The 56,181-nt window shown below is 67.4% G+C and carries 54 protein-coding genes (2 of these 54 running past the window's edge); 14 read left to right on the top strand and 40 right to left on the bottom strand.

The features are described from left to right. On the bottom strand, window positions 1-277 hold the 5' end (the start) of the coding sequence (locus H4W26_RS09345) for an SDR family oxidoreductase (RefSeq protein ID WP_192591778.1). Its footprint begins 506 nt before the window's first position; only the first 277 of its 783 coding nucleotides appear in the window; its start codon is at window positions 275-277; its stop codon lies off the left edge, out of view. Window positions 278-389: 112 nt separating this feature from the next. Between H4W26_RS09345 and H4W26_RS09340 the strand changes: the two genes are divergently transcribed. Next, window positions 390-1,820, top strand: a complete 1,431-nt coding sequence (locus tag H4W26_RS09340) for an aldehyde dehydrogenase family protein (protein WP_192591777.1) — start codon at window positions 390-392, stop codon at window positions 1,818-1,820. A gap of 43 nt (window positions 1,821-1,863) precedes the next feature. Here H4W26_RS09340 and H4W26_RS09335 read toward each other — a convergent pair whose 3' ends face one another. The 3 genes from H4W26_RS09335 to H4W26_RS09325 all read right to left on the bottom strand — a co-directional run bounded on the left by H4W26_RS09335 (window position 1,864) and on the right by H4W26_RS09325 (window position 3,669). Further along, window positions 1,864-2,283, bottom strand: coding sequence for a YccF domain-containing protein (locus H4W26_RS09335; protein ID WP_225939662.1), 420 nt, complete (start codon window positions 2,281-2,283; stop codon window positions 1,864-1,866). 78 nt (window positions 2,284-2,361) lie between these two features. Continuing rightward, complete coding sequence (locus tag H4W26_RS09330) at window positions 2,362-3,069, bottom strand: copper resistance CopC family protein (RefSeq protein WP_192591776.1); 708 nt, start codon at window positions 3,067-3,069, stop codon at window positions 2,362-2,364. A 69-nt stretch (window positions 3,070-3,138) separates the two neighbouring features. Next, window positions 3,139-3,669, bottom strand: coding sequence for a hypothetical protein (locus H4W26_RS09325; RefSeq protein WP_192591775.1), 531 nt, complete (start codon window positions 3,667-3,669; stop codon window positions 3,139-3,141). Window positions 3,670-3,998: 329 nt separating this feature from the next. Between H4W26_RS09325 and H4W26_RS09320 the strand changes: the two genes are divergently transcribed. Beyond that, a complete protein-coding gene (locus H4W26_RS09320; protein ID WP_192591774.1) occupies window positions 3,999-4,430 on the top strand; it encodes a hypothetical protein in 432 nt (143 codons plus the stop codon). Further along, window positions 4,423-4,878, top strand: a complete 456-nt coding sequence (locus H4W26_RS09315; RefSeq protein WP_192591773.1) for a hypothetical protein — start codon at window positions 4,423-4,425, stop codon at window positions 4,876-4,878. The genes H4W26_RS09320 and H4W26_RS09315 overlap by 8 nt, the downstream gene beginning before the upstream one ends. Window positions 4,879-4,897: 19 nt before the next feature. Here the strand turns inward: H4W26_RS09315 and H4W26_RS09310 are convergent, their stop codons facing one another. Then, on the bottom strand, window positions 4,898-6,496 hold the full coding sequence (locus H4W26_RS09310) for an MDR family MFS transporter (protein ID WP_192591772.1): 1,599 nt from the start codon (window positions 6,494-6,496) through the stop codon (window positions 4,898-4,900). Then, on the bottom strand, window positions 6,493-7,104 hold the full coding sequence (locus tag H4W26_RS13760; RefSeq protein ID WP_318779823.1) for a TetR family transcriptional regulator: 612 nt from the start codon (window positions 7,102-7,104) through the stop codon (window positions 6,493-6,495). The genes H4W26_RS09310 and H4W26_RS13760 overlap by 4 nt, the downstream gene beginning before the upstream one ends. 116 nt (window positions 7,105-7,220) lie before the next feature. Between H4W26_RS13760 and H4W26_RS09300 the strand changes: the two genes are divergently transcribed. Further along, the gene (locus H4W26_RS09300) at window positions 7,221-7,757 is read left to right on the top strand and encodes a small multi-drug export protein (protein ID WP_225939661.1); all 537 of its coding nucleotides are present in this window, start codon (window positions 7,221-7,223) and stop codon (window positions 7,755-7,757) included. 38 nt (window positions 7,758-7,795) lie between these two features. Here the strand turns inward: H4W26_RS09300 and H4W26_RS09295 are convergent, their stop codons facing one another. The 3 genes from H4W26_RS09295 to H4W26_RS09285 all read right to left on the bottom strand — a co-directional run bounded on the left by H4W26_RS09295 (window position 7,796) and on the right by H4W26_RS09285 (window position 11,086). Continuing rightward, window positions 7,796-8,938 carry a hypothetical protein gene (locus H4W26_RS09295; protein WP_192591771.1) on the bottom strand — a complete coding sequence of 381 codons (1,143 nt, stop codon included), beginning with the start codon at window positions 8,936-8,938 and terminating at the stop codon, window positions 7,796-7,798. Between the two features lie 73 nt (window positions 8,939-9,011). Further along, window positions 9,012-10,106: an LLM class flavin-dependent oxidoreductase gene (locus H4W26_RS09290; protein WP_225939660.1), complete on the bottom strand. Its 1,095-nt coding sequence runs from the start codon at window positions 10,104-10,106 to the stop codon at window positions 9,012-9,014. 86 nt (window positions 10,107-10,192) lie between these two features. After that, window positions 10,193-11,086: an ArgP/LysG family DNA-binding transcriptional regulator gene (locus tag H4W26_RS09285; protein WP_192591770.1), complete on the bottom strand. Its 894-nt coding sequence runs from the start codon at window positions 11,084-11,086 to the stop codon at window positions 10,193-10,195. Between the two features lie 94 nt (window positions 11,087-11,180). Between H4W26_RS09285 and H4W26_RS09280 the strand changes: the two genes are divergently transcribed. Next, complete coding sequence (locus tag H4W26_RS09280) at window positions 11,181-11,888, top strand: LysE/ArgO family amino acid transporter (protein ID WP_192591769.1); 708 nt, start codon at window positions 11,181-11,183, stop codon at window positions 11,886-11,888. Between the two features lie 16 nt (window positions 11,889-11,904). On the opposite strand, the gene H4W26_RS09275 is transcribed toward H4W26_RS09280, so the two are convergent. Beyond that, on the bottom strand, window positions 11,905-13,500 hold the full coding sequence (locus tag H4W26_RS09275) for a phytoene desaturase family protein (protein WP_192591768.1): 1,596 nt from the start codon (window positions 13,498-13,500) through the stop codon (window positions 11,905-11,907). Next, window positions 13,497-14,768: a hypothetical protein gene (locus tag H4W26_RS09270; RefSeq protein ID WP_192591767.1), complete on the bottom strand. Its 1,272-nt coding sequence runs from the start codon at window positions 14,766-14,768 to the stop codon at window positions 13,497-13,499. The genes H4W26_RS09275 and H4W26_RS09270 overlap by 4 nt, the downstream gene beginning before the upstream one ends. A 101-nt stretch (window positions 14,769-14,869) precedes the next feature. On the opposite strand from H4W26_RS09270, the gene H4W26_RS09265 reads away from it, so the two are divergent. Next, window positions 14,870-15,403, top strand: a complete 534-nt coding sequence (locus H4W26_RS09265) for an SRPBCC family protein (RefSeq protein WP_192591766.1) — start codon at window positions 14,870-14,872, stop codon at window positions 15,401-15,403. Window positions 15,404-15,537: 134 nt separating this feature from the next. Further along, window positions 15,538-16,350, top strand: a complete 813-nt coding sequence (locus tag H4W26_RS09260) for a CGNR zinc finger domain-containing protein (RefSeq protein WP_192591765.1) — start codon at window positions 15,538-15,540, stop codon at window positions 16,348-16,350. Window positions 16,351-16,456: 106 nt separating this feature from the next. Here the strand turns inward: H4W26_RS09260 and H4W26_RS09255 are convergent, their stop codons facing one another. From H4W26_RS09255 to H4W26_RS09235, 5 genes are all read right to left on the bottom strand, one after another. Beyond that, window positions 16,457-16,870, bottom strand: a complete 414-nt coding sequence (locus H4W26_RS09255; RefSeq protein WP_192591764.1) for a hypothetical protein — start codon at window positions 16,868-16,870, stop codon at window positions 16,457-16,459. A 114-nt stretch (window positions 16,871-16,984) separates the two neighbouring features. Next, window positions 16,985-17,554, bottom strand: coding sequence for a DUF308 domain-containing protein (locus tag H4W26_RS09250; RefSeq protein WP_192591763.1), 570 nt, complete (start codon window positions 17,552-17,554; stop codon window positions 16,985-16,987). Window positions 17,555-17,590: 36 nt separating this feature from the next. Further along, complete coding sequence (locus H4W26_RS09245; protein WP_192591762.1) at window positions 17,591-18,931, bottom strand: MATE family efflux transporter; 1,341 nt, start codon at window positions 18,929-18,931, stop codon at window positions 17,591-17,593. 10 nt (window positions 18,932-18,941) lie between these two features. Further along, the gene (locus H4W26_RS09240; RefSeq protein WP_192591761.1) at window positions 18,942-20,054 is read right to left on the bottom strand and encodes a CPBP family intramembrane glutamic endopeptidase; all 1,113 of its coding nucleotides are present in this window, start codon (window positions 20,052-20,054) and stop codon (window positions 18,942-18,944) included. 11 nt (window positions 20,055-20,065) lie between these two features. Further along, window positions 20,066-21,010: an acyl-CoA thioesterase gene (locus tag H4W26_RS09235; RefSeq protein ID WP_192591760.1), complete on the bottom strand. Its 945-nt coding sequence runs from the start codon at window positions 21,008-21,010 to the stop codon at window positions 20,066-20,068. 167 nt (window positions 21,011-21,177) lie between these two features. On the opposite strand from H4W26_RS09235, the gene H4W26_RS09230 reads away from it, so the two are divergent. After that, window positions 21,178-24,399, top strand: a complete 3,222-nt coding sequence (locus tag H4W26_RS09230; protein ID WP_192591759.1) for a beta-phosphoglucomutase family hydrolase — start codon at window positions 21,178-21,180, stop codon at window positions 24,397-24,399. A 126-nt stretch (window positions 24,400-24,525) separates the two neighbouring features. On the opposite strand, the gene madM is transcribed toward H4W26_RS09230, so the two are convergent. From madM to H4W26_RS09215, 3 genes are read right to left on the bottom strand one after another with little or no spacing between them, the layout of a single operon-like run. Next, window positions 24,526-25,287, bottom strand: a complete 762-nt coding sequence (gene madM / locus H4W26_RS09225; RefSeq protein WP_192591758.1) for a malonate transporter subunit MadM — start codon at window positions 25,285-25,287, stop codon at window positions 24,526-24,528. 1 nt (window position 25,288) lies between these two features. Next, window positions 25,289-25,690: a malonate transporter subunit MadL gene (madL, locus tag H4W26_RS09220; RefSeq protein ID WP_192591757.1), complete on the bottom strand. Its 402-nt coding sequence runs from the start codon at window positions 25,688-25,690 to the stop codon at window positions 25,289-25,291. 39 nt (window positions 25,691-25,729) lie between these two features. Further along, window positions 25,730-28,636, bottom strand: a complete 2,907-nt coding sequence (locus H4W26_RS09215) for an AMP-binding protein (RefSeq protein ID WP_192591756.1) — start codon at window positions 28,634-28,636, stop codon at window positions 25,730-25,732. A 112-nt stretch (window positions 28,637-28,748) separates the two neighbouring features. Between H4W26_RS09215 and H4W26_RS09210 the strand changes: the two genes are divergently transcribed. Together H4W26_RS09210 and H4W26_RS09205 are read left to right on the top strand one after the other, a co-directional pair. Further along, window positions 28,749-29,441 carry a GntR family transcriptional regulator gene (locus tag H4W26_RS09210; protein WP_192591755.1) on the top strand — a complete coding sequence of 231 codons (693 nt, stop codon included), beginning with the start codon at window positions 28,749-28,751 and terminating at the stop codon, window positions 29,439-29,441. A 10-nt stretch (window positions 29,442-29,451) separates the two neighbouring features. Beyond that, a complete protein-coding gene (locus H4W26_RS09205; RefSeq protein ID WP_192591754.1) occupies window positions 29,452-30,300 on the top strand; it encodes an IclR family transcriptional regulator domain-containing protein in 849 nt (282 codons plus the stop codon). 2 nt (window positions 30,301-30,302) lie between these two features. On the opposite strand, the gene H4W26_RS09200 is transcribed toward H4W26_RS09205, so the two are convergent. The 4 genes from H4W26_RS09200 to H4W26_RS09185 are packed head-to-tail and all read right to left on the bottom strand — an operon-like array spanning window position 30,303 to window position 33,805. Further along, complete coding sequence (locus H4W26_RS09200) at window positions 30,303-30,668, bottom strand: hypothetical protein (protein ID WP_192591753.1); 366 nt, start codon at window positions 30,666-30,668, stop codon at window positions 30,303-30,305. 13 nt (window positions 30,669-30,681) lie between these two features. Further along, window positions 30,682-31,671 (bottom strand): DODA-type extradiol aromatic ring-opening family dioxygenase, encoded by a 990-nt coding sequence (locus tag H4W26_RS09195; protein ID WP_192591752.1) that lies wholly within the window; start codon window positions 31,669-31,671, stop codon window positions 30,682-30,684. 2 nt (window positions 31,672-31,673) lie between these two features. Next, entirely contained in the window at window positions 31,674-32,555 is an 882-nt protein-coding gene (locus H4W26_RS09190; protein ID WP_192591751.1) for a citryl-CoA lyase, read from the bottom strand. Beyond that, the gene (locus H4W26_RS09185) at window positions 32,552-33,805 is read right to left on the bottom strand and encodes a CaiB/BaiF CoA transferase family protein (RefSeq protein WP_192591750.1); all 1,254 of its coding nucleotides are present in this window, start codon (window positions 33,803-33,805) and stop codon (window positions 32,552-32,554) included. The genes H4W26_RS09190 and H4W26_RS09185 overlap by 4 nt, the downstream gene beginning before the upstream one ends. Before the next feature lie 255 nt (window positions 33,806-34,060). Here H4W26_RS09185 and H4W26_RS09180 point away from each other — a divergent pair, with 255 nt between their 5' ends. Further along, window positions 34,061-35,545, top strand: coding sequence for an amidohydrolase family protein (locus H4W26_RS09180; protein WP_192591749.1), 1,485 nt, complete (start codon window positions 34,061-34,063; stop codon window positions 35,543-35,545). A 79-nt stretch (window positions 35,546-35,624) separates the two neighbouring features. Here the strand turns inward: H4W26_RS09180 and H4W26_RS09175 are convergent, their stop codons facing one another. The 4 genes from H4W26_RS09175 to H4W26_RS09160 are packed head-to-tail and all read right to left on the bottom strand — an operon-like array spanning window position 35,625 to window position 38,868. Further along, on the bottom strand, window positions 35,625-36,149 hold the full coding sequence (locus H4W26_RS09175) for a DoxX family membrane protein (RefSeq protein WP_192591748.1): 525 nt from the start codon (window positions 36,147-36,149) through the stop codon (window positions 35,625-35,627). A gap of 4 nt (window positions 36,150-36,153) precedes the next feature. Next, window positions 36,154-36,801: an alpha/beta hydrolase gene (locus H4W26_RS09170; protein WP_192591747.1), complete on the bottom strand. Its 648-nt coding sequence runs from the start codon at window positions 36,799-36,801 to the stop codon at window positions 36,154-36,156. Window positions 36,802-36,807: 6 nt separating this feature from the next. Then, window positions 36,808-37,767: a VOC family protein gene (locus H4W26_RS09165; protein ID WP_192591746.1), complete on the bottom strand. Its 960-nt coding sequence runs from the start codon at window positions 37,765-37,767 to the stop codon at window positions 36,808-36,810. Window positions 37,768-37,791: 24 nt separating this feature from the next. Next, entirely contained in the window at window positions 37,792-38,868 is a 1,077-nt protein-coding gene (locus H4W26_RS09160) for a maleylacetate reductase (protein ID WP_318779822.1), read from the bottom strand. A gap of 216 nt (window positions 38,869-39,084) precedes the next feature. On the opposite strand from H4W26_RS09160, the gene H4W26_RS09155 reads away from it, so the two are divergent. Further along, window positions 39,085-39,549, top strand: a complete 465-nt coding sequence (locus H4W26_RS09155) for a hypothetical protein (protein ID WP_192591744.1) — start codon at window positions 39,085-39,087, stop codon at window positions 39,547-39,549. A 3-nt stretch (window positions 39,550-39,552) separates the two neighbouring features. Here H4W26_RS09155 and H4W26_RS09150 read toward each other — a convergent pair whose 3' ends face one another. Then, window positions 39,553-40,932, bottom strand: a complete 1,380-nt coding sequence (locus tag H4W26_RS09150; RefSeq protein WP_378626004.1) for a sugar porter family MFS transporter — start codon at window positions 40,930-40,932, stop codon at window positions 39,553-39,555. 79 nt (window positions 40,933-41,011) lie between these two features. Here H4W26_RS09150 and H4W26_RS09145 point away from each other — a divergent pair, with 79 nt between their 5' ends. Continuing rightward, window positions 41,012-41,488 carry a GNAT family N-acetyltransferase gene (locus H4W26_RS09145; RefSeq protein WP_192591742.1) on the top strand — a complete coding sequence of 159 codons (477 nt, stop codon included), beginning with the start codon at window positions 41,012-41,014 and terminating at the stop codon, window positions 41,486-41,488. 4 nt (window positions 41,489-41,492) lie between these two features. On the opposite strand, the gene H4W26_RS09140 is transcribed toward H4W26_RS09145, so the two are convergent. The 4 genes from H4W26_RS09140 to H4W26_RS09125 all read right to left on the bottom strand — a co-directional run bounded on the left by H4W26_RS09140 (window position 41,493) and on the right by H4W26_RS09125 (window position 45,500). Then, window positions 41,493-42,662 (bottom strand): acyl-CoA dehydrogenase family protein, encoded by a 1,170-nt coding sequence (locus H4W26_RS09140; RefSeq protein WP_192591741.1) that lies wholly within the window; start codon window positions 42,660-42,662, stop codon window positions 41,493-41,495. Window positions 42,663-42,695: 33 nt separating this feature from the next. Further along, complete coding sequence (locus tag H4W26_RS09135) at window positions 42,696-43,610, bottom strand: HpcH/HpaI aldolase/citrate lyase family protein (RefSeq protein ID WP_192591740.1); 915 nt, start codon at window positions 43,608-43,610, stop codon at window positions 42,696-42,698. Between the two features lie 112 nt (window positions 43,611-43,722). Next, window positions 43,723-44,688: an electron transfer flavoprotein subunit alpha/FixB family protein gene (locus H4W26_RS09130; protein WP_192591739.1), complete on the bottom strand. Its 966-nt coding sequence runs from the start codon at window positions 44,686-44,688 to the stop codon at window positions 43,723-43,725. Continuing rightward, on the bottom strand, window positions 44,685-45,500 hold the full coding sequence (locus H4W26_RS09125; RefSeq protein WP_225939659.1) for an electron transfer flavoprotein subunit beta/FixA family protein: 816 nt from the start codon (window positions 45,498-45,500) through the stop codon (window positions 44,685-44,687). The genes H4W26_RS09130 and H4W26_RS09125 overlap by 4 nt, the downstream gene beginning before the upstream one ends. Window positions 45,501-45,700: 200 nt before the next feature. Here H4W26_RS09125 and H4W26_RS09120 point away from each other — a divergent pair, with 200 nt between their 5' ends. After that, window positions 45,701-46,639 (top strand): sunset domain-containing protein, encoded by a 939-nt coding sequence (locus tag H4W26_RS09120; RefSeq protein WP_192591738.1) that lies wholly within the window; start codon window positions 45,701-45,703, stop codon window positions 46,637-46,639. A 15-nt stretch (window positions 46,640-46,654) separates the two neighbouring features. Here the strand turns inward: H4W26_RS09120 and H4W26_RS09115 are convergent, their stop codons facing one another. The 8 genes from H4W26_RS09115 to H4W26_RS09080 form a co-directional block, all read right to left on the bottom strand. After that, window positions 46,655-47,890 carry an alpha-hydroxy acid oxidase gene (locus H4W26_RS09115; RefSeq protein WP_192591737.1) on the bottom strand — a complete coding sequence of 412 codons (1,236 nt, stop codon included), beginning with the start codon at window positions 47,888-47,890 and terminating at the stop codon, window positions 46,655-46,657. 70 nt (window positions 47,891-47,960) lie between these two features. Beyond that, window positions 47,961-49,424 (bottom strand): rhamnulokinase, encoded by a 1,464-nt coding sequence (locus H4W26_RS09110; protein ID WP_192591736.1) that lies wholly within the window; start codon window positions 49,422-49,424, stop codon window positions 47,961-47,963. An 11-nt stretch (window positions 49,425-49,435) separates the two neighbouring features. Continuing rightward, window positions 49,436-51,472: a bifunctional aldolase/short-chain dehydrogenase gene (locus tag H4W26_RS09105; protein ID WP_192591735.1), complete on the bottom strand. Its 2,037-nt coding sequence runs from the start codon at window positions 51,470-51,472 to the stop codon at window positions 49,436-49,438. 11 nt (window positions 51,473-51,483) lie between these two features. Further along, entirely contained in the window at window positions 51,484-52,644 is a 1,161-nt protein-coding gene (rhaI, locus tag H4W26_RS09100) for an L-rhamnose isomerase (protein ID WP_192591734.1), read from the bottom strand. 6 nt (window positions 52,645-52,650) lie between these two features. Then, window positions 52,651-53,019 (bottom strand): L-rhamnose mutarotase, encoded by a 369-nt coding sequence (locus tag H4W26_RS09095; protein WP_192591733.1) that lies wholly within the window; start codon window positions 53,017-53,019, stop codon window positions 52,651-52,653. A gap of 86 nt (window positions 53,020-53,105) precedes the next feature. Next, entirely contained in the window at window positions 53,106-54,146 is a 1,041-nt protein-coding gene (rhaS, locus tag H4W26_RS09090) for a rhamnose ABC transporter substrate-binding protein (protein ID WP_192591732.1), read from the bottom strand. A 14-nt stretch (window positions 54,147-54,160) separates the two neighbouring features. Continuing rightward, window positions 54,161-55,375 (bottom strand): ABC transporter permease, encoded by a 1,215-nt coding sequence (locus H4W26_RS09085; RefSeq protein WP_192591731.1) that lies wholly within the window; start codon window positions 55,373-55,375, stop codon window positions 54,161-54,163. Then, window positions 55,372-56,181 carry the 3' portion of an ABC transporter permease gene (locus H4W26_RS09080; protein WP_192591730.1) on the bottom strand. Its footprint extends 225 nt past the window's final position, so only the last 810 of its 1,035 coding nucleotides appear in the window; the start codon falls outside the window, past its right edge; its stop codon occupies window positions 55,372-55,374. The genes H4W26_RS09085 and H4W26_RS09080 overlap by 4 nt, the downstream gene beginning before the upstream one ends.

Raw genomic sequence — 56,181 nt, 5'->3', positions numbered from 1 at the left:
CGTTGTTGAAGAATCCGTCGATGGTGGTGAATTCACTGACGGTGTGGGTGATGAAGCTTTCGACCTGCTCAGCATCGGTGACATCTGCGGTGATCGTCAGCACCTGGGCCTCGGCATTCACCGCCTGGATGGCTCGTCTGGTCTCCGCGAGCCCATCAGCCGAGAGGTCCACAAGGCTGAGCTTCGCTCCCTCAGAAGCGACGCGAACGGCCGCTGCGCGACCGAGCCCCGATCCGGCACCGGTGATCAGTACTGTTTTTCCGTCAAATCGTGTCATCAATCTACCCATCTCGTTGCCCTATGGTTTCAGTTATTTCAACATTGAAATACCGTCCGGATATTCCTGCTCGGTAGGGTGGGAGACCTCCCTGACCTGAGAGGCTTGCTCCATGACTCGTCAGACAGAACCCGACGCCTGCCACCTGCCCGAACACCAGGTGTCCACACCCCTGAGTGCCATCGATGCCCGTGTCGCCGAGGCGCAGCGGACGTTTCAGACCGGCCGGACAAAGCCGCTGGCATGGCGTCGCGACCAGCTCAAGGCGCTGCTGCGTCTGCTCGAGGAGTGCGCTGGGGAGGTCCACACGGCCATGGACGCCGACCTGGGCAAGAACGACGTCGAAAGTCACCTGACCGAGGTGCTCGCGGTGAAGTCCGAGATCAAGGACACCATCAAGCACCTTGAGCGCTGGACGCGGGGTCAGCGGGTCTCTGTGCCGTTTCTCGTGGGCACCGCCCGGGCCGACGTGCAGCGCCAGCCGCTGGGCACAGTGCTGATCATCGGACCCTGGAACTACCCGTTCCACCTGCTGCTGATGCCGCTCATCGGCGCTCTGGCCGCCGGCAACTCCGTGGTGCTCAAGCCCAGCGAGCTGGCCCCGGCGGTCTCCCGCACCGTGGCCCGGCTGATACCGGAATACCTCGACCCCGAGGCGGTGCAGGTCATCGAAGGCGGGGTCGAAGAGACGACCCGGCTGCTGGAGCACCGCTTCGATCACATCTTCTACACCGGCAACGGCACCGTGGGATCGATCGTGATGACCGCCGCCGCGAAGCACCTGACCCCGGTGACGCTGGAACTCGGCGGCAAGTCTCCGGTGTGGGTCGACCCCTCGGCTGATCTCACGCAGGCTGCCGAATCCCTCGTGTGGGGCAAGTTCAGCAACAGCGGTCAGACCTGCGTGGCGCCAGACTACGTGCTGACCACGCCCGATCTGGCTGAACCACTGGCGGCGGAGATCGCTCGGGTCACCACCCGCGCGTTCGGGACGAGCCCGCGCACGGCCACGAACTACGGGCGCATCATCAGTGAGCGCCACACCGAGCGGCTGGCCGGCCTGCTGGGCTCCGGCGTCCCGGTGATGGGCGGCACGGCGGACATCCCGGCGAGGTATGTGGCGCCCACTGTGCTGCTCGACGTCGCCCCCGACTCCGCCATCATGCAGGAGGAGATCTTCGGACCGATTCTGCCGATCCTCACGGTGGCCGATCACCGGGAGGCCATCGCCTTCATCAATGCGCGGCCGAAGCCGCTGGCCCTCTACGCGTTCACCGAGCACCAAGAGGTACGCGATGACTTCCTGGAGCAGACCTCCTCGGGCGGGATCACCTTCAACACCGTCATGACCCAGCTGGCGGTGTCCACGCTTCCGTTCGGCGGCGTCGGGGCCAGCGGCATGGGCAGGTACCACGGGGAGTACAGCGTCGAGACGTTCAGCCACGAGCGCGCGGTGCTGCGCAAGCTGCCCGGCTTCGACCCCACCCGACTGGCGAAAGCGCCCATCTCCAGGGGCATGCGCCGGTTCCTGCTCAAGGGATGAGGTCTGACGCCGGGGTGAGCTCTACGACAGCCTGAGCTCAGCCTCAGGCGTGGCGGTAAGTCGGCAGCACTGCCCGTGAGGGCACGATGACCTTGCCAAGCGGCATCAGCGAGACCGGGATCAGCTTCAGGTTCGCGATGCCCAGCGGGATCCCGATGATGCTCACGAACATCGGGATCGCGGTGAGCACATGCCCGATGGCGATCCAGATGCCCGCCACCAGGACCCAGATGACGTTGCCAACCGTGGTGATGGGTCCGGCGCCGCGCGGGCTGCGGTCCACGATAGTCCGGCCGAAGGGCCAGAGCGCGTAGACGCCGATCCGGAAGGAGGCGATGCCGAAGGGGATCGTGATGATCAGCAGGCAGCAGATGATCCCGGCGAGGAAGTAGCCCAGTGCGAGCCAGAGCCCCCCGAAGACCAGCCAGATGACGTTGAGGATCGAAGAGACCATGGAGTTCATCTCTCCATTGAATCGCATCAGCCGGCTGGCAAGAAGGGTCTGGCTCGCAAATCGCCTCAGAGGACTACGCGTACAGGCCTAGTTGCGGCGCCTGCTGCGGCCGCGGAGCACCGTGACGACGACGGCGGCCAGCACCCCGAGCACCACGACGCCCCCGGCCACCAGCACCCAGGTCGGCACGCCTGCGCTGTACCCCACCACTTCCGCAGACACGTCGGCCTCCTGATCCTCGGAGCTCTGCTCGTCGGAGTCTTGGCTTTCGGCGTCGCCGTCCGCTGCGTCTCCTGTGGCCTGGCCGCTGGGGCTGGACGCCGCGTCGTCGTCGTTCTCCGACGACTCCGCCGGGGCAGATGCGGACGGGCTCTCCGATTCTGCGGTCTCCGCCACCTCGAAGTCGAAGGACTGCTCCTCCGCATGGCCATCAGAGTAGACCGCGCGGTAGGCCACGGTGTACTCGCCGCCGGGCAGCTCCTCGGGAAGCTCGGTGGACATGGTGGCGCCCTCGATCTGGGTCTCACCCTCCCAGTTCTCTCCCTCGGCGTCGGAGATCTGGAGGACGTTGGCGATGCCCTGTCCGTCGGTCAGTCCGTCTCCGGAGAACTCGAGGACGATCTCCTCGGGGCTGGCCTCCAGGACCTCACCGGCCTCCGGGGAGGAGGAGATGAGCGAATCATGGGCCCAGGCGGGGGCGGCCACGGCCGCCAGTGAGAGGCCGAGCCCTGCCGCGGCGGAGAGGGCGGTGATGCGGGCAGCCTGTGCACGGGTGGTGGAGATGCGGTGTGTCATGGGTCTGATCTTTCCGTCGTGAGATGACTGGTCCCGCGGCGATGCTGCCGCCGGGACCACGATGCGTTGTCAGTTCACGAGGAGGGGAGGACCACGCAGCGTCTGCGCCCCGCCGCCCAGCCAGAGGTCTCGCAGCACGGTGGTGGTGAAAGTCCGGTGCGCACGGATGCGGCGCGGTCCGGCCTGCAGCACCGGACGCTGCAGCAGCAGGACGATCGGTCGCAGGCTGAGCAGTCCGGCCAGCGCCTCCAGCACGAGCTCGCCGCGGCGCAGCACCGCATAGGTGAAGATCCCGGCGAGCACGTGGGCCAGCATCATGGGCGCATCAGGAAGTACGGCAGCGACCGTCCCCGGCTGGGTCGCCTCGATCGCGGTCGTGGCGTGGACACCCGCCTGGGCCCCGGGGTGAGCGCCATGGCCGGCATGGGAGCCAGCGACGACGGCGCCACTCACCGCCCCGCTGGCGGGGAAGAAGGCGAAGAGCCCGTGGAGGACTGCCTGGCTGAAGAGCACCGCCGCGCCGAGCCGGCCACGGCTCAGCCGGACCGAGGAGAGCACCGCGCACACCGGCACCGAGAGGGCCAGCGCTAGAAGCAGCACGACCCCATGGGGCAAATGCCCTGCGGCAGAGTGGGATACCGCCGCCGTTCCGATGGCAAACACTGCCGAGAGAAGTCCGCGGGAGATGCGGGCGCCGCCGGTGACGGGGCGCGGAAAAGGAGCTACATCCGCAGCATTGACCACAGAAGACCCCCTTCCCTCGGCTGATGCGGGCGAGTCTACTACAGCGTGTAGAAACTACACCTGGCCGAGTGCGCCACCCGCAGGGCCTTCTCCTGGACCGGAATTCGAGCGGATTTCACCTCCGACTCGCCGCCCGAAAACCAGCAAAGCGTTCGTCCGGTGCTTTGCCTGCACATAATGACGCTATGACCGACTCCCCAGATTCCCGCGCCTCCCGGCACGATCGCCGCACTCCGCCTCGGGGGAGCCTACGCCTGCTGGGATGGGCGGCTTTCGTCGTGCTCGGCTCCGCCGCGGCCTGGTTCGGCTGGATGGCCTGGGACCAGGAGTACTGGGTGGATCCGGACACCGGGATGGAACATGGTCCGTACCGCGCCTGGCAGGTGATCGGCTGCGGTCTCACGCTGGTGGCCATCGCAGTGTGGACCTCGAGGTCACGCTGGTGGCCCACCGTATTGCTGCTGCCGCCGTCGTTCACCTTGGCCTGGAGCGTCACCGCGAGCGAGGACATGACGGGACTCTGGATGGTCGGCGCGATCATGGTGGCGATCGGGAGCACTGTCGGGACGCTGATCGTCCTGGGCATCACACGACTGGTGAAAAAGATCCATGCCTGAGGCGGACTCACCTTCCCAGCGACTCCTGCGCCTGACAGGTTGGGTCGCGTTCGTCGTCCTCGGCACGAGCGGAGCGTGGTTCATCACCTACGCCCTCCTCCCCTGGGAGCTGGGCTACACCTACGATCCGGCCACCGGCGAGGGGCACGGCCCATGGGTGCCCTGGCAGTTCCTGGTCTGCGGCATCCTGATCCTCGCCGTTGCGGTCACCACGTCCAGGAGCCGGTACTGGCCCACCGTGCTGCTGCTTCCGCCGGCGCTCACTCTCTCCTGGAGCGTGATCGTGAGCAGAGAAGACATGACGGGCCTCTGGATGATCGGACTCATCTACATGATGTTCGCCAGCACCGTGGGGACACTGTTCGTCCTCGCGGTGACCCGATCGTTCCGCGAGCTGCGACTGCAGCGACGCTCGTCGCTGCAGTCGCAGGAGCCTCCCACCGCTTGACTCCTGAACTGCCGGAGGCTCAGCGGTCCAGCGTGGTGGCCAGTGGCTTCTCGTCGACGAAGATCAGCATCAGCGTGGAGATCAGCGCGATCGGCGCCAGCAGCAGGAACAGCGGCATGAGCGCCTCGTTGTAGGACTCCACCACCACGGTGTAGGCCGCATCGGGCAGGGACCGCACCAGCTCCGGGGTCAACGAGTTGGCCCCGGCGCCATCTGCGGCACCGGCGGGAAGCCGATCGCGCAGCAGGTCGGTCAGCCGGGTGGCGAAGAGCGAGCCCACCACGGCCGAGCCCAGCGTGGCGCCGACCTGGCGGAAGTAGTTCTGTCCCGCCGTCGCGGTGCCCACGAACCGCAGCGCGAAGGAGTTCTGCGCCACCAGCGTCAGCAGCTGCATGGTGCAGCCCAGGCCGAGGCCCAGCACGCCGAGGTAGATGCACTCCAGGATCACCGGGGAGTCGGCGCTCACCGTGGAGAGCAGGCCCAGGCCCAGTGCGGTGATCACGCTGCCGACCACCATCACCTTCTTGTACCGGCCGGTCTTGCTCACCCGGCGTCCGACGACGATGCCCGCCACCAGCAGCGTGCCCATCATCGGGATCATCAGCAGACCCGCCTGCGCGGGGGTGTAGCCGGTGACCATCTGCAGGTACGTGGGCATGTAGCCCAGGGCACCGAACATCGCCATACCGGTGATCAGCCCGGCCACCATGGTGAGCACGAAGTTGCGGCTGCGGAAGAGCATCAGCGGCAGGATCGGCTCCGGTGTGCGGGATTCGACCCAGGTGAAGATGGCGCCGGTGATGATCGCTGCGGCGATCAGGCCCAGGATCATCGGGGAGGACCAGGCGTATTCGCCGCCGCCCCAGGTGGCCACCAGGACCACCGCGGTGGTCGCGGCACCCAGCAGCGCCATTCCCCAGACGTCGATGCGTCCGCGGGTCTCGGGAGCGCGCTTGGGCAGCTTGAGCAGCATGGCGATGCCCACGAGCGCCAGGAGGCCCAGCGGCACGTTCATCCAGAGTGTCCAGCGCCAGCCGGGACCAGTGGTCAGCCAGCCGCCGAGCAGCGGGCCGGCCACCGAGGAGAACGCGAAGACGCCGCCCATGACACCCATGTACTTGCCGCGTTCCCGGGCAGGCACGACGTCGGCGATGGTGGCCTGGGAGAGGATCATGAGTCCGCCGCCGCCGATGCCCTGGATCACGCGGGCACCGATCAGCTGGCCCATGCCGTCGGCCGCGCCACCCAGGGCGGAACCGATGACGAAGGCGAGGATCGCGAAGATGAAGAGCGGCTTGCGGCCGAACATGTCTCCGAGCTTGCCGTAGACGGGCATCATCACGGTGGAGGCCAGGATGAAGGCCGTGATGACCCAGGCCATGTGCTCCACGCCGTCGAGCTCACCCACGATGGTGGGCAGCGCGGTGGCCAGCACGGTCTGACCCAGGGAGGCCATCAGCATGGCCAGTATCAGCGCACTGAAGATGAGCCCGAGGTGACCGGTCTCCGGTTCGGCGGGAGCGGGCGCCTCCGTGGCGTCACGGGCGTCGGCCGGGGCGGCCTCCCGTTCGTGCGGCGGGGTGACCTTGGGGATGGATGACGTTTCGGGGGTGCTCATCGGGTGTTCTCCACGACATTTCTGAACTGGGCGATGGACTCGCTGATGAATGGATCGAGACTCTCGGACGCGGACTCGTGGTACCGAGAGAAGGTGAATTTGGTGATGCCTCCGGCGAGGATCAGCAGGGCCTCGAAGGCCTGCTCTCCCCCGCCGCCGGGCAGGCGCAGACCGCCCCGCTCCGCCTCGGCGTGCACTGCGCCATGCACGAGCTGCTCCACCTGCGCGAGCAGCTCGGCGAGCCGGGCGCGCAGCTGAGGGTGTTCGGAGATGATCTGCCGGCGCCGCGCAGCGGTCTCGGCCGGCAGACAGGTGCGGACCACGGCGACGAAGAGGTGGACCACCCGGGACAGCTCATCCTCGGAGGACGCATGGAAGCGTTCGACGGCGTCGGGATCGAGTTCGGCCGACCGGGTCCCGAGCACTGCGTCCTCCTTCGCCGGGAAGTAGTTGAAGAAGGTGCGCCGGGACACCCCGGCGCGGGAGGCGATCTCATCCACGGTTGCGGCACCGGGACCGCCGGCCCTGGTCAGTTCGAAGGCCGCTTGGTGGATGGCATTCCAGCTCTCGCGCTGGTTGCGTTCACGTTGACTCAGATTTTCTTGCACTCGTGCATCTTATGCACGCAGGAAACTTTGCACAAGTGCAAACTCTGTGATCTGCCTCATCAAGGCTCACCCCTGGGGCTGACGACACCGCGCAGATGCTTCGAAAGAATGAGTCCATGTTCGAAACACTCACACTCGCCAGCAATGTCGCCGCCACGATGGGCGAGGACCACTGGATCACCGGCCTGCAGAACTGGACCCAGGACCTCCCGGCAGCCCTGCAATGGCTCGGCGTCATCCTCGTCTCGGCGATCCCCTTCGTAGAGTCGTTCTTCGGAGGCCCCATCGGGATCCTCGCCGGCATGCATCCTGCCATCGCGATTACCGCCGCCGTCGTCGGCAATATGCTCTCGCTCATCCTGGTGGTCTATGTGGCCCACTGGGTGCGCACAGCGATCCTGCACAAGCGGCCGCAGCCGGATCCGGAGAAGTCCGCCAAGCGGCAGAAGGTGAAGCGCATCTTTGACCGCTTCGGCGTCCCCGGGGTCTCCATCCTGGGACCCCTGGCGCTGCCCAGCCAGTTCACCGCCCCTCTGATGGTCTCCTTCGGAGCCTCGCGGCATGCAGTCATGGCGTGGATGCTGGTGTCGGTGATCCTCTGGGGCGTCGGCTTCGGCCTGATCGCCGCCTGGGGACTCAGCCTCGTCGGATAATCCACAGCACTGGGAGCCAGCGCTGGGCCGTCAGCGGCTCAGCGCTGCTCTTCATCCTTGGGGTAGCGCTGGAGCTCGCGCGAGCCCTGAGTGAGGTTCTTCAGCTCCACGCTGTCGTCGAAGTTCGCGCCGACGGCGCCGGCGAAGGTCCCCAGCGAGGCCGAGAGCCAGGCGATCTCCACATAGTTGACGAAGCCGGCCTCCGAGCCCAGGATGTCGGCCATGAATCCCGGCTCGATCAGCAAGAGCCCGACCACCAGGATCGAGGCGAACAGCAGCAGATACAGGGCCGCCACGCTCGTCAGCATGCTGACCACGGTGGAGATGTTGTACATCGCCGCTTCACGTGCACCACCGACGTTCGCCGAACGGTCCCAGAATTTGTTGCTGATGATCAACCAGGCGCTGACGATCGAGATGGCGGCCACGGAGACCACCGCGAGCCGCCAGAGCGGCAGGAAGCTGGCCATCTCCCAGATGGTGGTGAAGAAGATGCCGAATGCTCCTGTGGCAGCGGCGGCGGCGAAGACGCCGGAGAGTTTGGGCAGCGACCACATAGGCTCATTGGCCGCCACCATCCCCAGGGTCGTCCACAGCCGTCCGGGGAACGCCCGGCCCGGGGAGATGAAGAAGGTGTCGTCACCCTTCTGCGGTTCGACATGCGCGGAGTAGCCGCCGTACTGACGCGCAGCCTCCACAGACTCATGCAGAAAGGCGCTCACCACACGGTGGAGCTCACGGCGCAGGGACCGCAGAATGAACCAGGGACCCAGCGCAGGCAGGGAGATGATCGCCAGTCGATCGCTGAAGTGCAGCTCAGCGGTCTTGGGACGTTCACCTGCCATTCGTGGGACTTCGGTGACGATGACGGTGATATCGGCCTCGGATTCGGCCGCCCAGCGCTTGGCATCATCGAGGTCCAGGGTGGCATCATCGCGCAGCGGAACCAGTGCCTGCTGGTGGGTCACCTCTCCGCCGCGGGCCCAGTCGGCATTGCGGCCGCGTTCGGGCTGCTGGAGCACCCTGCGCACGAGCCAGGAGGTCCTGCCCGGGTCGGAATACATCATGACACTCAGGCTTTCGGGAACCAGGGAGCTTTCGCTGACCTGCTCCACCTGTCCCTGGTTCTGTGTATCCGACTCTCCGGGGGCGGTCCCCTCATTCGTCTCCTGCGATGCCATACGGACAACATTACCGGTCCCGCACAGCGCAATGCCCGCCGCCCCAGGGGCGACGGGCACGCTCAGACGGGGCTCAGGAGTCGCTGAGCATGTCCAGCACCAGCGGCTTGACCTGCGTGCCATAGAGCTCGACGGCGCTGAGCATATGTTCGTGCGCCAGGCTGCCGTTGCCGTACTTCATGCCGAAGCGGCTGTTGCCCAGCAGCTTCTGGGTGCGCACGATCTTCTTCGCCACCGTCTCCGGGGAGCCCACATAGAGGGCGCCCTGGTGGACCTCCTGCTCGAACTGGGCTCGGCTGGGATGGCCGTTGCCCCATCCGCGCTCGCGGCCCAGCTTGGCCATCGACTCGGCCCAGGACGGGTAGAACACATCGAGTGCTTCCTGGTCCGTGGGGGCCACGAAGCCGTGGGAATGGACTGCCACACGCCGGTTGCCGGTGTGAGCAAACTCATCGAGTGCCTTCTGGTAGAGCTGCGCCAGCGGGCGGAAGCGCTCGGGAGCACCACCGATGATGGCGAGCTCAAGCCCCGCCCCATAGCGCGCAGCCCGGACCACGGAGTTCGGCGTGCCACCGACGGCGATCCAGGTGGGCAGTCCGTGCTCGTGATCGGTCTTGGGGTAGATCTCCTGATTCTGGAGACGGCCACGGGTCTTGCCCTGCCAGCTGACGGGACCCTCGCTGCGCAGCTTGGTGAAGAGGTCGACCTTCTCCTCGAAGAGCTGCTCGTAGTCGGAGAGGTCGTAGCCGAAGAGCGGGTAGGACTCGATGAAGGAGCCGCGGCCCAGCGAGACCTCGGCGCGGCCGCCGGTGAGTCCATCGATGGTGGCGAAGCGCTGGTATACGCGCACCGGGTCATCGGAGGAGAGCACGGTCACGGCGGAGGTGAGCTTGATCCGCTCGGTCGCGGCGCCGATGGCGGAGAGCACCACGTCGGGTGCCGAGATCGAATAGTCGGCACGGTGGTGCTCGCCGATGCCGATCACATCGACTCCGGAGGCGTCGGCCATCTTGGCCTCTGCCAGGACATTGCGCAGCACCTGGGGCTGCGGGACGTCCTGCTCGCCGTCGAGGGTCTTGGTGACGTCCCCGAAGGTGTGCAGGCCGAGTTCGAACTGGTCGCTGTGGCGCTCTGTGCTGATGGTCATGGCTGGTACAACGCCAGCCATGAGCGCTCCATTCCTCAAAATTTGAAATAGATTGTGAGACTCGCCGCACGCGAGCCCCCGTCGTCAGTGGCGCCGGGCCCCCGCCCTCAACGCATGCGGGCCCCCGCCCGACGCACGGCCTGGGTGAGCCGATCCATGACGGCGATCGTGCTGGACCAGTGCTGCCAGTGCAGCGTGGTCTCCTGCGGTCCGATCTCACCGACGATCGCGAGGTCCCGATGCGTGCCCTCCATGACCCCGGGAGGCATCATCCCCTCGGGGATCATCCCCCAGCCCAGACCGAAGCCCACCGCCGCGTTATACGCCTCGACCGAGGGCACCATGTGGGTGGTCGGGGTCCCGGCGACGCCCAGACGGCGCAGCCCCGCGCGCTGCAGGGAGTCCCTGATGCCGAATTCCACCAGCGGGACCCGCTCCCAGTCCACAGCCCCATCGGTGCCGCGATGTCGATCCAGGAGCTCGGTGCTGGCCACGGGCCAGTAGCGCATGGTCCCCAGCACCGTGGAGCGGCACCCGGAGACCGGCGTGGGATTCTCGGCCACCGCCGCCGCCACGGTGCCGTTGCGCAGCAGCTCATGGGTGTGCTCCTGGTCCTCCGCGTAGAGATGCAGCTCGAAGTCGTCCCAGGTCGCGGCCTCCTGGAGCACGCGGAGGAACCAGCTCGCCAGCGAGTCGGCGTTGACCGCCACCGAGAGCGTCACCGTGGGGGCGGCCTGGCCTGGAATCCGATGAAACCCGAGACTGCGCCGCGCCTCATCCTCGAGCGTGACGGTCTGCCGGGCGATCCGCAGCAGCTCCGCGCCGGACTCCGTGGTCATGACCGGCACCGTGCGGGTCACCAGCACATGGCCGACCTCCCGCTCCAGGGCTTTGATGCGCTGAGAGAAGGCGGAGCCCGAGATCTGCAGCAGTGCGGCGGCCGCCTCGAAGGTCCCCTCGTCCACCGCGACGACGAAGGCCCGCAGATGGTCTGTATTCATAGGCCTCAGCCTAAAGCACTATCTGAAGCAATGCTTCAGATACTGAAGGGTATTGAGCTGGTGCGGATGCCACCCGGACCCCCAGGATGGACTCATGACCATCGTGCTCACCGGACTCCTGACCTGCTTGGCCCTCATCGTCGCCATCGGCCCGCAGAGCGCCTGGCTGCTGCGGCAGGGACTGCGCAGAGACCGGGTGCTGCTCGCGGTGACCTGCTGCGTCGTCGGGGACATCGCCCTGATCGCGCTGGGCACGGCCGGCGTCGGTGCTGTGCTGGATCACGCGCCCTGGCTCATGGAGGTCCTCCGCTGGGCCGGCGTGGCCTACCTGACCTGGTTCGCCTACCGCTCCTTCCTCGCCGCGCATCGCGCAGGACGGGCGATGAAGCCCGGTCTCCACGTCGAGCTCTCCAGCCAGGACTCCGACGACGACGCCGGCTCCCCCTCCCCCGCGAGCGGCGGCTCCCCTGCGACCGGCGGTCTGAAGGTCGCCCAGCAGGTGCAGGTCACCCGGATCTCCTCGATCGCCGCCACCGGCCTGAGCGTGTCCATCCTGAACCCCCATGCGTGGGTGGACACGATGGTGGTGCTGGGAACCATGGCGAACACCTTCGGAGCGGATCGGTGGCTCTTCGCCATCGGCGCCGTCATCGCCTCGGTGGTCTGGTTCAGCGCGCTGGCGCTGGGTGGCGCTGTGCTGTCCAAGTGGCTGAACCGGCCGCGCACCTGGCAGGTGCTCGACCTGCTGGTCGGCTCGATCATGCTGGTGGTGGCAGGGTTCCTCGCCGTCGGCGGCGTCTGATCCGAGTCGGCGGCGTCTAGCCCGAGTGTCGGCGCAGGACAGAGCGTGCGGCGTGGAAGCCCGCCATGCCGTGAGCGCCCCCGCCCGGAGGGGTGGAGGCGGAGCACAGGTAGATCCCGGCCGCAGATGCCTCAGCAGAGAGCCCCTCGGGCGTCCCGGGGGCCTCGTCGCCAGCATGAGGCACCCGGTACGGGTCCGGTTTCAGCGCAGGCCGGGCCAGGAACTGACGCAGCGTCGGTCCCCCGGCGCTGATGGAGCCGCCGACCAGATTCGGATTCCACTCCTGCAGGTCCGCCGGGCTCCAGAGCTTCCGCGCCAGCACACCGGCGCCGAACCCAGGGGCCTGCGCCTCGATCTCGGCCTCGATCATCATCGCCGCACGCGTCACGGCGCTGCCGGAGAGTCCAAGCGGGACATGGGCGTACGCCCAGGCCACCGTGCGCTCGTCGGGGGTCCGGGTGGGATCCGCCACGCTGGGCTGGGTCAGCAGCACATAGGGTCTGCCGGGCAGCGTGCCCCGCACGGCCGCCGCCTCAGAGGCCGCGATCTGCGCTGCTCCGCCGCCCAGATGCACGGTGCCCGACTGGGCCATCTGCTCATGTCGCCAGGGGATGGGTCCCTCGAGCAGGTAGTCGATCTTCACGATGCCGGTCCCGTAGTCCCAGCGGCTCAGTGCGCGGGAGTATCCGCGCGGCAGGCGCAGTCCGCCGAAGCGACGCAGCTGCCGGGGAGTGATGTCCAGCAGCACGGCGTCGAAGTCAGGCAGAGCGCGGCCGCCGGCGGCACCGCGAGCCTCCTTCCCCGCAGCACGGAGGTCCTCCAGGCCCTCGATGCGCCGGCCGGTGACCAGCTTCCCTCCGTGGGCCTGCAGCTCCTGAACCAGGGCACGGACCACCTCGCCTGAGCCGCCGCGCGCCACCGGCCACCCGGTGGCCTGGGCGGCCCCGCCGAGCAGCAGGCCGAACGCGGAGGTCAGCGGGCCTCGCAGGTCGGTGGTGGCGTGGCCGGCGACGCCGGCGAAGAGTGCTCGAGCAGGCTCCTCGGTGAAGATCCGCTGCAACCAGGTGGAGGGCCAGGCCCCGCGGGTGCCGATCTGCAGCAGCGACTGGATCCGCTCCAGCGGTGTGTCTGCGTCCAGATTGCTCAGCGGCGCGGTCACCGGGGTGAGCCCTGCCCGGAGCGTGCGCTCCCAGTCCCGGACGATCGGCTCGAAGAGACGCGTCCAGGCAGTGGCGTCCGCACCGAGTCCGGCGGCGGTCGCGGCGACGGAGGAGCGCAGCAGCGCGGGCGGGGCGCCGTCGTCGAGCCCGTGGGCCGCCGGAATCTCGGGGTGGACGTACTCCAGGCCATGGCGCTGAAGTCCGGGCACCGGCGGAGGGCCGAAGGGGAAGACGCTGGCACCCAGGTCACTGATGACCCCCTCGGCGCCAGGCATTCCCGCGCCCTGCCTCCCGCGGCTCAGCTCTCCGGCGAACAGCTCCGCCGAGCGCAGCGCGCCGCCCGGCTGTTCCCCGGCTTCGAAGACGGTGACCTCCCAACCGGCCTGGGCCAGCAGGGCGGCGGCGGTGAGCCCGTTGGGGCCGGAGCCGACGACGGCGGCGCGGCGCGTCACAGCTGCGGTCCCCGCAGCTGAGCCACCAGGGCGGCGATGTTGCGGATGAACACGACCATCCAGGAGAACAGCACGGCGGCCCCGATGAGCTCCAGGGAGGTGAGGTTGTAGTAGCCGATCGGTTCCCAGAGGGCGACGGCGAAGATCACCGCGGCCGCGGAGATGTAGCTGATGAGGTAGAAGGTGCGGGGGAAGCCGGGCAACAGATAGGGGATGCCTGCCAGCAGCACCAGGAAGGACAGGCCGAAGGCAGCCGTGAAGAGCACGTGCACATCGTGCTGCAGGCTGATCGGGACGAGGCCCACCCCCGCCAGCGAGATGCCCATGCCGATCATCACGGCGCGGATCATGCCGATCCGGGGCCGCGAGACGTGCCGGCTCCACGCCGCGCGCAGCCGAGCCCACCAGGGCAGGTGACCGTCCGATCGGCGTTGCCCCGACTGGCGCTGCTCCAGCTTCGCAGCGCGCGTCGTGGTGATGTACTCGGACCAGACCTCCAGGTCACGGGTGATGAAGGCGGTCAGCGTGGTGATGATCGTCCCGGAGACCACCAGCGTGGTGTTGAAGGTCCAGAACGAGGTCAGTCCCGCCGCTCCCGTTCCGAGCTCGGAGAACATCACGTGCCACCAGAAGGGGTTCTCCGCAAAGATCATCGAGACCAGGACCCCGGAGACCATGAACATGGCCAGCAGGGTGGAGAGCGTGAAGGCATTGATCCGTGCGCCGGAGTTGAAGCTGAAATAGCCCGAGATCCCCCCGACGATCGCCAGCAGGACCGAGCCAGCGATGTGATCGACGGTGAGCCCGATGAACGCCTGCTGGAACACCCGGAACAGCCCGAGCGAGACCATCACGGCGATCGAGGCATGCACCACCAGCAGCGCGACAGTGTCCATCACCTGTCGGATCCGGGGCCGCTCACCGAGCCAGATGTTCGCCAACCTGGTGTTCAGCGAGAATCCCAGCAGGAAGGCAAGGGCGGCCGTCACCCCGCCGACGATCGAGCCGAAGACCTGGATGGAGTCCTCCCCCGCCAGCGGGGGACGGGACCCGGTGAAGGCGAAGAAGCCGACGCCCAGGCCGATCACGGCGCCGCCGATCGCGCACCAGATGGCACGCGACTCGATGAGGACCTGCAACGACGCCTGCGACTGCCCCTGCGCAGCGCCCCCCGCGGCAGGTGTCGCCACCGGATGGGCAGCCTCCTCCACAGCGGCCTGCGCGGCGAGACGCCTCGCCATGCCGTGGGAGGAAGGGGACTTGATCACTGCACCAGCCTTACCCTCGGGGATGATTCATGCAAGCTGGTGCGGTGAACTCCCAGCCAACGGACGCGCGGCGATAGGGGTCAGGTCCTACACTTCCGAGCATGAGTACACAGCAGAACGGGCGGCCGGGCTCCGGCACCACCACCCCGGTTCATCGATTGGCCTCCGAGAAACACCTGGTGGTCTATTCCGCGGAGGTCAACGCCCCAGCCGAGGAGCTCTTCGCGCTGATCTCGGATCCGCAGCGACATCACGAGCTCGACGGCTCCGGCACGGTGCAGGCCCGCGCGGTCGGCCCCCGAGAGTTGAAGACCGGGGACCGCTTCAGCGTGGCGATGCGTGTCTTCGGGGTGCCCTACCGCTTGCCGCTGCTGGTCCTGCAGGCCCAGCAGCCCTCGGCGCAGCAGGCAGGGGTGCTGGAGTGGGTCCAGCCCACCGGTCACCGCTGGCGCTGGGAGATGGCCCCGGTCGCAGGCAGTCCGGGCCGCACGCAGGTGACAGAGTCCTACGACGCGCGCGCCCAGAACCGCGTGGCCCGAGGAGCACTGACCCTGCTCAGGGTCTATCCGCGCAATGCCGCGGGCATCAGAGCCTCCCTGGAGAAGCTGCAGAGACGCTTCAGCGAGGACGCCTGAGGGGTCAGCCTTCCAGCCCGCGGACCGCCGCCTGAGCCCAGAGGGGCAGGGACTAAGATTGGCCGCACACCAGCCCCTGCCGCCGCGAGGCCGCGAATCTCGGCCGGGTGCTACTACAGAAGGAGAGGAGATGCATGTTCGATGTTGACACCGACCGGACCCTCGTGGCGGCGGCAGACCTGGTGAATACCACCGCCGGTCTGCGCAGCGCCACGCACAGTCCGGATCAGCTCACCACGGTGGCGCAGCTCAAGGAATATCTGAACCAACGCGACGCGGAGATCCGCTGGCCATCGTCGAACGCTGATCGGGCACAGCTCAGCAGCGTGGTGGAGCTCAGGGACAAGGTCCGAGAGATCTGGGGCGCTGCTCCCATCGAGACGGAGGCACCGGTGGAGCTGCTGAACCAGCTCCTGCGCGGTGTGGGCCTGAAGGTGAGCCGCAGCTCCGACGGAGGACACCGTGCAGAGCCTGTTCCGGCCTCCACCGATCTCGCCGATGTGATGACCGCGAGCATCGCGACCGCCATCCAGCACCTGGTGGTGCGCGATGAGACCGCAAGGATGCGCACCTGTAAGGGGGAGAGCTGTGATGCGATCATCATCGATCTCACCCGCAACAGGTCGCGGCTGTTCTGCGACTTCGGAAACTGCGCGAACCGGGCGCACGTGCGGGCCTACCGTGCACGCCAGGCAGCACACCGCAAAGCCCCGTCACCTCGCCAGGCCACGGCCACCCGGCCGGCACATCCTGCCGAGGCAGATCTGGCGACCGATCCCCGCCTGGTCAAACCCAGCGCCGCCGAAAAGGCTGCGCAGATCCAGGAACCCACCTCTCAGTCGGCCACTGCCGCCAAGGAGTTCAGGGAGCGGATGCGCGATGAGCTGATGGAGAAGCGGAACAAGAAGTCGGGCAAGAAGTCCAAGAAGGGAAAGAAGAAGAAATAATCGCCCTGGAGGCAGCTTCTGCGCTCAGCAGGACTGGAAGACCGTCACGGAAAACAGGAGGCTGTGACGTGCTGATCAGTTCGGGATCGCGAAGCTCAGGGACAGGTCAGCGGCGGTCGTCGCGGCGCCCGTAGGTCGGCTCATCGCCGTCCTCGGGCTCCCCGGCGTCCCGCCGGGCCTGGGCCGCTTCCTCGGCTCGCTTGCGGCGAGCCTCCTCGCGACGCTTCGCCACCTGTTGGCGGTAGAGCTCTTCGGAGTTGCGGTTGACGCCGGATCCCTCCGAGAGGTGCTCCGGGTTCTCCCGCGAGGCCAGGTGCAGCATCGAGATGACCAGCAGCGTGGCGATGAACGCGATGCCGAAGGCGATCAGGCCCAGGTCGAGCCGGGCGACGTTGTCCGTCCCGCCCGAGGCGGTGATGAGCGTGACGAAGCCCGCCAGGAACCCCATGGCGAAGGAGAAGATCAGCGGAGCTTTGACCGTCTCGAGCAGAGAACGCCGCCGCTTTTCGTCTTCAGCCACTGAGAGTTCCTCATTCCTGGACATCGGGATCTACTGTTGAGCGCCGTGCGCCTGCGGCGTGGCACCCTCGGATCAATTCTACGTCCTGTAGTAGAACGGCGGCGATTCAGCAGTTCAGCGGGTGCGCGTGCGGCCGCGTTTGGCGTCATGAAGAAGTCCCGCGCCGCTGATGAGCAGCAGCACGGCCATGATGATCACACCGGTACCTGCCACGCCGAGGATCCCATGGGGGTCCAGGTGGAGGCCGACGGCGAGCCCGATCCCGGTGAGCACTCCCACCACCCCGAGGATGATCTGGTCCCTGGCCGGGACGAACTCCCGCCGTGCTCGGAGACCGCCGATCAGCTCGGCGAGGCCCATCGCGCCGAACCCGATCGCGGCGACGACGGCCGCCGCTGTGGTGGTGCTCACGAAGATGACGGTGACTCCGGAGATCACCCAGGCGGCCGCGCCGAGAGCGAGCGCGCCACGCAGCGTCTGGGGCACCGACTCGACCTTGGCGTAGTCCCAGACTGCGGTCGCGCCGAACACGAAGAACGCCGCGAGGGACACCTTCAGGAGCGTGACCGTCTCCTGCTGCCAGAAGATCGCGACGACGGCGAACACCACCGTGATGATGGCACGCAGCCAGACGGGGCGGGTCAGCTCTTCGGCGGTGGAGGCGGGGATCTTCTTCACAGACACGCAGCCGAGTCTACCGCCGCCGTTCGCAGCGACGGATCAACGGTGCTCCCCGGCGATCATCCACCGCTCCCCTCGAGCGCGCAGCCCCAGTGACACTCCGCGAGCGCCCATGAACAGCGCCGCGAAGCCCGCCCAGAGCCAGGCGATCGCCTCGGTCCCGGTGAACCCGGCTTGTGCGATCAGCCACAGCACCGGCAGGTAGATCGCCAGATTCGCGAGGCCGACCATCGCCAGGTACTTCACATCCCCGGCCCCCATGAGCACGCCGTCGAGCACGAAGACGAATCCGGCCAGCGGCTGCGCCACCGCCATGACCAGCAGGGCCGCGGTGATCCCGGAAGCCACCTGCGCATCAGGTGTGAACAGCGCGGGCGCGAAGGGCGCGGCGACTGCGATGGCGCCGCCGGTGATGACGCCGAAGCCCAGTCCCCAGCGGATCATCGTCCGGGTCATCTCCTTGGCCTGGGTCACCCGGGAAGCGCCGAGCTCCTTGCCGATCAGGGCCTGCGCGGCGATGGCCAGCGCGTCGAGCACGAACGCGAGCGTCGAGAAGATCGTGAAGGCCACCTGGTGCGCGGCGAGGGTCTGCGGGCCCAGGTCAGTGGCCACCAGCACCGTCGCCACGATGGCGGCGCGCAGCGAGACGGTGCGCAGCATCATCCAGGAGCCGACGCCGGCGGCCTGGCGCAGCGCCACCGGGTCCACCCCCAGCGGCACTCCGGCGGCGCGCATCTGCGGGACGAGCATGATCAGGTACGCGATCGCCATTCCCCACTGGGCGATCGAGGTGCCCAGGGCAGCCCCGGCGGTCCCCAGGCCCAGCGGGTGCACCAGGATCAGGTTCAGCACGATATTGGCCCCGAAGCCGACAGCGGCGACCACGAGCGGAGTCTTGGTGTCCTGCATGCCGCGCAGCATGCCGACGGCGGCGAAGACCAGCAGGATGGCGGGGATCCCCGGGAGGGACCACAGCAGGTAGTTCCAGGCGTGGATCTGCATCTCTCCCGAGCTGCCCATGGCCAGCAGGAGCTGCTCCCCGAAGGCGAGTCCGGCGAAGGCGAGCACCGCTCCGAGCATGATCGAGAGCCAGAGTCCGTCGCGCCCCGCCGCCAGCGCACGCTTGAGCCTTCCGGCACCGATGAAGCGCGCCACCGCCGGAGTGGTGGAGTAGGCGAGGAAGATCATCAGTCCGGTGACCGTGTGCATCACGGTGATGCCCAGCGCCGCTCCCGCCAGCTCGTCCACACCGAGCCGGCCGATGATGGCGGTGTCGGCGAGCAGGAAGAGCGGCTCGGCGACCAGAGCGCCCAGCGCAGGCACCGCCAGGGCGAGGATCTGCCGTCCCAGCGGACGGGGATCCGGAGTCTGCGGGGACATCAGCGCCGGGTCACCGGCCGATGGTCAGCGCGAACGTCACCTCGGTGCCCAGTCGGAGCAGACCTCGGGCGGCGGCGAGGAGACCCTGCACGTCCTCGAGGTCCATGCCGCTGTCTTCGAGGAACTGCTCCAGTCGAGGCTGCACGAAGTAGGCCATCACCAGCGCCATCACGTTGTTGAAGGCATGCAGCAGCCACGCATAGACCAGGGACCGGCCGGTGAGGATGTAGGCCAGGGTGAAGATCGAGCCCATCACCAGATACGGCACCACGGAGATCACGGTGAGGTCCGTGGCGGCACCGGGGCTGACAAGCATCGTCACCAGAGCGGGGATGAAGTGCAGCAGCGGGAACGTGATCACGGAGATCACGCCGCAGATCCAGATGTTGATGAACCGGGAGAGCTTGCCGATGAGCAGGTGCCGGAAGAAGTACTCCTCCACATAGGGACCCAGCAGCCCCATCACCAGCACGGCGGCGAGGAACGGGACATATTGGAGCATGCCCTCGATGGCGAGCTGATTCGCCGAGGTCTCAGGCTCCGCACCCATGGACAGGACGATCAGGGCGGTGAGGATCAGCGTGCCGATCCACGCGGCCGGGATCAGCAGCAGCTTCAGCCACCAGAGGTGTCTGAAGGCCTTGACCGAGCGCCAGAAGGCCTTGGCGGAGAAGGCGAGGGCGAGCGCGAAGATCAGCCCGTAGCCGACCACATTGAGCAGGAACTGCGCCTGCTGCTCCTGGGCCTCCACCCCCGAGCTGAGCATCGTGGAGAAGGGCGGCACCAGCCCCAGCAGGGCGACGCCGCCGACCAGCATCACGACGACGTAGGCCAGGAAGGCGATCAGGTCGGCCCAGGCGAACCGTCCCGGTTCAGAGTCTCGCTGACGCCGTCGCGGCGGCGCCGGGTGGGGCTGCTGCCAGCCGTTCTGCGGAGGCTGGCCGTAAGGCTGGGGCTGCTGCCCGTAGGGCTGGGGCTGCTGCCAGCCATTCTGCGGAGCCTGCCCGTAAGGCTGAGGCTGCTGACCATAGGCCTGAGACGGGTCCCCGTGCTGCTGGGGCGCCTGGCCGTAGGGCTGGGAGGGGTCTCCATAGGGACTGGGGTTCTGCGGAGGCTGAGTCATCGTGTCCCAGTTTAGTTCTGTGAGGTGATCGGGCTCGGCGTCAGGAGTGTGGCATTGCGAAGGTCACGAAGTTTCCGCGCCTGGGCCGCGACGGCGTGGTCCTCGTCAGTGATCGGTTCCCAGGGCGCGATCTGCCGCGCCGAGCCGGTCCCGTCCGGTGAGACCATCACGGGAAGCCCATAGGCCACCACCGCGGGATGCTTCTCGCGGCGATCCCCGGCCCGGACGCGGACCAGGATGTGCATGGACTTCGCACCGGTGAGCACGATCCGCGCATCGACCTCCACCAGATCTCCGATGGTGATCGGCCGGTAGAAGCGGACGCCTCCGGTGAGCACGGCCGCCGCATCATGACCGGAATAGCGCTGGGCGCAGATCTCTGCAGTCTTGTCGATCCACTTCATCACCGCACCGCCGCGGATCTTGCCATCGGGATAGCGCTCATCGGTGTCGGCCAGGAAGCGCATGGTCAGCGCCTCGGAGGTGCCCATGCCCTCGGGCAGCGCCTGGATGATCTCCTCCATCTCACGGCGGTAGACCATGCGCTGGGAGGCATCCAGATCTCGACGGCGCTCCAGCTCGGTCTGCGGCTCGAAGGCCACGGCCTCGGCGGGTTCACCGTCCTCACCGACCGCCACGTAGATCATGAAGCACTCCGTGCAGACCACCCATCCCTCATCCTTCTGGATCAGCACGCGGGTCTGGATGTGCACCGAGGTGCGACCGGTGTGCACCACGCGGGCCTGCACCGTCACCGGAGTCTCCCGCGGGACCGGCACAGTGAAGTGCATGTTTCCCACATAGGAGGTCACGCAGTCTGATCGCGTCCAGGAGGCCGCGCAGGCGTAGGCAGTCTTGTCGATCCAGTCCACGATCACGCCTGCGGCCACATAGGAGTCACTCGAGGTGCCGGTGACCTCTCGGAAAGTCAGTTCGATGCTGCTGCGCCGCGCCATGACAAAGACGCTAGCACCCCCACATGGGAGACCTGCGCCATAGGTGAGAACCGGCCAGGTGTATATCGTGGACCCTAGAGCCCTAGGATGGACCACCGTGCCCGCACGGACTCCTCCCTGTCCTGGGTGACCATCCGACCTTCGAGACATCTCAGCGTGAGGCAGATATGCACCCCTTTGAGAATCCCTTCCGACACAGCGCCGAGGCCAAGCGCCACGCGCTGCGTCATTTCCGCACCGTGATCTTCGATATGGACGGCGTCGTCACCGACACGGCCGGCGTTCACACACGGGCATGGAAGGAACTCTTCGACGCCGCACTGCCGGAGATCGCCGGATCCCCGCAGCCCGAGTTCACCGAGGAGGACTACCTCAACCATGTCGACGGGCGCCCGCGCGAGGACGGAGTCCGCTCCCTGCTGAAGGCTCGCAACCTCGAGGTGCCCGAGGGCCGCTTCGATGACCCGGCCGAGACGCTGAGCGTCCACGGGCTCGCGGCACGCAAGCAGGGATATTTCGAGGCGGTGCTCGCTCGCGACGGCGTCGAGGTCTTCGCCACCACCGTCGAGCTGATCGAAGAGCTGCGCAAGGACGGGATCCCCACCGCGCTGGTGACCTCCTCGCGCAATGGGCGCGAAGTGCTCACGATCGCCGGACTGCTGGACGCCTTCACCGTGATCGTGGACGGCTCCGACGCGCTGGAGCTGGGCCTGCCGGGCAAGCCGAACCCCCATATGTTCCTCCACGCCGCCGAGCTGCTGCGGGTGGAGCCCCAGGACGCCATCGTGATCGAAGATGCCGCCTCCGGGGTCCAGGCAGGTCGCGCCGGTGACTTCGGCATGGTCATCGGGCTCAACCGCGGCGATGACCCGGCCCGACTGAAGGAGGCGGGCGCTGACGTCGTCGTCACCGACCTCGCCGTGATGAACCTCGCCTCGCGCACCACCCGCCCCTACGACTCGGACTGGGTGCTCTCCTATGACGGGTTCGACCCGAAGCTGGAGCCCACCCGTGAGGTGCTGATGGCCATGGCCAACGGCTACTGGGGCACCCGCGGGCATTATCCCGGCACCGCAGCCGACGCCACCCACTACCCGGGCAGCTACATCGCCGGGGTGTTCAACCGGCTCAAGACCGATCTGATGGGCAAGACGGTGGAGACCGAGCACATGGTCAATGTGCCGGACTGGACCTTCCTGCAGGTCACCCCGGAGGCCGGCACTCCGCTGCTGCCCGGCTCCCCCGAGCTGATCGCCTACCACCAGGAGCTCGACATGCGGCGCGGCCTGGTCACCAGGATCGCCCGCTATCAGGACCTGCACGGACGGCGCACCAAGGTGACGATGCGCCAGTTCCACTCGCTGGCCGGCGTGCAGATCGCCGCCCTCGAGATGAAGCTCGAGGCCGAGAACTGGTCGGGCAACGTCAACGTGCGCTCGATGATCGATGGCCGGGTGGCCAACCGCAACGTCGACGCCGACCGTGAGCTCGCCGGCAACCACCTGGACCCGGTGCAGTCCCGCGAGGTCGACGGTGACACGGTCCTGCTGGAGACACAGACCAACCAGTCCCAGGTGCGCATCGCCCTCGCCACCCGCACCTCGGTGACCACCTCGGGCACCAGCAACCCGATGCGCCGCCCCATCCATGAGGGCGAGCTGGTGGCCGGCCACGACATCTCGCTGGCGCTGGAATCCGGCAAGCCGGTCATCCTGGAGAAGATCGCCGCGGTCTCAAACTCCCACGACCACGCCATCTCCACCGTCTGGCACAACGCGGTCAAGAAGGTGCAGCGCTCCTCGAGCTTCCGCACCATCCTGACGTATCACGAGGAGATGTGGGGCGTGCTGTGGCATCGCTTCGCGGTCTCCATCGGCCAGGACCCCTCGCGCCAGCAGATGGCGCTGAACCTGCACACCTTCCATGTGCTGCAGACCGCCTTCGGCGCGCGCCATGACCTGGACGCGACCCTTCCGGCGCGCGGGCTCACCGGTGAGGGCTACCGCGGGCATCTCTTCTGGGACGAGATGTTCATGTACCCGATGCTCACGCTGCGTCGGCCGGAGCTCACCCGTGGACTGCTGCTCTACCGCTACCGGCGGCTCAGCGAGGCCCGCTCGATGGCCCGCAGCGAGGGCTATGACGGGGCGATGTTCCCCTGGCAGGCCGGATCCGACGGGCGCGAGGAGACCCCGAGCGAGCTGTGGAACCCACGCTCGGGCATGTGGATGCCGGACAACTCGCACCGCCAGCGCCACGTCTCGCTGGCGATCGCGTATTCGGTGCTGCAGTACTTCGAGACCACGCAGGACTACACCTTCCTCGCCGACTACGGCGCGGAGATCCTCGTGGAGATCTCCCGGTTCTTCGTCTCCATGACCACCTACGACGCCGAGGCCGACCGGTTCAGCATCGAAGGCGTCATGGGCCCGGATGAATACCACGACGGTTACCCCGACGCCCATGGCGCGGGCGTCCGCGACAACGCGTACACCAATGTGCTGACCTCCTGGATGCTGCGCCACACCTCACGGCTGGTGCGCGACCTCGACGGCCGCGATGACCCGCTCTCCGAATGGCTGGACATCTTCGAGGACGAGCTGGATCACTGGGAGCACATCGCCAAGCGGCTGCATGTGCCCTTCCACGAGGACAACGTGATCAGCCAGTTCGCCGGCTACGAGGACCTCGAAGAGTTCGACTGGGAGGGTTACCGCGCCAAGTACGGCAACATCGGCCGGCTCGACCTGATCCTGCAGGCCGAGGGTGACTCCACGAACCGGTACAAGCTCTCCAAGCAGGCCGACGTGCTCATGCTCTGCTACATCTTCTCCGCAGATGAGCTCGTCGAGACCCTGGACCACATGGGGTACACGCTCACCATGGAGGACTTCGCGAAGACCGTGGAGTACTACCTGGCCCGGTCCTCGCACGGCTCCACACTCTCCCGCCTCGTCCATGGCTGGGTCGCCGCGCGGTTCGACCGCTCCGGCTCCTGGAACCTGTTCAAGGAGGCGCTGGAAGCAGACCTCGCCGACACCCAGGGCGGCACCACTCGTGAGGGCGTGCACCTCGGCGCCATGGCCGGGACGGTGGACATGGTGCTGCGCTGCTACGGCGGCGTGGAGACCCGCGCGGACGCGCTCTGGCTGCACCCGCTGCTGCCCGACGAGCTGCCCGCGCTGACCTTCCGGATGCGCTACCGCAACCAGCCCATCGTGGTCTCCATCAACCACGATTCGGTGGAGCTGAACCTCTCCGAAGGCTCCGCGGAGCCCATCGACGTCAACGTCGAAGGCACGCGCAAGACTCTGGCTCCTGGCGAGAAGTGGGCGGTGAAGCTGGCCCACTCGGCACGGGTCCACCAGCGCCAGCCCGCCGGAGTCTGAGCCGGAAGATCTCCCGGTCTCGGCCCACAGACCAGACGACGACGGCGGCCGCTCACCTCTGCAGGTGGGCGGCCGCCGTCGTCGAGCTGGGGGGGGGTCCCAGGTATCAGTCTGGAATCTGGGGCCTCAGCCGAAGAGGCCGACCAGCGTGAAGTAGAACACCGAGGGTCCCAGCAGACAGCCCAGGCCCGTGTAGAAGGTCGCGGTCATCGCGCCGTAGGGGACCAGCCGCTTGTCGGTGGCGGCAAGGCCGCCCGCGACGCCGGAGGTGGTGCCCATCAGACCGCCGTAGGCCATGGCCGACTTCGGGTTGTTCAGCCCGATGAACGGCGCGATCAGCGGGGTGCACACCATGACCACCACGGCCTTGATCAGCCCGGCCGCCACCGAGAGGGCGATGACCTCCGAGCTGGCGCCGATCGCGGTGCCGGTGACCGGCCCGACGATGTAGGTCGCGGCACCGGCGCCGATGGTCGCCATCGACTCCGGATCGGTGTAGCCGAAGGCAGCCGCCACGGCGGCGCCCACCACGAAGGAGACCAGGATCCCGGCGATCAGCGCGACCACGCCGGCGGCGCCGGACTTCTTGATCTCTTGCAGATCCACACCGTAGGCGGTGGCGACGATGGCGAAGTCGCGCAGCATGGCTCCGCCCATCAGGCCCAGCCCGCTGAAGATCGCGATATCGGCCAGCCCGTCCTCGCCGCCGGTCTGGATGCCGCCGAGGTAGGCGAGCACCAGGCCCAGCATGATGGCGATGGCGGAGCCTTGCAGCCGCCCCCTGGTCAGCGTCTTGGACAGCCACCCGGAGAGCAGCATGAGGGCTCCGACCACCACGAAGGCGAAGAGCAGGCCGTTGCGTTCGAGCACATCTGCGACGATCTCCATCTCAGGCCTCCTGCTTCTCTTCTTCGGTCATCGGTGGCAGCGCTTCAGACTGACCTCCGATGCGGGCGATCACGGGCACCAGCGCGGCTCCCGCGGCGAGCGCCCCGAGCCCGGCGATGGCGGCCATGGGACCGCCGCCGATGGCCTCGGCCACGTTCTGCGTGGAGGCCATGGCGATCACGATCGGGATGTACAGGGCGCTCCAGAAAAGCACCCCCTGTTCGGTGGGCTTGGGGAACAGGCCGCGCTTGCGCAGCCTGTCGGTGGCCACCACGAGAAGGATCATGGCGAAGCCGACCCCGCCCACATTGGCGTCCACTCCGACCAGGACGCCCAGACCGTCACCGATCAGCATTCCTATGAGCATGCACAGCGCCAGCGCTGCAACTCCATAGAGAACCATCGTTTGTCTCCTGACTTGGGTTTGACGACTTCGCTGCGCTCAGGCGCTGAAGAGGTCGGTGTACTGCTTGCGGAGCTCGGCCTTCTGGACCTTGCCCATGACATTGCGCGGGAGCGCGTCCACGAAGCGGACGGCGCGCGGCTGCTTGAAGCGGGCCAGCTCCCCGGCCAGGGCTCCGAGGATCTGCGCCTCATCGGGGGCGCCCTCCGGCGCGGGGACGACGACGGCGACGAGCCCCTCGCCCAGATCGGGATGGGGCACTCCGATCACCGCGGACTCGGTCACTCCGGGCTGATCATCGATGAGTCCCTCCACCTCCTTGGGGTAGATGTTGAACCCACCGGAGATCACCAGGTCCTTGTCCCGGCCGACGATGCTCAGGTAACCCTGCTCGTCCAGGGTGCCGAGGTCCCCGGTGATGAAGAAGCCGTCTTCGCGGAACTCCTCGGCGGTCTTCTCCGGCATGTTCCAGTAGCCGGCGAAGACATTGGGGCCGCGCACCTCGATGATGCCGACCTCACCCTGCGGCAGGGCCTCGCCGGTCTCGCGGTCGGTGATCCGCACCTCGACCCCGGGCAGCGGATGCCCCACTGTTCCCGGTCGACGGGGACCTCCGCGGTAGGGGTTGGAGGTGTTCATCCCGGTCTCGGTCATCCCGTAGCGCTCCAGGATGGCGTGACCGGTGCGGGCCTGGAACGCCTCATGATCGGCGGCCAGCAGCGGTGCCGATCCGGAGACGAACAGTCGCATGTTCGAGCAGGTGTCCTCGCCGAGCCGGTCCGAGCCGAGCAGCCGGGTGTAGAAGGTGGGCACCCCCATCAGCACGGTGGCGCCGACGGCGGAGTTCGTCATCGCGTCGAGGACATCCGCGACGTCGAACTTGGGCAGCCAGACCATCGAGGCGCCGGCGGTGAGCGTCATGTTCACGGCGACGAAGAGCCCGTGGATATGGAAGATCGGCAGCGCATGGATGAGCACGTCCTCTGCGGTGAACTCCCAGGTCTGCAGCAGTGAGACGCAGTTGGCCGCCAGATTCTCGTGGGTCAGCACTGCTCCCTTGGAGCGGCCGGTGGTGCCTGAGGTGTAGAGGATCGCACCCGGGTCCTCGGGACGCGTCTGCGCGATGTCGCGGTGTTCCTGCTCGGCAGCGAGCAGAGTGCCCTCCCCGGTGGTGCCGAGGGTCTCGACCACGATGCCGTCTCGACCGCGCTGGACGTGATCGGCGGCCTGACTCGGATCGCAGACCAACACCCGCGGGGCGGCGTCGGACATGAAGTAGTCCATCTCTGCACCGGTGTAGGCGGTGTTCAGCGGCAGGTACACCCCGCCGATCTGCAGCGTGGCGAGGTAGAGCGCGATGGCCTCGGGGGACTTCTCCACCTGCGCGGCGACCCGGTCTCCCTGCTTCACGCCGTCTCCGATGAGCTTCGTGGCGATCCGCCGCGAGGTGTGCAGCACCTCCGCGTAGGACAGCGTCCCTGAACCGGGCAGGTGGAACAGCGTCTTGTCGGGCTGCTCCTCGGCTCGGGCGAGGAAGCCCTGGTAGATGCCGCTGAGCGTGTGATCGGTTGCTGGTTCTTCCACTGCAGTGGTTCCTTTCGTGCTGCTGGTCTGAGCGTCTGCCGAGGGCAGCAGTTGGGAGACTCGTGCTCCCAGCGCCACCGTGGCGTTCCTGACGTAGTCTTCGTGCCGCTGCTCGACCAGTCCCGGCTCGTAGCGGTAGTTGATCATGGCTCCATAGGACTGGTCCCACATGTAATCGGCCGTGCTGGCGGGCCAGTGCAGCTGCCAGGCAGTGGCCCCGTTGCCCAGGTGGAACCGGGCCACCGAATCCAGCGGCTGACCGTCGGCTCGACGTTCCAGGGCGATGTACTGCGCCAGCGCGGAGGCGAGCCGGCTCCGCAGGTCCTCCACCTCGGCGTCGGAGAGGTCCGCGGCAGACTCGTGCCGTTCAAGCTCGGTGGCGAGCTCGCGCAGCGGTGTGCGTCCGGAGTCTGCTGGCTGTTGGTGCAGCCACTTTCTGAAGCCGGGGATCGGAGAGAGCGTGACGAACTTCTCGAGGTGCGGCAGTTCGGTGGAGACCTGATCGATGACCTGCTTGATGAGCAGGCTGCCGAAGGAGATCCCCGCCAGACCGTCGAGCGCGTTGTTGATCGAATACAGCACCGCCGTGTCGGCCTTGGCTGGAGAGAGCGCCTCGGTGGGCGCAAGCAGCGGCTCGATGGCGCCGGGGATGCCCTTGACCAGCGCCACCTCCACGAAGATCAGCGGCAGGTCCCCGGTGGCCGGATGGAAGAAGGCATAGCAGGTCCGGTCCTTGGGACGCAGCCGTCGCTTGAGATCGTTCATGTCCTGCATGGGGTGGACCTTCTCGGAGTCGAGCAGGTGTTGGCGCATCTCGCGGGGCGCATCCCAGCCCACCTGTTCCATGCGCAGGAAGCCGCGGTTGAACCAGGAGCTGAGCAGATGCCGGAAGTCACGGTCCAAAGGTGCGAGATCGGGGTGTTCGCGCAGGAGCCGGCGCAGATCGGCCCGCATGTTGACCAGATGCAGCGTGGCGCCGTCGGCGTGGTTCAACCGGCGCAGCAGCTGCTGTCGGCGGGGCTCGCTGGCGTCGAAGAGGTCGGCGAGCTCGCTCTGCCCGTGGGTCTGTTCCCACCGCTGGTACGCCTCGCGCAGCGTGTCATCGTCCACCGCGTAGGAGGTGAGCATGTGGCTGAAGAACGTCACCCGGTCGGCGTCGTCCTCCAGGTCTCGGTAGGAGGCCAGCGCACGATCGGCGACGGCGCGCATCGAGGCCTCCCCAAGGTCACCCATGAGCACATCACAGGCGGCGGTGAGCTGTTCCAGGGCGGCGGGGTCTGGTCCGTTCGACTCAGCCGCGCCACGGCTGCCCCCCAGGGAGCGCAGCAGGTCCGAGAGAATCCAGCCTTGGGTTGCCGGCATGCCGCCTCCTTCCGTGTATAACAAGAGTTCTGATGTATATAACAGCGACTATAGGGCATGAACGTGATCCACGCCACAGTTTTCTGGCGATATGCTCGAGACAGGAGGTGCCATGGTTCGGGTCCCTGAAGCCCAGCGCGTGCGGGATGCGCTGGAGAACGCCATCGTCGACGGGCAGTACGGTCCGGGCGAGCGGCTAGACCCTGCCAAGCTCCAGGTCGAGTTCGGCTGCTCCCGCACCCCGGTGCGCGAGGCGCTGCAGGGACTCGAGCGCTCGGGCCTGGTGCGGATCCGTCCGAAACAGGGCACCTACGTCACCGAGCTGAGCATCCCCGAGCTCGCCGAACGTTTCGAGCTCATGGCGGAGCTGGAGGGCATGGCGGCCCGGCTGGCCTCGCGACGGATCGAGCGAGAGCCGCTGGCCGAGCTGCGGAGGGCTCTGGAAGAATGTGAGCGCCACGAGGCCGCCGGAGATGCCGACGGCTACTACTACGCGAACGCCTGCTTCCACAGCATCATCTACGACTCCTGCGGCAACGGATATCTGCAGCAGCAGGCCCATGACCTGCGCCGGATCCTTCAGCCCTATCGACGGCTTCAGCTGCGCGCCCCGGATCGGATGCGCCGTTCGCTCGCCGAGCACCACGCGATCGTGGAGGCCATCAGCAGCGGAGACACGGAGACCGCGGAGAACACCGCCCGAGACCATGTCCTCGTGCAGGTCAAGGAGTTCAGTCAGCTGGTGCGCACCTGGAACAGGCTGCGCGAGGCGCGAGTGGGCCAGACCCAGGCCCAGCTCCAATGAAAGGAATCTGATGTCGACGGAGCGAAGCCCCGAGTTCATCGAAGCCATCTCGCGCGGACTGTCCGTGATCACGGCGTTCTCCGCCGAGTACCCCAGCCTCACGCTGAGCCAGGTGGCGAAGGCCACCGGCCTGGCCCGCCCCACCGCGCGACGAATCCTGATGACCCTGCAGGAGCTGGAATATGTGCGCTCCGACAATGGGCTCTTCGGACTGACCCCCCGCGTCATGGAGCTCGGCATGGCCTATGTCAGCTCATTGGGCCTCTGGGATGTGGCCCGACCACATCTGGAGGCCCTGGTGACCCACACCCACGAGTCCGCCTCGATGACCCAGCTGGATGGGCCGGACGTGGTCTACGTGGCGCGCGTCGCGGTGCCGAAGCTGATCGGGCTGCGGGTCGACATCGGCACCCGCTTCCCCGCCCCGCCCACCTCCCAGGGCAAGGTGCTGCTGGCGGACATGGAGCGCCGCGAGATCCTCCAGCGCCTGTCCGAACCTTCACGTTCGCCGGTGATCCCGGCCGTGCAGTGGGACCAGAAGTCCTTCATGGATGAGCTGGACCGGGTGCAGCAGCAGGGGTACGCGGTGGCCGACGAGGAGCTTGCGCGCGGCATCCGCTCCATCGCGGTGCCGGTGCGTGACTGCGAGGGGCATGTCCTCGCCGCCATGAACACCACGGTCCACGCCGCCGAGACCAGCCTGGACGCACTGCTGAGCCGGCACCTGCCACACCTGCAGGAGGCCGCTGCGGCGGTCACCGAGGACTGGGCACGCTGGCAGTCCTTGCCGAGCCATGTGCGTGAGCGCGAGGTGCCCGCCGTCGGACGGATTCCGCTGCTGCCCGCCGAGGAGGGCTGAGGCTACATCGCGACCGAGGGGTAGTCCCGGCCGGTCCAGTGACCGAGCTGCCGCGCCATCTCCGTCTGGAAGGCGAGTGGTCCGTGCGCGGCGGCATACTCCTCGTCGAAGAGGGCGATGAACAGCGTGAGGTTCAGGAAGAAGTGCGCGCCGTTCTCGAAGAGCGAGACGTAGTCGTGGGTGGACAGCGCCTCGCGCTCCTCGGGCGTGAACTCCAGCCAGCTGGTCTGCTCGGTCACGTTGAGCCAGCGTCCGATCTGCTTCTCCCAGCGGTCCACCGTGCCCCGCGGGTCCTCCTTGTAGCTGGCCACCCATTCGGGGTCCCGGTCGATGGTGAAGAGGAACTTGTTGACGTAGTACTTGCTCATGCTCGCTCCTGACTCAGGCTTCGGCGGCACCGGCCGTCGCGGCGCGCTCACCGCGGAACTGGTCCCAGGTGGGATCGCTGGCGTAGATCGGCCCGATGCTGGCCTGCGCGGTCTTCGCCGCGCGCGCCGCCGCCTCGAGCTGGTCCTGGGTCTTGTTCGGGTACCAGGTCATGTACATCTCCCGGGTGTGGAACAGGTCCAGGTGATCGACATAGTCGGCCTGGACTCCGGGGCCGGCGATCCCCATCATCAGCAGCAGGTCCATGAAGCCGTGGGTCGCGTTGCCCGCACCGGCCATCGATTCATGGGTGACGTTGTCCAGGATCGCGTCGACGTTGCCGGTGGAGAGCCATTCGATGGCATCGGCGTCGAAGAGCGGATCCGGGCCGTGCTCGCCGAACTGCCGGGGTCCGCCGAGCTCCAGCGAGAGGTGCCCGGTGCCGATGGCGGCCACCTTCTTGTCGCTGGGGAAGCTGTCGATGACCTCTCGGATCGCTCGCCCGAGAGCATAGAACCGGCGCGGGGAGGGCAGCGGAGGCACGAAGATGTTCGTGTAGATGGGCACGATCGGCAGGTCCGCCTCGGGCCGGACCGTGATGATGGGGCAGATGATGGAGTGATCGATCTTCAGCTCGTGACTGACCGAGAGGTCGAAGTCCTTGCCCAGCAGCTCCTCGTGCATATGGCGGGAGAGCTCGATGTCTCCGGCGAGGGTGTACTTCGGGATCCCGAATTCGCGCTCCTCGTTGTAGAAGGTCGCGTCGTATCTCTCCTGCTTGCCGATCAGGAACTGCGGATAATTGTCCAGCCAGAGCTGGTGGAAGTGATCCGCTCCCACCATGACCAGGATGTCGGGCTCCGCGGCGGTGAGCGTGGCTCGGTAGGCCTCGACCTTGCGCTGCCAGTCGGCGGCGTAGGGCGGCCGCTGATCCTCCGGTGAGGTGGTGGCCTTGTAATAGAACGGGTGGTGGGTGCTCGCCAGCACCGCCGTCAGCTCTGCCATGTTCAGCTCTCCTTGGTCTGATCGGTGTGGCCGGGCGGATTCGACTCCCCTGAATCCGCAGCACCACTGGACCCGCCGCCGGCCAGCGGAACGAACCGTGCGTTGCGGTCCACATGCATATAGATGTCATGGGCGATCGGGCTGCGCCGCTCCTCGGCGATCTGTCCCAGCAGCCCGGCCGTACGGGCCAGCAGCGCGAAGCCGCGCAGGAAGTCCACCGGCAGACCGAGATCGGCCAGCGCTGCGCCGCAGACGCCTGCACCGTTGAGCGGCAGCTTCTTGCCCAGCACCTCCTCGCTGACCCGGCCCATGGCTTCGAACAGGCGCAGGTGCTCCCCGCGGGTGCCACCTTCTTCCGCGATCTGGATCAGCCGCGGGGTGCGCGGGTCACCGGCCTTGTGCACCGGATGCCCCAGCCCGGGGACGATCTGCTGAGCAGCGCGGGCCCGGGTGATCGCCTCCCGCGCCAGGGCGTCATAGTCCGCGTCGGTGCTGCGCGCGCCGTCGTCGGTTGCAAGCACCTCATGCAGGAACTTGCCGGTGTCCTCGGTGACGCCGAGGAACCGGGATCCGCCGCCGAGCAGTCCGGCGGCGATGGCGCCCTGGATGGACTCCGGGGCGGAGAGGTAGGTCAGCCGGGCCGCAATCGCGGTGGGCGTGAATCCGTGGTCTGCGAGCGCGACGAGCACGGCCTCGAAGGTGCGCAGCTCCCCGGGTGTGGGCCGGCGGGTGGCGGTCATCCAGAAGGCCAGCTCGGCGAATCCGACCTTGCCCATGAGGTCCTCAGAGAGGGACTGCCCCATCAGGCTGATCTCCTCGGCTGTGGAGGTCCCCAGCGAGGTGGGGTAGCTCGATGCGTGATTGTTCTGCTCTGCGCCGCTCATCGCTGCGTCCTCTCGGTCTGTGCAGGCTCGGTCTGTGCAGGCTCGGTCGGCTGGGGCTCTGGCAGCTGAGACACTGGCTGCTGAAGCCACGCCCGGATCTCCTCGGTGTGCTGGCCCAGCGTGGGCGGGGCCAGATCGTAGCGCGGGGTCATCGTGCTGAAGGTCAGCGGATGGCGGACCCCGGGCACTGAGGTCGCACCTGTTCCCACCTGCACCACTGGTTCCAGGCCGAGTGCCTCGGCGTATTCGACCCCTTGTTTGATGGTGTTGATCGGCCCGCAGGGCACGCCGACCTCGTTGAGCTTCTCGAAGAGCTCCTGGGCCGTGTGCTTGGCGAGCTCCGCTTCGAGGATCGGACGCAGCTCATCGCGCCGGTCGGTGCGGTCGCCGACGTCGGCGAAGCGCTCGTCCTCGGCGATCTCCGGGATGCCCAACACTGTGCAGAGGCGGCTGAACTGGGTGTTGTTGCCTGCGGCGATGATGACGTCATCGTCGGCGGTGGGCATGGCCTCGTAGGGGTACAGCGAGGGGTGCGCATTGCCCATGCGCATCGGGGTGGTCCCGCCGCCGACATAGGCGTGGGTCTGGTTGACCAGTCCTGACATGGCCGAGGCCATCAGGGAGGCCTCCACGTGGGCGCCCTCCCCGGTGTGGTCGCGCTGCCGCAGCGCAGCGAGGATGCCGATGGTGGAATGCAGCCCGGCCATCACGTCGAACACGCTGATTCCGGCACGGAAGGGCGGTCCGTCGGGTGAGCCGGTGAGACTCATCAGCCCGGACATGGCCTGCACGATGAGGTCATAGCCGGGGTATTTGGCGCCCTCCCCCTGGGTGCCGAAGCCGGTGATGGAGGAGTAGATGACGCTCGGGTTGTCCTGGACCACCGAGTCGTAGTCCAGTCCGAACTTCTTCAGGCCGCCCGGCTTGAAGTTCTCGATGACGACGTCGGCGCGCGCTGCCAGCTGCTGGGCTGCGGCGAGGTCATCGGGATCCTTGAAGTCCAGCACGATCGACTTCTTATTGCGGTTGATCGCCGCGTAGTAGGTCGAGACCCCGTCGGGACGCCGCGGTGGGACCCAGGTGCGGGTGTCATCTCCGCTCGGCCCCTCCACCTTGATCACCTCGGCGCCGAGATCTGCCAGCAGCATGGTCGCGTAAGGGCCCGCGAGCACTCGGGAGAAGTCGGCGATCATGATCCCCTCGAGCGGCAGCGGCGCGCCTCCCGCGGCATGCGAAGCGGTGTCAGTCATATCGGGTTCCTCCCGGATCGGCCCTGCTGGCAAGACATCCGTCGCGCCACCAACCGTCATACGGACAAGCGTCCGTCTGTTTGGTGATCAGTTTCACATTCTGCTGCCGAGAGCGTCAAGCACTGAACCGCCGGCCCTGCAGCGGGTTCTTCAGCGGCAGAGATTCCAGCAGAGCACCAGCTAACGGACTCTTGTCCACTGTGCGAACGCCAGCTATTGTGAGTGGCGTCACAGAGATTTTCACAGGAGGCTGACATGAGTTCTGAGGTCGCGGCCAATGGCTCGCCCGTGCTGTTCAAGAACGGGATCGTGCTGACCATGGACAAGGATCGGAGCGTGCTGGCCCGGGCAGACGTGCTGGTCCGCGGGGACACCATCGCCGCCGTGGGGCCCGAGCTCGAGGCCCCTGAGCACGCCCAGATCATCGATGCCTCGGGCGGCATCATCACCCCGGGCTTCGTCGACACCCACCGCCACATGTGGCAGACCGCCATGCGCGGCTACGGCGCGGACTGGACGCTGACCCAGTACTTCGTCTGGAATTACCTCGAACATGGGAAGAAGTTCCGCCCCGAGGACATCTACGCCGGCAACCTGCTCTCCGCCGTGGAGGCCCTCGACGCCGGGGTCACCACCTCGGTGGACTGGTCCCATGGCCTCTCCACCGTGGATCACGCCGATGCCGCGGTGGACGCGCTCGAAGAGGTCGCCGGACGGTTCGTCTTCGCCTATGGCAACATCCATGCCGGCCCCTGGGAATGGTCGACCTCGCCCGAGTTCCGCGACTTCGTGGATCGGCGCCTTCCCCGCTCGGGGGGATCGATCGGCGATGACATGCTCGGCTTCCAGATGGCCTTTGACGTCACCGGAGATCCAGAGTTCCCGGAGAAGGCGGCCTTCGAGGTCGCCAGGGATCTCGACGTCGGAGTCACCACTCACGCCGGGGTCTGGGGCGCGACCAACGACGACGGCATCCGGCTCATGCACGAGCACGGCTTCATGAATGAGAAGACCGTCTACGTCCACGCGGCCACCCTGGGGCAGGACTCGTACCAGCGCATCGCCGCCACCGGAGGCGCGGCCTCGGTCTCGGCGGAGTCCGAAGCCAGCTGCGGCCAGGGATACCCCTCCTCCTGGCAGCTGCGCAAGCACGGCATTCCGGTCTCGCTGTCGGTGGACACCTCGGTCTGGTGGAGCGCCGACCCGTTCGCGGCGATGCGTTCCACGCTGAGCTCCGACCGCGCCCGCGAACACTTCGAGCATCACGCCACCGGGGAGACCTGCACCAACCTGGGGCTTCGGGCAGACCAGGTGGTGGAATGGGCGACTCGCGGCGGGGCGAAGGCCCTGGGCATGGAGGAGTCCATCGGTTCACTGGAGGTCGGCAAGAAGGCCGACGTCGTCCTGATCAAGAACGACGACTCCCCTGCGATGTTCCCGATCCTGAACCCGCACGGTCACGTGGTGTTCCAGGCCCAGCGCGGAGACGTGCACACGGTCATGGTCAACGGACGGATCGTCAAGCATGAGCACAGGCTGGTGGATATCGATCTGGCCAAGGTTCGCCGCACGGTGGAACAGACTGTGGAGCACATCGCGGGCGAGCTGGGCCGGGAGGAATGGGAGGCCGGCATGAGCCCGGAGGTTCCCGAGACCAAGATCCTCGACAATCCCTACACCTACACCGAGTACCGCACCGACACCACGCATGCGGCACAGGGTCGGGGCCCGGGCGCATGAACCGCTGAGCCGTTTCGCCTCCGATGGACTTCGGGACTGCACCCCAGACGGGGCGCAGTCCCGAAGCGTGTGGGCTTGATCAGGGCGTTGAGGACTTCTTCACCACGGAGGCAAACGGGATCACCGCGAGAACCGCCCCGAGCAGAACCGCTGCGCCCACCCACAGGGCCGGTTGGTAGAACACGGTCTCGAGCACTGATCCCGGCTCGGCAAGAAGCGCATCGAGCGAGAGTGCTCCAGCACCTGTGAAGCCGAGCACGGCCGCCGCGGCCGCGAGGACATAGGGGTACTCCCCTCCGCCAGCGATGTTCCAGAACTTCCCCGAGTTCAGCTGCATGGTCGCTCCCGCCACAGCCATGGTTCCGGCTGCCAGCAGGGCTGCCAGTGGAGTGAGCAGCCCGAGCAGAAGGCCGATCGCTGCCAGCAGCTCGGAGACGCCGGCGGCGAGCACCATCACTCGGCCCGGTCGCAGACCGAGCGAGGCGAAGATCTCTGCCTGTCTGCTCAGCCCGTTTCCCCCGAACCAGCCCGCGAGCTTCTGGGTGGCGTGGGTGAACAGGATCAGCGCCAGGATGAGTCGCAGCAGGAGGAGTCCGGTGTCCATCGACTCAACCCTCCAGGAACCGCCGGAGATAGTCCGCAAGCCGGCGTGCGGCGTCGTCGGAGATGTGATGCTCGGAGTCGCGGTAGACGCTCAGTGTGGTGGAGGCGACCAGCGACTCGAAGGCCGTGGCGGTCTCCTTCGCCCGGTGCAGCGGCACCCAGGGGTCCTCGTCGGCGCAGAACAGCTCCACCGAGATGCTGCTCATCCGTGCCGACGGGACCTTGGTGAAGTCCCGGGGCCGCGGACCGAGATATCCGCCGGTGTGCAGCACCGCCCCGTCCACGGCGGGCTGGCGGGTCAGCAGGTACTCCGCGAGCAGACAGGCTCCCTGCGAGAACCCCAGGACGACGACGGGCGCCCCGCCGGCGTCCCTGCGCTCGAGCAGCGCGGAGAGCTGGCCCTCCAGGACGTCCAGGGCCTGTCCGAGCTGAGGCTGATTGGACTCCAGCGGTTCCATGAATCGGCCCGGGTACCAGGAGTTCTCGGCAGCCTCGGGCAGGAACCAGCAGATGCCCTCCATCTCTAGCCGCGCTGCGAGTTCGATCCAGGCGGCGGGACTCTGCGTCCGCCCGTGGACCCCGTACACCACCAGCCGGGCGTCCTCGAGATCGGCGCCGTGGTGGACGGGGTCCAGCTGATCATGGGTGGGCACCTCGGTTCAGTCCTCGGTGCGCAGCGGCTCGAGCTGGGACATGATGTGCTCACGCTCATGCTCGAACTGTGGCGGGAGCATGAAGTGGCTGCCCAGCTCCTCGGGGGACTCGTCGCAGTCCCAGCCGCCGTCGGCATGGGTCACGGCAAGCTCGAAGAGCGCTCCTCCGGGTGTCCGCACGTAGTGGGACTTGAAATAGGTCCTGTCCTTGAGCTCGGAGATGTCGGTGTAGCCAGCACCTTCGATCTCGAACTTCGAGGCCTCCTGGTTCTCGAGAGTGTCGAAGTTCCAGGCGAAGTGGTGGTAGGTGCCGGCGGCGAAGCGCCAGGTGCCCTGGTCATCGGTGCGGTTCCCGCGCAGCTCGACCCAGTTGCCGAAGTCATCCGATCCCACCTTGAATCGGGCCACGTCCCCGGACTCGTTGATATCTCCGCCGAGGAAGAACACGTCCTTGGCGAAGTCGACCATCCGGTCCTGGTCATAGACGTGGATGCCCATCCCATAGATCCCGTGGACGGCATGCTCCTCGGGGACGCCGTTGCCGGAGTAGCCGCGTCGCGGGTCTCCATGCACGCCCACCAGCACATATTCGAGTCCACAGGGGTGGGTCAGCGCGATCCGGCCTTCACCGAAGAGCTCGGACTGCGCGGCGTCGATGTCCATGGACTTCAGCCGCTGCATCCAGAAGTCCAGGGACCCTGCGGGCACTGCGAGCATGACCTCGCGCGCCTGATTCGTCCCTCGGGTGCCGAAGCGTCCTTGCTGGGCCCAGGGGAACGTGGTGAGCACGGCGGAGGGATCGCCGTTGGCGTTGGAATAGTAGAGGTGGTAGATCGGGACGGAACCGTCATAGAGCACGGTCTTCTTGATGAAGCGCATCCCCAGGACCTTGGTGTGGAAGTCCACATCTTCCTGGGCCGCGCCGACAGAGAGTGTCACATGATGAGAGCCGAGCAGGTAGGTCATGGTGATGCCCTTCTTGAGACGTGACTACGGGTGGGGTCGAAGCTCTGCAGGATCCTCACCGGTCCAGGCTGCGTGGAGCAGCCGGACGGCGTCGTCCTGATCCATGCCCCGCGGGTTGCTGGCGGGGACGACATCGAGGACCTGCGCGGCAGCCAGCTGGAGGTCCTGCTCCCGCAGGCCGAGATCCTCCAGCGCGCGGGGGGCGCCGATACGGGTCCGCAGGTGTTCCAGCGCATCCAGTGCGTCCCCTGCCCCGAGTGCGCGCGCAATGCGGTCACCGGCTGCCGGGGCGGCATCGAGGTTGAAGGCCAGCACATAGGGCAGCACGACGGCGTGGGTCTGGGCGTGCGGAAGACCGAAGCTGCCGCCCAGGACGTGGCAGATCTTGTGGTGCAGACCTGAGCCTGCGGAGGCGAAGGCGGTGGCCGCGAGGTAGGCGCCATATTGCAGCTGCTGTGCGCCGTCGACACTCGCCTCGGGGGTCTCGGTGATCTGCACCAGACCGAGCGCCAGCGCGCGCACCGCCTCCTCGGCCCAGGCGGCATTGAGCGGATCGGCACGCGGCGCCCAGAGCGAGTCCACACAGTGCGCCAGCGCATTGAGTCCGGAGGAGATGCTCAGGGATGTCGGGAGTGTGGCGACGAGGTCGACGTCGTAGACCACGCTGCCGGGCAGGACCGCGTCGTCGACACCCGTGGTCTTCCTGCCCCGCTCGGTGATGCCCCAGACATTGGTCGCCTCGGAGCCGGCGTAGGTGGTGGGCGCGGCGATCAGCGGCAGCTTCGAGTCCAGCGCGATGGCCTTGCCCAGGCCGATCGCTGAGCCGCCGCCCACGCAGACCAGCAGATCGGCATCGACCTGCACCGCGACCCGGCCTGCGGCCTCGGCATCTTCTGCGGGGACGTGCTGCCGGGCACCGTCGTAGCGGTGCACCACCCGCAGGACCTCAGCAAGCCGGTCCGCGGCGGAGGCGGCGCTGCCAGAGGCAATGAGCATGACCCGCCGGGCGGCGAGTCGCTGGGCTTCGGCGCTGACATCAGAAGCCAGGTTGCCTGCCCCGAAGTGCACACACTGACCGAGGGTCTGATGGCTGAAGCTCATCGACATTGCGTGCCCCTTAGGCCCATGGCTCCCCGCGGAGGCCCCACCTGTGAGCCATCAGCAATGAGGATCCGGACATGTGTCCGTCAAGTCATTATGTGATGCGCAGCACAACTTCTGTCAAGGGGGAACCCCGCGACGCCACCACCCAACATGTAAGATCTGTGACTCAGGACACGCGGGCGGCCTGTGCCGCGGAGCGGAAAGGATGCACCCATGCCTCAATCCATGAGAATCAGCCTCACACTCCAGATCCTGGCAGCGGCAGCGGTCCTAGGCTGCGCGGTGGTGCATCTCCTCACGGTGGAGGGCATCGACCCTGCGGTGGGGCCGGTCATCTACGGCATCTCGACTCTGGGTGGAGCGGGCACTCTCTCACTCGCGCTCGTGCTCTCGGCCCTGCGCGGGACCAGTGGCTCGCGGCGGGCGCGCAGGACCACGACCTTCCTGCTGGCGCTGACGCCTCTTCTCCTCTTCTTCGGCGCGGAGCTCTTGATCGCGGTGCTGCCCGCCGTAGCAGCGGTGGTACCTCTCTGGGCCCGTTCCAGCAGTGCCTATGTCCGGTCTACGGCTGATCCCGCGCGACCGGACCTCGGGCGGCTCATGGACAGTCCCCCTTCAGGGACGCGGGTTCCCTGGGCGAACTCGGTGCCGGGCAACCCGCACCAGCCCGGGATCTGAGGATCACGCCGCGCGGCGGAAAGCGGTCTCGATCTGCTCCAGCGTGCGCTCCTTGGTCTCCGGGACCAACTTCCAGGTGAACAGGAAGGCGGTGAAGCAGATGACGGCGAAACCGGCAAAGATCCAGCCCACCCCGAAGGCGGCGAGTGCGGTGGGGAACAGCAGCGAGACCAGGCCATTGGCGAGCCAGTGGGCGGTGGTCACCACGCCCATCGCGGCGGCGCGAACGCCGAGCGGGAAGATCTCCCCGAGCACCACCCAGACCAGTGCGCCCCAGCTGACCTGGAACATGAAGATGAATACGGCCAGGCAGGCGAGGGTGGCGATGCCCAGTGCGCCGACCCCGTCCGGGGTGGGCAGCGTCAGGTTCACCACGGCCAGGACCGCGAGCGCCAGCGAGGTGCCCAGCGCGCCGATGAGCAGCATCGGGCGACGCCCCCAGCGGTCGGTGTAGCTGATCGCGATCCAGACCGCCACGATGTTGAGCACCCCGATGATGAGGTTCGAGCCGATCGCGCCCTCATCGGAGAAGCCGACGTTCTGCAGTGTGGTGGGCGCGTAGTACAGCACTGCGTTGATCCCCATGATCTGCTGATAGACCCCGAGGCCGAAGCCCACCCCGAGGATCGAGAGCACCCAGGGCCGGCGCAGCGCGCGCAGGCCGGAGACGCCGTCGCGCTTCTCGGCCTCATGCACCTCGTGGATCTCGCCGAGCTCCTGGCGGGCCTCCTCCGGAGTGCGGTCGCGCAGCAGCATCTGCTCCGCCTCGGCTTCACGGCCCCTGTGGACCAGCCACCGCGGAGTCTCGCGCACCACTGTCAGGCCCAGAGCGAAGAGCACGGAGGGGATCACCGAGAGGCCGAGCATCCAGCGCCAGGACTCCACCGGGGCGAAGGCCACCCCGACCACGAACCCCAGGAACTGACCGATGACGATGGCCAGCACGTAGGAGGCGGTGACCCGGCCACGGATCCGTGCGGGGGCGATCTCGGAGAGGTACACCGGAAGGACGACGGCGGCCAGTCCGGTGCCGAGTCCGACCACCAGACGCGCGGCGAAGAGCACCTCGACGTTCGGCGCGAAGGCCATGCCGAGCGGGGCGACGAGGAACAGCGCGGCGGTGATCAGCAGCACGGCGCGACGGCCGTAGCGGTCCGAGAGACGCCCACCCAGACCCGCACCGATCGCGGCACCGATCATCAGACCAGTGACGATCGCCCCTTCGGCCCAGCTGGAGAGCTCGAAGTCGCGGCGCAGGTAGACCAGCGCGGCGGAGATGACTCCGGTGTCATAACCCCAGTTCAGACCGCCGAGGGCGCCGAAGAGGTAGATCAGGGTGGAGCCCGCGCGCCGATTCGGAGCGGTGGGTGGTGCTGTTTTCATACTGTCCTTGTTCTCATCCTGCGCTGCGCTGAACCTGGTCAGACTAATCGCCCGAGGCTCCGGTGGCAGAATATTGCGCATGCGCATCACTGAGGGCACCCTGGATCACCCTGCCGTGCGGGAGCTCATCATCGAACATCTGGCGGACATGCATGAGACCTCCCCGCCGGAGAGCATCCACGCGCTGGACCTGGCGGCGCTGCAGACCCCGGAGCTGACCTTCTGGAGCGCCTGGCTGGAGGATTCGGCCGGCATCGAGGACATGCTGGCGGGATGCGCCGCGCTCAAGGAGCTGGATCCCGCCCACGGGGAGATCAAGACCATGCGCACCGCCCGCGGCGCCCGAGGACGCGGGGTGGCCGGCACCATGGTCCAGCACCTGGTCACGGAGGCCACCGCGCGGGGCTACTCCCGGCTGAGCCTGGAGACCGGCGTCGAGGACTACTTCGCGGTGGCCCGCAGGCTCTACGCCCGGCACGGGTTCACCGTGTGTCCGCCCTTCGGTGACTACCTCCCGGATCCGAACAGCGTGTTCATGACCCGCACGCTGGGGTGACGGCTCAGCCGGGCAGGTCCCCGGCGATGGTCTCCTTCAGGATCTCGCTGGTGCCGCCGAAGATGGTGAGCAGCCGCACCGCGAGGTAGGCCTGAGCCACGGGATACTCGAGGATGTAGCCGTATCCGCCGTGCAGCTGCAGGCAGGCATCCACCGAGCTCTTGGCCTGTTCACTGGCCCAGAGCTTCACCTTGGAGGCGGCCACCAGATCGAGCTCGCCGGCATTGAACCGCTCAACTGCGGCGGCCACGTAGCGTTCGGCGGCCTCGAGGCGCACCTGCAGCTCCGCGAGCTGGAACCTGGTGTGCTGGAACTCGCGGACCGAGTGTCCGAAGGCCTCGCGCTCCCCCACGTAGCTGATGGTCTGGCGCAGCACCTCGGCCGTGACCGCCACCGCCGAGGTGGCGACGCCGAGCCGACCCTGGGGCAGGATCGCCTTGGCGTATTCCAGCCCGCGACCCTCCTCACCGATCAGGTTCTCCGCGGGGATCTTCACCTCGGAGAAGAACAGCTCCGCGGTGTCAGAGGCCTTGAGCCCCATCTTCTCGAGCTGACGGCCCGGCTGATAGCCGGGGTTGCCCTGCTTCTCCACCAGGAAGAGGCTGAAGGAAGTCTCGGATCCCCTCTCTCGCGGCTCGGAGCCGTCCGTGCGGGCCAGCACCAGGGCGCCGTCGCCGGAGACGCCGTTGCCGATGAACGTCTTCTGCCCGTTCAGGATCCAGCCGCCGTCGTCGTCCTTCACCGCCTTGGTGCGCACGGCGCGCAGGTCCGAGCCGGCGCCCGGCTCGGTGAAGGCCACCGAGGAGACGAAGCTGCCGTCCATGAACCGCGGCAGCCAGGCCTGCTGCTGCTCGGCCGTGGCGAACTGCAGCACGGCGGGAAGCACCCAGTCGTCGTGGAGGTGCAGGGCCAGCGCCACCCCCAGCGCGTCCGCGCGGGCGAGCTCCTCGTCGAGGATCATGCGGAACCGATAGTCACTCAGCCCCATGCCGCCGTTCTCCTCGCCCACGGCCAGGCCCAGCAGCCCGTTCTCCGCGGCGGCGAGCCACATCGAACGGTCGATCATGTGGTTCTGGTCCCACTCCTTGTAGCGCGGGGCCACCTCACGGGTGACGAACTCGCGCACCACTTCGCGAAACTCTTCGTGGATCTCTTCGTAGAAACCAGCGAACATCCTGGACGGGCCGCCTTTCAGGCGTGGACTGGGTCAGGCGACCTGACCGATGGATTCGAAGCGGGTGAGGATGCGCTGGACCTGGATGATCACCGGGAGGTCGATCATCTCCCCGCGGAAGCTGAACGCTCCGGAGAGTTCAGGGTCGGCGCGGTGGCCCTCTCCCGGGTGCAGCCCGGCGTTGGTCTCGAAGGCGGCGATGACGCCCTTGGCCCATTCCAGGTCGCTGGCGGTGGGGGTATAGGCCCGTCGGATGGGCTCGACCTGATCCGGGTGGATGCAAGCCTTGCCGATGAATCCGGAGGCGCAGGCATCCTCGGTCTCCACGGCCAGGCGCTGGAGATCCGGCACACGGGTGAACACCGCGTCGATGGCCGGCACGCCCACTGCCCCGGCGGTGAGCAGCAGCCGGTTGCGGGTGAAGCGGATGATGTCGCGCTGGGTGCCGTCGTTGTTGCGCGAGGTGGTGCCCCCGATGCCCGCGATGAGGTCCTCGGTCCCCCAGAGCAGGGCGACGGTGGCGCGATGCTGGGTCAGCGCGAGATCATTGAGCACGCCGACCGGGGTCTCGATCTGCGGGATCAGCCCCACACCGGGCAGCGCCTCGGCGACCTGGTCCAGGACTTCGGTGCGCTCAGCCTTGGAGACCACCACGTAGCGGACCGAGGTCTCGGCCAGCGCCGCCAGATCGTCCTCGAGCTCTCCGGAGGCGGGGGCATTGACGCGGACCAGGGTGCATCGCGGGTCCATCCCGACCTGGTCCCGACGCAGCGCCTGGACCATGTTCTGGCGCGCGATCTCCTTCGCGCCGGAGATCACCGCGTCCTCGAGGTCGATGATCACGGCGTCTGCTGAGGAGGCCGCCTTGCCGAACAGCTCTGGTCGGCTGGCGGGGCAGAACATCAGTGCAGGGCCCAGGGCGAACCGGGCGGGGGTCTGGTCAGACATGATTCTCTTCTTAGGTGTGGTGGGTGCAGGTGTGAACCCGGCGGAGGGTGGGCTCGTCCTCATTGTGTCGATCCGCCGGTGCGGAGCGGGATCGACACACGGAGGCAGAGCATCATCCCTTGCGGCGGCGCAGCTCTTCGATCATCTGCGGGATCACCTCGTGGAGGTCCCCGACGACGCCGAAGTCCGCGATCTCGAAGACCTGCGCATCCTCGTCCTTGTTGATCGCCACAATCGTGCCCGCCGTCTGCATGCCGGCGCGCTGATGCACGGCGCCGGAGATGCCAGCGGAGATATAGAGCTGCGGCGAGACGGTCACGCCGGTCTGGCCGACCTGGGCGGCGTGCTCGATCCATCCGGCGTCGGTGGCCGCACGGGAGGCGCCGAGCCCGGCGCCCAGCTCGTCGGCCAGCTCCTCGAGCGGAGTGAAGTCGCCGTCGGTTCCGCGACCGCCGGCGACGACGATGCGCGCCTCGGCCAGCGCCGGACGGGCGGAGACCTCCATCGCGGTGCGCTCTTCGATCTCCACGCCTCCGACGGAGGGTCGGACCGGCAGCACGTTGACCTCGGGCTGCTCGCCCTCGGTGACCAGCGTGTCCACGCGCTGTGGGTCGATGTTGTTCGGTTTGAAGGTGACCACCAGCGGCTGGGCGGGGGCCGCGGCGGAGACCAGCCGCGACGTCGTCGTATAGGAGCCCGCCAGTTCAGACTTGGTGACCACCAGATCGGCGGTGATGCTCGCAGCGCCGCTGATCAGTCCGGTGTCCAGCCGCACCGCGAGGCGGGCCAGCGCATCGGTGGCGTCTGCCGTGGAGGAGCCGAGGACGACGACGGCGCGGGACTCGGCCACGGAGGTCTCGAGCAGATCCACGATGGCGACCTCGGGGGCGGGCAGGCTGACCTCAGGGAGGTAGACCTCCTGGACGCCGTTGACCGCGAGCACAGGAGTGGGATCACCGTCATAGGCTGCCACTGCGATGTGCACCTCGCCCAGCGCCGCCGCCTGGGCGATCAGCTCCTTCTGGGCAGGAGTGAGCGTCTCGCCCAGCTCGTCGAAAAAGACCAGTACATTGCTCACAGCAGACGCTCCTTCGCGAGGAATTCCACGATCTTGACGCCGGCATCTCCCTCGTCGGTGATGATCTCACCGGCGGTGCGCGGCGGCCGGGCCGCGGTGGTGAGCACGCGGACCTTGGCCTCGACGTGTTCACGGCGCAGGCCGATATCGGCCAGGGTGAACCGGGTCAGCGGCTTCTTCTTCGCCGCCATGATCGCCTTGAAGTTGGGGTACCGGGGGTCGTTGACCTGGTCGGTGACCGAGACCACGGCGGGCATCGACACGGCGACCCGCTGCGACTCGGTGCCCCCCGATCGGGTGACCACCAGCCGTTCGGCCTCGAGGTCCAGGGCGGTGGCATAGGTGACCACATGGGCGCCGAGGCGTTCGGCCAGCTGCGCCGGAAGCGCGCCGGACTCGCCCTCCTCGGAGGCCATTCCGGTGAGCACGAGGTATTCGGGCTCCCCGGAGTCAAACTCTGCGGCGCCGGTGACGGTCTCCACGGCCGCCTTCAGCGCGACCGAGGTGGCCCAGATGTCCGCGCCGATCAGGTCGTCGTCGGTGAGCTGGTAGGCGTCATCGGCGCCGATCTGCAGGGCCTTCTTCGCGGCGGTGCTGGCACCGGCGGGGCCCATGGTCAGCGCTGTCACGCGGATCTCCCGATCCGGGGCGGCTTCCTTGATCTGCAGGGCGGCTTCGAGCGGATACTCGTCCAGCTCGCTCAGCACGCCCTCGGAGCGGTCAATGCGACCCTCGGCGTTGTATCGACGCTCCAGCTGGGCGTCCGGAACCCATTTGACCAGCGTGATGATGTGCAGGGGTGCATTCACCATGTGGTGCTCCCGCCTCACTCTCGAAATTTGTGGAGTAACAGACCTGTCCATGGTCGCATGAATCGCGATCTCGGGCAGGGTCGCGGGGGCCACGCGGCCCTTGATCGGGGTTTGTTTCGCTATATGATCAATCCGTTCAGGAGACGCTCCTGCGCCGCCCCGTCCCGCGCAGCGGACGCCTCACACTGGAGACGAATGCCATGGGGACATCCCAGCATTGGCGGAGACTCGCCACGGTCCTGACCACCACCCTTCTCACGGCCAGTCTGATCGGCGCCGCCCCGCCGCCACAGCCGACGACGGCGCAGCTCGGCTCCCCTGTGCTCGGCCAGTCGGCGCCCGCCCCGGTGGCGCAGTCCGGTCCTGCGAGCGCCTCCACTGTGGGCACCACCGTGACGATCAGCTCGGCGAAGAAAACGCTTCGTGCCCCCACCCCGAAGATCTCCGGCACCGCCGCCGTGGGATCGAAGCTCACCGCCAAGCCTGGCACCTGGACCAGCGGAACCTCGCGAAGCTACCGCTGGTACGCCAACGGCCAAGCGATCAGCAGCGGAACCAAGAGCACCTTCACTCCGAGCACGGCCCATCAGGGCAAGCGGATCACGGTGAAGGTGACCGGAAAGAAGTCCGGGTACAGCACGGTGAGCCGCACCTCCGCGCCCACGCTGAAGGTGGCACGGTCCTCCACCCCCAGAGTGAGCGGCACGGCGGTCACCGGCAAGACGGTCACTGCCAGCGTGGGGAGCTGGACGCCTTCGACCTCCTTCTCCTATCAGTGGCGCGCCAACGGCACCACGATCAAGGGCGCGACGAGCAAGAGCTACAAGATCTCCAGCTCGCACGCGGGGAAGAAGATCTCCGTGCGCGTGACCGGCAAGAAGTCCGGGCACACCACGCTGGTCAGGACCTCCGCACAGACATCCACGGTGAAGAAGGCGGCTCCCGCGAAGCGACCCACGAGCGTGCAGCACACCTCATCTTCCTGGAACTGCCCCAAGGGCTACCCGATCAAGGGCAATGCCAGCTCACGTATCTATCACGTGCCCAGCGGGTCCTACTACAAGCGGACCAACCCCGAGCGGTGCTTCGCCACCACAGCGGCAGCCAAGGCGGCCGGGTACCGCGCATCCAAGCGCTGACCGTTCCTGGCCGGGTCAGCGGGCGCGCGGGACGAGGCGTTCGAGCTGGGTCACGTGTTTGGGCTCGAGCTCGGCGAGGTTCGGGACCTCCAGGAGCTTCATCGTTCGCTCGACCTGGTCCGCCAGGATCTCGATCGTGCGGTCCACCCCGGCGCGGCCACCGGCCATCAGCCCGTAGAGGTACGCACGTCCGATCAGCGTGAACTTCGCACCCAGCGCCATCGAGGCGACGATGTCGGCGCCGTTCATGATCCCTGTGTCGATGGTGACCTCGAGGTCATCACCGACCTCGCGCACCACCTCGGGCAGCAGGTGGAACGGCACCGGCGCGCGGTCCAGCTGCCGGCCGCCGTGGTTGGACAGCACGATCCCATCCACTCCGAGGCTGGCGAGCTTCTTCGCGTCCTCCACGTTCTGCACCCCTTTGACCACCAGCTTGCCGGGGAACAGCTCGCGGATGATCTTGAGATCCTCGAAGCTGATCGACGGATCCATCGCCTTGTCCAGCATCTCCCCCACCGTGCCTCCGGTGGAGGTCAGCGAGGCGAACTCCAGCGGCGGTGTGGTCAGGAAGTCGTACCACCACCAGGGCCGCGGGATCGCGTTGACCACGGTCCCCAGGCTCAGCTGGGGCGGGATCGAGAAGCCGTTGCGCTTGTCGCGCAGGCGCGCCCCGGCCACGGGGGTGTCCACGGTGAAGAAGAGGGTGTCGAACCCGGCCTTGCCAGCACGCTCGGTGAGGTCATAGGAGATCTCCCGGTCCTTCATCACATAGAGCTGGAACCAGTTGCGCCCGTGCGGATTCGCCTCCTTCACGGCCTCGATGGACGTGGTGCCCAGCGTGGAGAGGGTGAACGGGATCCCTGCTGCGCCAGCAGCGGTGGCCCCGGCGATCTCCCCCTCGGTCTGCATCAACCGGGTGAACCCAGTGGGCGCGATACCGAAGGGCAGCGCAGACCGCCCGCCGAAGATCTCGCAGGAGGTGTCCACCTCCGAGACATCGCGCAGGATCGAGGGGTTGAACTCGATGTCCTGGAACGCCTCCCGGGCGCGGGTCAGCGAGAACTCGCCCTCGGCGGCGCCGTCGGTGTAGTCGAAGGCTGCCTTCGGCGTGCGCCGCTTGGCGATCTTGTGCAGGTCCTCGATGGTCAGCGCCGCGGAGAGCCGACGGCGTGAGGCGTTGAAGTCGAACTTCTTGAACTTCATCAGCGGCGCGATATCGCGCGGCTTGGGCAGTTGACGCTGAACCATGAGTTGCTCCTAGACCGGTCCTTCAGGACTTGGGAATTTCAAGACGGTGGAATTTCAAGAGTGGGGAACTTCAGGATTGGGGACGATACGTGAGGGGGGAATGGGTGCGGCGGATCAGCTCGCGCAGGTCCTCGAGGGTTCCCGAGAGCGTTCCCGCGGTGCGCGCCTGAATGAGTAGATTGCCGATGGCGGTGGCCTCCACGGGCCCGGCCACCACAGGATATCCGCTGCGATCGGCGGTGGCCTGGCAGAGCAGCGAGTTCAGCGACCCTCCACCGACCATGTGGACGACGTCGATCCGCCGATCCGCGAGTTCACCGGCGGTCTGCAGCGCCGCGGCGAATCCAGCGGCGATGGACTCCACGATGCTGCGCACCAGCTCCGCCTTGCCCTCCGGGGCGCGGAGGTCCTGTTCGGCGCAGAGCTGCGCGATCCGAGCCGGCATGTCACCGGGCGCGACGAACCGCTCATCCTGGACATCGAAGACGGCGACAGCGTCGCGGCTCACCTGGGCAGCGGCGTCGAGCAGCCCGACCAGATCCTGGCTGCGGCCCTCTTCGCGCTCCCAGGTGCGCAGCGTCTCGGAGAGCAGCCACGTGCCCATCACATTGGTGAGGAACCGGGTGCGCCCGTCGACTCCGCCCTCATGGGTGAAGTTCGCCTCCCGGGAGGCGTCGCTGACCACTGGAGCATCCAGCTCCAAGCCGACCAGTCCCCAGGTGCCGCAGGAGATATAGGCGGCGTCGGGGCTGGAGAGTGGGGTGCCCACGATCGCACTGGCGGTGTCGTGGGAGCCGACCAGGGTGACCGGGAGCTGATGACCGCCGAGCAGCGGAGTCAGCTCGGCACGGGTCACGCCCAGGCTGGTGCCCGGTGCGGCCACCGGCGCGAAGAGCCCCGAGGACAGGCCAAGCGTGGACATGAGATCGGTGTCCCACTCTTTGGTGTGCACGTCGAGCAGTCCCGTGGTCGAGGCGTTGGTGACCTCGGTGAGCTGCTCTCCGGTGAGCCAATAGCCCAGGAGGTCCGGCACCAGCAGCAGCCGATCTGCATGCTGCGCCAGTCCCTCCTGGGCCAGCTGGTAGAGCGTGTTGAAGGGCAGGAACTGCAGCCCGTTCCGTCGATAGAGCTCCGCGAAGGGGACTCTGCCGTGGACCTTCTTCACGCCGGCTGCGGTGCGATCGTCCCGGTAGTGGAACGGGGTGCCCAGCAGCTGCATGTGTTGGGGCTCTGCGCCGGTGAGCAGACCGTAGTCCACCGCCCAGGAGTCGATGGCGACCGAGGCGAGTTCGCCCTCGGTCTCCCGCACGGCAGCGCCGAGCCCGGCGAGCGCCTGCTCGTAGAGACCCACCAGATTCCAGTGCAGCCCGTCGGGCATGGGGACCACACCGTTGGAGAACCGCGCGGCCTCATGGAACTCAAGCGTGTCCGGACCCACCCGGCCGAGCACCACGCGCCCGGAGGAGGCGCCGAGGTCCACGGCCGCGTGCGCCGTCGTCGCTGCCGTTCTCGTCCTCGCTGTCTGCTGTGACATGGGTGCTGGGCTCAGCGCAGGAACGCGGCGGCCACGCCGGCGTCGACGGGCACGTGCAGACCGGTGGTGTGGGACAGCTCGGGACCGACCAGGGCGAACACCGCATTGGCCACGTTGCGCGGCAGCACCTCGCGCTTGAGAATGGTGCGCTGGGCGTAGAACTTGCCCAGGTCCTTCTCCTCGATGCCGTAGGTCGCCGCACGGTTCGCACCCCAGCCGGAGGCGAAGATCCCAGAGCCCTGGACCACACCGTCGGGGTTGATGCCGTTGACGCGGATCTGGTGCTCACCCAGCTCAGCGGCGAGCAGGCGCACCTGATGCGCCTGGTCGGCCTTGGTGGCGGAGTAGGCGATGTTGTTCGGCCCGGCGAAGACGCTGTTCTTCGAGGAGATGTAGATGACGTCTCCGCCGAGACCCTGAGCGATCAGCACCGAGGCTGCCGCCTTGGACACCAGGAAGGAGCCCTTGGCCATCACGTTGTGCTGCAGGTCCCAGTCCTTGACGGTGGTGTCCAGCAGCGATTTCGACAGGCTCAGCCCGGCGTTGTTGACCACGATGTCCAGCCCGCCGAAGGCCAGCAGGGTCTCGTCGATGGCCTTGACCACGGCGTCCTCATCCGAGACGTCCACGGCGATGCCCACTGCCTTGTCTTCTCCGCCGATCTCGGCGGCAGCCTCCTGGGCCTTGGCAAGGTTGAGGTCCGCGATGGCGACGACGGCGCCCTCCTCGGCGAGCCGCTCCGCGATGGCCTTGCCGATGCCGGAGGCGGCACCGGTCACCAGGGCGATGCGAGTGGCCAGGGGCTTCGGCGCCGGCATGCGCTGCAGCTTCGCCTCCTCCAGCGCCCAATACTCGATGCGGAACTTCTCCGCCTCATCGATGGGCGCGTAGGAGGAGAGCCCCTCGGCGCCGCGCATCACGTTGATGGCGTTGACATAGAACTCGCCAGCCACGCGGGCGGTCTGCTTGTCCTTGCCGAAGCTGAACATGCCGACCCCGGGGATGAGCACGATGGCCGGGTCAGCCCCGCGGAGAGCGGGGCTGTCTGCGGTGGCGTGGCGGTCGTAGTAGGCCTGGTAGTCCTCGCGGTAGGCGTGGTGCAGCTCGTGCAGGCGGGCGATGGAATCTTCCACCGTGGCATCGGCGGGCAGGTCCAGCACCAGCGGCTTGACCTTGGTGCGCAGGAAGTGGTCCGGGCAGGAGGTGCCCATCTCGGCCAGCCGGGGGTGCTCTGCGTGGGCGAGGAACTCGAGCACGGCGTCGTCGTCGGTGTAGTGCCCGACCTGGGGCTTGTCGGCGCTGGCGATGGACCGGATGGTCGGAGTGAGGGCCGCCGCCTTGGCGCGACGCTCGGCTGTGGGCAGCGCGGCGTAACCCTCGAGCGCCGGACCGAAGGGCTCGGCTGTGGAGTGTTCGGCGATGTAGGCGGCGGCGGTGTCGATGATCCACAGCGAGTTCTGCTGGGATTCTGCGGAGGTCTCGCCCCAGGCGGTGATGCCGTGACCGCCGAGGATGCAGCCGATGGCCTGCGGATTGCGCTCCTTGATCTCGGCGATGTCCAGGCCGAGCTGGAAGCCGGGACGGCGCCACGGGACCCAGACGACCTTCTCGCCGAAGATCGTGGCGGTCAGCTCGGGCCCATCCACGGCGGTGGCGATGGCGATCCCGGAGTCCGGGTGCAGGTGATCCACGTGGGCGGCGTCCACCAGGCCATGCATGGCGGTGTCGATGCTGGGTGCCGCGCCACCCTTGCCGTGCAGGCAGTAGTCGAAGGCGGCGACCATCTCATCCTCGCGCTCCACGCCAGGGTAGACGTCGACCAGCGCGCGCATGCGGTCCAGCCGCAGCGTGGCCAGGCCGGACTCCTTGAGGGTGCCGAGGTCTCCGCCGGACCCCTTGACCCACAGCAGCTCGACCTCTTCCCCGGTGACCGGGTCCTTCTCGGTGCCCTTGGCGGAGGTGTTGCCGCCGGCGTAGTTGGTGTTCTTCGGGTCCGCGCCCAGGCTGTTGGACCGGGAGATGAGTTCTGCGACGCTCGGGTTGGTCATCGGTTGCTCCTTCACCAGCTGAGCTGGGTTCCGCCGACGCGGTCGGCCTCGATCTTCTCTTGGTATCCGGACTCGGCGAAGGCGCGCATCGGGTGGGCGGGCAGGCCGCGGGTCTCTCGCCAGGCTGCGAGGTCGGCGCGGACATCGGTGTAGAAGGCATCCATGAAGACCTCATGGGCGCCGAGCACGTCTCCGGCCTCCTGGGCGGCCTTGAGCGCCTCGCGGTCGATCATCAGTGCACGCGCCGTCATCTCCTGGACGTTGAGCACGCTGCGGATCTGGCCCGGGATCTTCTTCTCGATGTTGTGGCACTGATCGAGCATGAAGGCCACATCCGACTCCGGCCCGTAGCCGCCGCCGCGGATCACCTCGAACATGATGCGGAAGAGCTGGAACGGATCCGCGGAGCCGACGATCAGGTCATCGTCGGCGTAGAAGCGCGAGTTGAAGTCGAAGGAGCCGAGCTTCCCGGCACGCAGCAGCTGGGCGACGATGAATTCGACGTTCGTGCTGGGCGCGTGATGGCCGGTGTCCAGGCAGACCGTGGCGTTCTCGCCGAGGGCCTGCACATGACCCAGGGCGGTGCCCCAGTCGGGGACGTCCATGTGGTAGAACGCCGGCTCGAAGATCTTGTACTCCAGCACCAGCCGCTGGTCGTCGGCGATCTGCTCGTAGATGGCGGCGAGGGACTCTGCCAGCCAGTCCTGACGGGCGCGGATATCGGCCTGACCGGGGTAGTTGGACCCGTCGGCGAGCCAGATCTTCAGGTCCCGGGAGCCGGTCTCGCCCATCACACGGATGCATTCCAGGTGGTGATCGATCGCCTTCTGCCGGATCATAGGGTCGTGATGGGTCAGGCCGCCGAGCTTGTAGTCGTCGTCCTGGAACGTGTTGGAGTTGATGGTCCCGATCTCGATGCCCTGATCCTGGGCGTAGCGGCGCAGTGCTGAGTAGTCTTCGACCTTGTCCCAGGGAATGTGCAGCGCCACCTTGGGGGCGAGGCCCGTGAAGCGATGCACGGTCGCGGCGTCGGCGATCTTCTCCTGCACGCTGCGCGGTGTGCCGGCGGAGCCGAAGACCTTGAAGCGAGTGCCCGAGTTCCCGTAGGCCCAGGAGGGCACCTCGATGGCCTGGTGTTCCAGCTGGTGTGAGATCTGGTCAAAGGTTGGCATGATTCCTCAGTTCTGCGATGTATGAGTGGACGAGGGCTCGACGGCGGCCAGCTGATCCTCCAGGTGGAAGACCTCCTGGAGTTCCACGAACCCGGTGTCGGGCCGCGCGCCCTCCAGGTCGACGAAGAACTCGCCCATCTGTTCCTGCCAGGTGGCGTTGATCGGCTCGGCGTCCATGGCCGCCTGGGCCTTCTCCAGCGACTCGACCTCCACGTAGCCGATCAGGAGCCCGTCCTGGCGCAGGAACAGCGAGTAGTTGTTCCAGCCTGAGCGCTTCAGTGCCGCAAGCATCTCGGGCCAGACGGCGCGGTGTCTTTCGGCGTATTCGTGGAGGCGATCAGGCTTCACCTGAAGCTGGAAGCAGACTCGTTGCACAGGGGTCCTCTCGGCCGTTGTGGCAAGCATCGGGGCGGTACCCCCGGAGCGGGAGCTCAGCGCCCCGCCCCGGGGTTGCATGCGGATCAGAAGTCGAAGTCACCGATGTTCTCGGAGTTGAAGACGAAGGGCTCGCCCAGAACAACTTCCCCATCGGCGCCGACCGTGTACTCCCCGAGACGGCCGGCCTCAAAGGTGTCCCCTTCCTCGCCTTCGATCTCACCCGATGCGAGAGCGTTGGCCGCCCAGGCGGAGAGGTAGCCCAGATCCTCCGGGTTCCACAGCGCGAAGGCCTCCACGGTGCCGTCCTCCACGTACTCGCGCATCTGGTTCGGGGTGCCGAGACCGGTCACCGCCACCTCACCCGCGTAGTCGGAGTCGGAGATGTAACGAGCTGCTGCGGCGATGCCCACTGTGGTGGGCGAGACGATGGCATCCAGATCGGAGTGGGTCTGCAGCAGGGCTGCAGTCTGATCGAAGGAGCGCTGGTCGTCGTCGTCGCCGTAGACGGTGTCCACGATCTCGATGTCGGGATAGTCTGCGGCGATCTCCTCTTCCATGAGCTCGATCCACAGGTTCTGGTTCGTGGCGTTCGCCGAGGCCGAGAGGATGGCGATCTCCCCCTCCTCGTCGATCTGCTCGGCGACCAGCTGCACCTGGGCGCTGGCGATGCCCTCGGCGGTGGCCTGGTTCACGAAGAGGTCGCGGCACTCGGCGTCGGTGTCCGAGTCGAAGGTGACGACGGCGACGTCCACGTCGCGTGCCTCGTTCAGTGCACCGCAGATGGCGCTGGGGTCATTGGCTGAGAGCACGAGTGCGTCCTCGCCCTGCTGGGCGGCGGTGTTGATGTACTCGACCTGTCCGTCGGGGGTGGCCTCCTGTGGGCCGACCTCGGAGTAGGTGCCGCCGAATTCCTCCACCGCCTCCTCGCCACCGGCGTTGGAGGTCTCGAAATAGGGGTTTCCGAGGTTCTTCGGGAGGAAGGTGATGTTCAGCTCCTCGCCGCTGGCCTCTCCGTCCCCGCCGCCGCCGTCGCCGTTGTCGCCGCCGCAGGAGGTCAGCGCAAGTGCGCCGACCGCGAAGACGGCCAGGGCTGGGACGGAGCGCTTATGTGCGTTGGTGCGCATGGTGTTTCCTTTCATCAAGGCGTGGCAGTCGGCGTCGATGCCGAGTCTGCTGGAGCCGATTCGTGGTGTGGTGCTGTCTTGTGCGGTGTTGAGTTCTGCTGTGCCGGAGAGTCCGGCGATTCGGGGGGTTCAGAAGTGGGCGGCGCGCTGTCCTGTCCTGCAGCGGGGCCGCTGAGGCGCTCCCGAAGACGCTGGGCGCCTGCGACGAGGGTCGGAGTGAGCACCGAGATCACCAGCAGCAGACCGATGATGATGTTGATCACGTTGACCGTCACTCCCTCCAGGCGCAGCGCGGAGGAGAGCACCCCGATCAGCAGCGCACCGGCCAGGACGCCGTGGATGGCGCCGCGGCCACCGAAGATGAGCACCCCGCCCAGAAGCACGGCGGCGATGACCTCCAGTTCGAGTCCGGTCGCGTTGTCCCCGCGAGAGTTCCCGAAGCGCAGCGTGTAGAAGATCCCCGCGGCGGCGGAGACCGCACCGGTGAGGATGAACGTGGTCATCTGCGACCGCGCCACGTTGACCCCGCTGAACCGGGCGGCCTGTTCGTTGTGGCCGATGTCGTAGAGCCCGCGTCCGAAGGGTGTGAAGTGCAGCAGCACGGCGAAGATCAGGATGAGGATCACCACCGGGATCATGATGGCCGGGATCCGTGATTCACCGATGCTCGAGGTCGCAAGGTCAGACCACCCCTGATCGAAGTCGGTCAGGGCGGTGGTGCCCAGCAGGCCGACCGCGATCCCGCGGTAGAGCGCGAGGGTGCCGATCGTGACCGCCAGGGAGGGCAGCTTCACATAGGCCACCAGGAAGCCGTTGAACACGCCGCAGAGCACACCCACCAGGATGGCGAGCAGGCCTGAGAGGGGAATGCTGAGTCCCATCTGGACGTGGAGGATGCCGACGACGACGGTGGAGAGACCCATGGTGCTCGCCACTGAGAGGTCGATCTGGCCGGTGATGATGACCAGGGTCATCGGCAGCGCGATCATCATCAGCGGAGCGATGTCCATGAGCAGGTATCGCACGGTGAGCGGGCCGGAGAAGTTGTCCACGGAGGTGGTCGCGATGATCCACACCAGCACGAGCAGAGCGATGATCAGGAACTCCGCGCTGATGAAGGTGCGGAACCACCAGGGACGATGGTAGGCCGCGTAGGTGCGAGCTTCATCCCCTGAGCGCTCTGCAGCGCCGTGGGAGGCGCGCGTCTGGGCGCGAGTTGCAGCGGTCATGCCTTGTCCCTCGCTTCTTGCAGCTTGCGGTGTCGTCTCACGGAGAGGTAGCGATCCAGGACGATCGCCCCGATGATGAGCGCGCCGACCACGGCGCGCTGCCAGAAGTCTGGGATTCCGACGATCGGAAGAGTGCGGTTGATGGTCATCAGCAGGATCGCACCGAAGGCGGCTCCCCAGACGGTGCCGGAGCCGCCGAAGATCGCGACTCCGCCGATGACCGCGGCACCGATGGCGTCGAACTCCCAGCCCATTCCGGCGCTGGAGCTGACGGTCCCGTAGCGCGCGGCGTACATCACGCCAGCCAGTCCTGCGAGGGCGCCACCGAGGATGAAGGCGATGATGACGCGCTTGGTGGTGGGCAGGCCATACAGTTTGGCCGCCTCGGGGTCCGAGCCGATGGCGTACATCTCACGCCCGCTGCGGGTCGAGGAGAGCCAGTATCCAGCGACGATCAGCACCAGGACGGCCACGATGGTCAACAGCGGGATGCTCAGGATCTGCATGGTCCCGAGGTTGAGGAAACTCCCCGGCATGTCGGAGGCGTTGATGCGGTCGCTGCCGGCCCAGGTGAGCACGGCACCGCGGTAGATGTACATGGTGCCCAGAGTGACGACCAGCGCCGGGACCTTGCCGAAGGCGACCAGTGCGCCGTTGATGAGCCCCAAGCCCGCGCCGACGAGGATGCCGAGCAGCACCACGACGAAGATCGGGATCCCAGGGACGTCGACGAAAAGTCGACCGGTCATATAGGCGGTGATCGCAAGTGTGGACCCCACGGAGAGGTCGACGTTGCGGGTGATGAT

Source organism: Nesterenkonia halotolerans (assembly GCF_014874065.1).
Taxonomy (GTDB): domain Bacteria; phylum Actinomycetota; class Actinomycetes; order Actinomycetales; family Micrococcaceae; genus Nesterenkonia; species Nesterenkonia halotolerans.
Note: the sequence above shows the minus strand (reverse complement) of the source record. Positions and strands in the feature narration are given on the sequence as shown.

Coding starts and splice junctions, on each gene's coding strand:
- H4W26_RS09110 (WP_192591736.1), bottom strand. CDS start 49,424: ATGTCACAGCAGACAGCGAGGACGAGAACGGCAGCGACGACGGCGCAC.
- H4W26_RS09160 (WP_318779822.1), bottom strand. CDS start 38,868: ATGAGCTTCAGCCATCAGACCCTCGGTCAGTGTGTGCACTTCGGGGCA.
- H4W26_RS09310 (WP_192591772.1), bottom strand. CDS start 6,496: ATGAGCACCCCCGAAACGTCATCCATCCCCAAGGTCACCCCGCCGCAC.
- H4W26_RS09155 (WP_192591744.1), top strand. CDS start 39,085: ATGCCTCAATCCATGAGAATCAGCCTCACACTCCAGATCCTGGCAGCG.
- H4W26_RS09210 (WP_192591755.1), top strand. CDS start 28,749: ATGGTTCGGGTCCCTGAAGCCCAGCGCGTGCGGGATGCGCTGGAGAAC.
- H4W26_RS09265 (WP_192591766.1), top strand. CDS start 14,870: ATGAGTACACAGCAGAACGGGCGGCCGGGCTCCGGCACCACCACCCCG.
- H4W26_RS09335 (WP_225939662.1), bottom strand. CDS start 2,283: ATGAACTCCATGGTCTCTTCGATCCTCAACGTCATCTGGCTGGTCTTC.
- H4W26_RS09085 (WP_192591731.1), bottom strand. CDS start 55,375: ATGACCGCTGCAACTCGCGCCCAGACGCGCGCCTCCCACGGCGCTGCA.
- H4W26_RS09290 (WP_225939660.1), bottom strand. CDS start 10,106: ATGGCTGGCGTTGTACCAGCCATGACCATCAGCACAGAGCGCCACAGC.
- H4W26_RS09115 (WP_192591737.1), bottom strand. CDS start 47,890: ATGGTTCAGCGTCAACTGCCCAAGCCGCGCGATATCGCGCCGCTGATG.
- H4W26_RS09240 (WP_192591761.1), bottom strand. CDS start 20,054: ATGACTCAGCCTCCGCAGAACCCCAGTCCCTATGGAGACCCCTCCCAG.
- madM (WP_192591758.1), bottom strand. CDS start 25,287: ATGGAGATCGTCGCAGATGTGCTCGAACGCAACGGCCTGCTCTTCGCC.
- H4W26_RS09105 (WP_192591735.1), bottom strand. CDS start 51,472: ATGACCAACCCGAGCGTCGCAGAACTCATCTCCCGGTCCAACAGCCTG.
- rhaS (WP_192591732.1), bottom strand. CDS start 54,146: ATGCGCACCAACGCACATAAGCGCTCCGTCCCAGCCCTGGCCGTCTTC.
- H4W26_RS09195 (WP_192591752.1), bottom strand. CDS start 31,671: ATGGCAGAGCTGACGGCGGTGCTGGCGAGCACCCACCACCCGTTCTAT.
- H4W26_RS09295 (WP_192591771.1), bottom strand. CDS start 8,938: ATGGCATCGCAGGAGACGAATGAGGGGACCGCCCCCGGAGAGTCGGAT.
- H4W26_RS09125 (WP_225939659.1), bottom strand. CDS start 45,500: ATGGTGAATGCACCCCTGCACATCATCACGCTGGTCAAATGGGTTCCG.
- H4W26_RS09245 (WP_192591762.1), bottom strand. CDS start 18,931: ATGTCCCCGCAGACTCCGGATCCCCGTCCGCTGGGACGGCAGATCCTC.
- H4W26_RS09280 (WP_192591769.1), top strand. CDS start 11,181: ATGACCATCGTGCTCACCGGACTCCTGACCTGCTTGGCCCTCATCGTC.
- H4W26_RS09140 (WP_192591741.1), bottom strand. CDS start 42,662: ATGTTCGCTGGTTTCTACGAAGAGATCCACGAAGAGTTTCGCGAAGTG.
- madL (WP_192591757.1), bottom strand. CDS start 25,690: ATGGTTCTCTATGGAGTTGCAGCGCTGGCGCTGTGCATGCTCATAGGA.
- H4W26_RS09205 (WP_192591754.1), top strand. CDS start 29,452: ATGTCGACGGAGCGAAGCCCCGAGTTCATCGAAGCCATCTCGCGCGGA.
- H4W26_RS09320 (WP_192591774.1), top strand. CDS start 3,999: ATGACCGACTCCCCAGATTCCCGCGCCTCCCGGCACGATCGCCGCACT.
- H4W26_RS09190 (WP_192591751.1), bottom strand. CDS start 32,555: ATGAGCGGCGCAGAGCAGAACAATCACGCATCGAGCTACCCCACCTCG.
- H4W26_RS09150 (WP_378626004.1), bottom strand. CDS start 40,932: ATGAAAACAGCACCACCCACCGCTCCGAATCGGCGCGCGGGCTCCACC.
- H4W26_RS09185 (WP_192591750.1), bottom strand. CDS start 33,805: ATGACTGACACCGCTTCGCATGCCGCGGGAGGCGCGCCGCTGCCGCTC.
- H4W26_RS09285 (WP_192591770.1), bottom strand. CDS start 11,086: ATGAATACAGACCATCTGCGGGCCTTCGTCGTCGCGGTGGACGAGGGG.
- H4W26_RS09215 (WP_192591756.1), bottom strand. CDS start 28,636: ATGCCGGCAACCCAAGGCTGGATTCTCTCGGACCTGCTGCGCTCCCTG.
- H4W26_RS09145 (WP_192591742.1), top strand. CDS start 41,012: ATGCGCATCACTGAGGGCACCCTGGATCACCCTGCCGTGCGGGAGCTC.
- H4W26_RS09330 (WP_192591776.1), bottom strand. CDS start 3,069: ATGACACACCGCATCTCCACCACCCGTGCACAGGCTGCCCGCATCACC.
- H4W26_RS09135 (WP_192591740.1), bottom strand. CDS start 43,610: ATGTCTGACCAGACCCCCGCCCGGTTCGCCCTGGGCCCTGCACTGATG.
- H4W26_RS09235 (WP_192591760.1), bottom strand. CDS start 21,010: ATGGCGCGGCGCAGCAGCATCGAACTGACTTTCCGAGAGGTCACCGGC.
- H4W26_RS09120 (WP_192591738.1), top strand. CDS start 45,701: ATGGGGACATCCCAGCATTGGCGGAGACTCGCCACGGTCCTGACCACC.
- H4W26_RS09230 (WP_192591759.1), top strand. CDS start 21,178: ATGCACCCCTTTGAGAATCCCTTCCGACACAGCGCCGAGGCCAAGCGC.
- H4W26_RS09200 (WP_192591753.1), bottom strand. CDS start 30,668: ATGAGCAAGTACTACGTCAACAAGTTCCTCTTCACCATCGACCGGGAC.
- H4W26_RS09260 (WP_192591765.1), top strand. CDS start 15,538: ATGTTCGATGTTGACACCGACCGGACCCTCGTGGCGGCGGCAGACCTG.
- H4W26_RS09165 (WP_192591746.1), bottom strand. CDS start 37,767: ATGACCTACCTGCTCGGCTCTCATCATGTGACACTCTCTGTCGGCGCG.
- H4W26_RS09315 (WP_192591773.1), top strand. CDS start 4,423: ATGCCTGAGGCGGACTCACCTTCCCAGCGACTCCTGCGCCTGACAGGT.
- H4W26_RS09175 (WP_192591748.1), bottom strand. CDS start 36,149: ATGGACACCGGACTCCTCCTGCTGCGACTCATCCTGGCGCTGATCCTG.
- H4W26_RS09180 (WP_192591749.1), top strand. CDS start 34,061: ATGAGTTCTGAGGTCGCGGCCAATGGCTCGCCCGTGCTGTTCAAGAAC.
- H4W26_RS09340 (WP_192591777.1), top strand. CDS start 390: ATGACTCGTCAGACAGAACCCGACGCCTGCCACCTGCCCGAACACCAG.
- rhaI (WP_192591734.1), bottom strand. CDS start 52,644: ATGCCAACCTTTGACCAGATCTCACACCAGCTGGAACACCAGGCCATC.
- H4W26_RS09300 (WP_225939661.1), top strand. CDS start 7,221: ATGTTCGAAACACTCACACTCGCCAGCAATGTCGCCGCCACGATGGGC.